43 protein-coding genes (2 of these 43 running past the window's edge) are annotated in these 57671 nt (G+C 43.1%); 14 read left to right on the top strand and 29 right to left on the bottom strand.

Annotated features, from left to right (window positions below; translation table 11 throughout):
• Together MKX35_RS23380 and MKX35_RS23385 are read right to left on the bottom strand one after the other, a co-directional pair.
• A protein-coding gene (locus tag MKX35_RS23380; RefSeq protein ID WP_076298473.1) for a hypothetical protein crosses the window boundary here: on the bottom strand, positions 1-360 show its start. Its footprint begins 546 nt before the window's first position; the window shows 360 of its 906 coding nt (coding positions 1-360); it begins with the start codon at positions 358-360; its stop codon lies beyond the left edge, outside the window.
• 206 nt (positions 361-566) lie between these two features.
• Entirely contained in the window at positions 567-1388 is an 822-nt protein-coding gene (locus MKX35_RS23385; protein ID WP_042193672.1) for an AraC family transcriptional regulator, read from the bottom strand.
• A gap of 116 nt (positions 1389-1504) precedes the next feature.
• Between MKX35_RS23385 and MKX35_RS23390 the strand changes: the two genes are divergently transcribed.
• Positions 1505-4618, top strand: a complete 3114-nt coding sequence (locus MKX35_RS23390; protein ID WP_076298474.1) for a glycoside hydrolase family 2 TIM barrel-domain containing protein — start codon at positions 1505-1507, stop codon at positions 4616-4618.
• A 62-nt stretch (positions 4619-4680) separates the two neighbouring features.
• Here the strand turns inward: MKX35_RS23390 and MKX35_RS23395 are convergent, their stop codons facing one another.
• Positions 4681-5511, bottom strand: a complete 831-nt coding sequence (locus MKX35_RS23395; protein ID WP_076283065.1) for an AraC family transcriptional regulator — start codon at positions 5509-5511, stop codon at positions 4681-4683.
• A 122-nt stretch (positions 5512-5633) separates the two neighbouring features.
• On the opposite strand from MKX35_RS23395, the gene MKX35_RS23400 reads away from it, so the two are divergent.
• The 3 genes from MKX35_RS23400 to MKX35_RS23410 all read left to right on the top strand — a co-directional run bounded on the left by MKX35_RS23400 (position 5634) and on the right by MKX35_RS23410 (position 10124).
• The gene (locus MKX35_RS23400) at positions 5634-7094 is read left to right on the top strand and encodes an alpha-L-fucosidase (protein ID WP_256716218.1); all 1461 of its coding nucleotides are present in this window, start codon (positions 5634-5636) and stop codon (positions 7092-7094) included.
• 208 nt (positions 7095-7302) lie between these two features.
• Complete coding sequence (locus MKX35_RS23405) at positions 7303-8328, top strand: ABC transporter substrate-binding protein (protein ID WP_081382733.1); 1026 nt, start codon at positions 7303-7305, stop codon at positions 8326-8328.
• A 140-nt stretch (positions 8329-8468) separates the two neighbouring features.
• The gene (locus MKX35_RS23410) at positions 8469-10124 is read left to right on the top strand and encodes an AraC family transcriptional regulator (RefSeq protein WP_256716219.1); all 1656 of its coding nucleotides are present in this window, start codon (positions 8469-8471) and stop codon (positions 10122-10124) included.
• On the opposite strand, the gene MKX35_RS23415 is transcribed toward MKX35_RS23410, so the two are convergent.
• From MKX35_RS23415 to MKX35_RS23430, 4 genes are read right to left on the bottom strand one after another with little or no spacing between them, the layout of a single operon-like run.
• Positions 10125-10850, bottom strand: a complete 726-nt coding sequence (locus MKX35_RS23415; protein ID WP_076283067.1) for a hypothetical protein — start codon at positions 10848-10850, stop codon at positions 10125-10127.
• Positions 10847-11560: a fluoroquinolone export ABC transporter permease subunit gene (locus MKX35_RS23420; RefSeq protein WP_076283068.1), complete on the bottom strand. Its 714-nt coding sequence runs from the start codon at positions 11558-11560 to the stop codon at positions 10847-10849. The genes MKX35_RS23415 and MKX35_RS23420 overlap by 4 nt, the downstream gene beginning before the upstream one ends.
• Complete coding sequence (locus MKX35_RS23425) at positions 11557-12411, bottom strand: ABC transporter ATP-binding protein (RefSeq protein ID WP_076298475.1); 855 nt, start codon at positions 12409-12411, stop codon at positions 11557-11559. Before MKX35_RS23425 ends, MKX35_RS23420 begins: the two co-directional genes overlap by 4 nt.
• Position 12412: 1 nt before the next feature.
• On the bottom strand, positions 12413-13039 hold the full coding sequence (locus MKX35_RS23430; RefSeq protein ID WP_076298476.1) for a TetR/AcrR family transcriptional regulator: 627 nt from the start codon (positions 13037-13039) through the stop codon (positions 12413-12415).
• Positions 13040-13253: 214 nt separating this feature from the next.
• Between MKX35_RS23430 and MKX35_RS23435 the strand changes: the two genes are divergently transcribed.
• The 3 genes from MKX35_RS23435 to MKX35_RS23445 all read left to right on the top strand — a co-directional run bounded on the left by MKX35_RS23435 (position 13254) and on the right by MKX35_RS23445 (position 15333).
• Positions 13254-14165, top strand: a complete 912-nt coding sequence (locus MKX35_RS23435) for a helix-turn-helix transcriptional regulator (protein WP_076283071.1) — start codon at positions 13254-13256, stop codon at positions 14163-14165.
• Between the two features lie 79 nt (positions 14166-14244).
• On the top strand, positions 14245-14760 hold the full coding sequence (locus MKX35_RS23440; RefSeq protein WP_076298477.1) for a DinB family protein: 516 nt from the start codon (positions 14245-14247) through the stop codon (positions 14758-14760).
• A 3-nt stretch (positions 14761-14763) separates the two neighbouring features.
• Positions 14764-15333: a YdeI/OmpD-associated family protein gene (locus tag MKX35_RS23445; RefSeq protein WP_076283073.1), complete on the top strand. Its 570-nt coding sequence runs from the start codon at positions 14764-14766 to the stop codon at positions 15331-15333.
• Positions 15334-15469: 136 nt separating this feature from the next.
• Here MKX35_RS23445 and MKX35_RS23450 read toward each other — a convergent pair whose 3' ends face one another.
• The 3 genes from MKX35_RS23450 to uvrA all read right to left on the bottom strand — a co-directional run bounded on the left by MKX35_RS23450 (position 15470) and on the right by uvrA (position 19802).
• Positions 15470-16000: an HAD family hydrolase gene (locus MKX35_RS23450; RefSeq protein WP_076298478.1), complete on the bottom strand. Its 531-nt coding sequence runs from the start codon at positions 15998-16000 to the stop codon at positions 15470-15472.
• 20 nt (positions 16001-16020) lie between these two features.
• Positions 16021-17034, bottom strand: coding sequence for a LacI family DNA-binding transcriptional regulator (locus MKX35_RS23455; RefSeq protein ID WP_076298479.1), 1014 nt, complete (start codon positions 17032-17034; stop codon positions 16021-16023).
• Positions 17035-17288: 254 nt separating this feature from the next.
• Positions 17289-19802, bottom strand: coding sequence for an excinuclease ABC subunit UvrA (uvrA, locus tag MKX35_RS23460; protein WP_076298610.1), 2514 nt, complete (start codon positions 19800-19802; stop codon positions 17289-17291).
• Between the two features lie 260 nt (positions 19803-20062).
• On the opposite strand from uvrA, the gene MKX35_RS23465 reads away from it, so the two are divergent.
• Positions 20063-20500, top strand: coding sequence for a MarR family transcriptional regulator (locus MKX35_RS23465; RefSeq protein ID WP_076283391.1), 438 nt, complete (start codon positions 20063-20065; stop codon positions 20498-20500).
• 239 nt (positions 20501-20739) lie between these two features.
• Here the strand turns inward: MKX35_RS23465 and MKX35_RS23470 are convergent, their stop codons facing one another.
• The 15 genes from MKX35_RS23470 to MKX35_RS23540 form a co-directional block, all read right to left on the bottom strand.
• A complete protein-coding gene (locus MKX35_RS23470; protein ID WP_076283076.1) occupies positions 20740-21837 on the bottom strand; it encodes a mandelate racemase/muconate lactonizing enzyme family protein in 1098 nt (365 codons plus the stop codon).
• A gap of 36 nt (positions 21838-21873) precedes the next feature.
• Positions 21874-22197, bottom strand: coding sequence for an L-rhamnose mutarotase (locus MKX35_RS23475; RefSeq protein ID WP_076283077.1), 324 nt, complete (start codon positions 22195-22197; stop codon positions 21874-21876).
• A gap of 26 nt (positions 22198-22223) precedes the next feature.
• A complete protein-coding gene (locus tag MKX35_RS23480; protein ID WP_076283078.1) occupies positions 22224-22994 on the bottom strand; it encodes an SDR family NAD(P)-dependent oxidoreductase in 771 nt (256 codons plus the stop codon).
• A gap of 3 nt (positions 22995-22997) precedes the next feature.
• On the bottom strand, positions 22998-23858 hold the full coding sequence (locus MKX35_RS23485) for an amidohydrolase family protein (RefSeq protein WP_076283079.1): 861 nt from the start codon (positions 23856-23858) through the stop codon (positions 22998-23000).
• 28 nt (positions 23859-23886) lie between these two features.
• On the bottom strand, positions 23887-24798 hold the full coding sequence (locus MKX35_RS23490) for a fumarylacetoacetate hydrolase family protein (protein WP_076283080.1): 912 nt from the start codon (positions 24796-24798) through the stop codon (positions 23887-23889).
• A gap of 36 nt (positions 24799-24834) precedes the next feature.
• Entirely contained in the window at positions 24835-25608 is a 774-nt protein-coding gene (locus tag MKX35_RS23495; protein ID WP_076283081.1) for an SDR family NAD(P)-dependent oxidoreductase, read from the bottom strand.
• The gene (locus MKX35_RS23500; protein WP_076283082.1) at positions 25608-26369 is read right to left on the bottom strand and encodes an IclR family transcriptional regulator; all 762 of its coding nucleotides are present in this window, start codon (positions 26367-26369) and stop codon (positions 25608-25610) included. The genes MKX35_RS23495 and MKX35_RS23500 overlap by 1 nt, the downstream gene beginning before the upstream one ends.
• Positions 26370-26519: 150 nt before the next feature.
• Entirely contained in the window at positions 26520-29273 is a 2754-nt protein-coding gene (locus tag MKX35_RS23505) for an alpha-mannosidase (protein WP_076283083.1), read from the bottom strand.
• A gap of 45 nt (positions 29274-29318) precedes the next feature.
• On the bottom strand, positions 29319-32468 hold the full coding sequence (locus tag MKX35_RS23510; protein WP_076298480.1) for a beta-galactosidase: 3150 nt from the start codon (positions 32466-32468) through the stop codon (positions 29319-29321).
• Complete coding sequence (locus tag MKX35_RS23515; protein WP_076298481.1) at positions 32465-33784, bottom strand: glycoside hydrolase family 125 protein; 1320 nt, start codon at positions 33782-33784, stop codon at positions 32465-32467. The genes MKX35_RS23510 and MKX35_RS23515 overlap by 4 nt, the downstream gene beginning before the upstream one ends.
• Before the next feature lie 123 nt (positions 33785-33907).
• Positions 33908-35413: an ABC transporter substrate-binding protein gene (locus tag MKX35_RS23520; RefSeq protein WP_076298482.1), complete on the bottom strand. Its 1506-nt coding sequence runs from the start codon at positions 35411-35413 to the stop codon at positions 33908-33910.
• A gap of 85 nt (positions 35414-35498) precedes the next feature.
• The gene (locus MKX35_RS23525) at positions 35499-36422 is read right to left on the bottom strand and encodes a carbohydrate ABC transporter permease (RefSeq protein ID WP_076298483.1); all 924 of its coding nucleotides are present in this window, start codon (positions 36420-36422) and stop codon (positions 35499-35501) included.
• Positions 36423-36441: 19 nt separating this feature from the next.
• A complete protein-coding gene (locus tag MKX35_RS23530) occupies positions 36442-37323 on the bottom strand; it encodes an ABC transporter permease (RefSeq protein ID WP_042193664.1) in 882 nt (293 codons plus the stop codon).
• 328 nt (positions 37324-37651) lie between these two features.
• Entirely contained in the window at positions 37652-39220 is a 1569-nt protein-coding gene (locus tag MKX35_RS23535; protein WP_076298484.1) for a response regulator transcription factor, read from the bottom strand.
• Positions 39220-41034 (bottom strand): sensor histidine kinase, encoded by a 1815-nt coding sequence (locus tag MKX35_RS23540; protein ID WP_081382735.1) that lies wholly within the window; start codon positions 41032-41034, stop codon positions 39220-39222. The genes MKX35_RS23535 and MKX35_RS23540 overlap by 1 nt, the downstream gene beginning before the upstream one ends.
• 247 nt (positions 41035-41281) lie before the next feature.
• Between MKX35_RS23540 and MKX35_RS23545 the strand changes: the two genes are divergently transcribed.
• The 4 genes from MKX35_RS23545 (at position 41282) to MKX35_RS23560 (ending at position 47311) form a co-directional block, all read left to right on the top strand.
• Entirely contained in the window at positions 41282-44413 is a 3132-nt protein-coding gene (locus MKX35_RS23545) for an alpha-mannosidase (RefSeq protein ID WP_076298486.1), read from the top strand.
• A 168-nt stretch (positions 44414-44581) separates the two neighbouring features.
• On the top strand, positions 44582-45772 hold the full coding sequence (locus tag MKX35_RS23550) for a pectin acetylesterase-family hydrolase (RefSeq protein ID WP_179086650.1): 1191 nt from the start codon (positions 44582-44584) through the stop codon (positions 45770-45772).
• A gap of 44 nt (positions 45773-45816) precedes the next feature.
• Positions 45817-46437 carry a TetR/AcrR family transcriptional regulator gene (locus MKX35_RS23555; protein WP_076298488.1) on the top strand — a complete coding sequence of 207 codons (621 nt, stop codon included), beginning with the start codon at positions 45817-45819 and terminating at the stop codon, positions 46435-46437.
• Between the two features lie 94 nt (positions 46438-46531).
• Complete coding sequence (locus MKX35_RS23560) at positions 46532-47311, top strand: helix-turn-helix domain-containing protein (RefSeq protein ID WP_076298489.1); 780 nt, start codon at positions 46532-46534, stop codon at positions 47309-47311.
• Positions 47312-47366: 55 nt separating this feature from the next.
• Here the strand turns inward: MKX35_RS23560 and MKX35_RS23565 are convergent, their stop codons facing one another.
• The gene (locus MKX35_RS23565; protein ID WP_076298490.1) at positions 47367-50222 is read right to left on the bottom strand and encodes a glycosyl hydrolase 115 family protein; all 2856 of its coding nucleotides are present in this window, start codon (positions 50220-50222) and stop codon (positions 47367-47369) included.
• A gap of 237 nt (positions 50223-50459) precedes the next feature.
• On the opposite strand from MKX35_RS23565, the gene MKX35_RS23570 reads away from it, so the two are divergent.
• On the top strand, positions 50460-52202 hold the full coding sequence (locus MKX35_RS23570) for an SGNH/GDSL hydrolase family protein (protein WP_076298491.1): 1743 nt from the start codon (positions 50460-50462) through the stop codon (positions 52200-52202).
• 256 nt (positions 52203-52458) lie between these two features.
• Here the strand turns inward: MKX35_RS23570 and MKX35_RS23575 are convergent, their stop codons facing one another.
• Together MKX35_RS23575 and sbnA are read right to left on the bottom strand one after the other, a co-directional pair.
• The gene (locus MKX35_RS23575) at positions 52459-53424 is read right to left on the bottom strand and encodes a 2,3-diaminopropionate biosynthesis protein SbnB (protein ID WP_076298492.1); all 966 of its coding nucleotides are present in this window, start codon (positions 53422-53424) and stop codon (positions 52459-52461) included.
• 31 nt (positions 53425-53455) lie between these two features.
• The gene (gene sbnA / locus MKX35_RS23580; protein WP_305953470.1) at positions 53456-55729 is read right to left on the bottom strand and encodes a 2,3-diaminopropionate biosynthesis protein SbnA; all 2274 of its coding nucleotides are present in this window, start codon (positions 55727-55729) and stop codon (positions 53456-53458) included.
• A 104-nt stretch (positions 55730-55833) separates the two neighbouring features.
• Here sbnA and MKX35_RS23585 point away from each other — a divergent pair, with 104 nt between their 5' ends.
• Positions 55834-56622 carry a YheC/YheD family protein gene (locus MKX35_RS23585; RefSeq protein ID WP_081382736.1) on the top strand — a complete coding sequence of 263 codons (789 nt, stop codon included), beginning with the start codon at positions 55834-55836 and terminating at the stop codon, positions 56620-56622.
• An 86-nt stretch (positions 56623-56708) separates the two neighbouring features.
• On the opposite strand, the gene cls is transcribed toward MKX35_RS23585, so the two are convergent.
• Positions 56709-57671 carry the 3' portion of a cardiolipin synthase gene (gene cls, locus MKX35_RS23590; protein ID WP_076298493.1) on the bottom strand. The gene runs 492 nt beyond the window's last position, so only the last 963 of its 1455 coding nucleotides appear in the window; its start codon lies beyond the right edge, outside the window — the gene reads right to left on this strand; it ends in the stop codon at positions 56709-56711.

Raw genomic sequence — 57671 nt, forward strand, 5'->3', positions numbered from 1 at the left:
GGCTTGATATTGATTATAAAGAGCGTTACCTCCAAAGATTAGCACTAACAGCACAACGATAGATACAAATGTATGGACTTTATATAGCCTAAAAAAATTCTCCGATTTACGCGCTATGCCGGAAAATGCTCCCCATTTCTCTAGCCGCTTGTCCTCTGCCTCCTGAATTTCCTGCTGATCTAAGCCGTCTAAGATCGTTTTGTAAGCCAGAAATTCTTCTTCATAGGCTTCAGCCTCAGTTTCTGAGGAATTTGATTTACGGCGTTTCAAATGCAAATCAAACTTTTTATTCAGTTCCTCCCGGGTAATGTCTACAGGCAAGTCCAAACGTTCGTATGCCTCTTTTAACTTCTCATTCAAATTGATGACTCCTTCCTGATGCTTAACTAGATATCTTATCGAAAATTTGGTTCTATGTATTGATTTCAGGTGAACATACTAATTATGCAAGAGAATGAGCGAATTCGTGAAATAAACAACATATGAACTCAATTAAACTATATCATGGAGTGCTAGACGCTAACAAGTAAGCGTTTATCATAAGGCCAAGAGGCGACTCTAACTCTCTAGTCCAAACCATGCAGCTGTTTAAATTGCTCTGGACTCATTCCAGTCAACCGCTTAAACACTAGACAAAAGTAGCTGGCATTTTCGAAGCCCACTAACTGAGCAATTTCATACATTTTTTTATCTCGTTCATTGAACATTAGCTGTTTACTCAAGTTTATACGTTGCTTGTTGATATAGGTTACAGGTCGATCATGAATTGTTTTTTGAAAAAGCCTGCATAAATACTGTGGCGACACTGCAATAACCTCCGCAAGTTCCTTTAATGGGAGGGTCCTATGAAGATTCCTTTCTATATGTCGCAACACCGGTTTAATTCGCTCCAATTCAAGAGCCTCGTTTAGAGGAGAAACTAGATTGCTTTTTAAATCCAGCAGCAGCGCGTATAGTTGTTTGGATCGTTCCAGATTCGTTTCCAGTTCATTACTATCTGACAAGTTGAGCATTTCTTTTAAAGGATTTAGCCACTTATCCTCCTTCAACCTTGCAGGGCCTGATTCGCGGATTCCTGCGTACAGCAGCATTTGACCGGCCTCTCTACCATTAAATGAAATCCATGACAGCTTCCACTTACTGCTGATTGGCGCATACGAATGCGTAATATTCGGGAACAAAAAGAATACATCCCCTGAACCCACAATATATCGTTTCTCCTGAATGACAAGTTCGCCTTTGCCTTCGTGAATCTGATGTATTTGGTAATCCGGAAATCCGGTAGGACGTAAGGTTTCTGCCTGATGCTCCCAAAATCCAATGGTTGTAGCATACAGCGGCAGCATATTCGTATCTTCCGTTTGGCAAAAGATTATTTTACTCTCCATCTGATCACTCGTTTCATATTTTGTTATATTGGATGAAAAATCTTTTATATCTCTTACCATTACTCCAATTTATAATATGAATATAATAACATCACTATTATAAAGGAGATTTACTCATGCGAGCAAAATTTGTTTACCAGCCTCCTGCAAACGGTTATCCAGAATGGAATAATAATCCGGAAATCTTCGAACTAAATCGCTTGGATGCACATGCTTCCATGATCCCTTATAGCAATCTAACGCAAGCCCTGGTGGGAGATAAAGAAGCCTCGCCATACTACAAAACGCTTAATGGTATTTGGAAGTTCTCTTTTTCCGAAACACCGGATCTACGGGTCGTGGATTTCTATAAAGCTGATTTCGATTCCAGCAATTGGGCTACGATTCCTGTACCTTCGCACTGGCAATTCCATGGGTATGATTACCCGCAATATACGAATGTCCGATATCCTTGGGCGGAATCTGAACCTGATCTCAAGCCCCCCTTCGCTCCCACAAAATATAATCCCGTAGGCTCGTACATCCGAACCTTTACTGTACCTGAATCTTGGAACGATCAGCCTGTATACCTTAGCTTTCAGGGGGTTGAATCCGCTTTCTATGTATGGGTAAACGGAGAACGGGTCGGTTACTGTGAAGACACCTTTACACCTTCCGAGTTCGATATTACCCCTTATTTAATTGCTGGTGATAATAAACTAGCTGTCGAGGTCTATCGTTGGTGTGATGCCAGTTGGCTGGAGGATCAAGATTTTTGGCGGCTTAGCGGTATTTTCCGGGAGGTCTATCTGTACACGGCCCCTTCTGTTCATGTTGCTGATTTTTTCGTTAAAACCGAGCTAGATGAAGCTTTCGTACATGCGGATTTAAACGTAGACATCAAAGTAGAGAATTATTTTAACGAGAAACTAAACCCTTATACACTCCAAATGCAGCTATACAATAAAGAGGAACAGCCTGTATGGGAGGCTCCAATATCTACGTTTACTTCCTTTGATCAAGAGGGCGTTCATCATTTCAAGCTTTCTGAGCATGTAGAAGATCCTTATAAGTGGAGTGCTGAGACACCGTATCTGTATACATTGGTTCTCTCCATGATTGACGATAAAGGAAACACTACTGAAACGGTCAGCTGTAAGGTCGGATTCCGTACCTTTGAGATCAAGGACGGACTTATGAAGATCAACGGCAAAAGAATTGTACTTAAAGGCGTTAACCGGCACGAGTTCTCTTGTGACACAGGACGTGCGCTATCCAAAGACGAAATGATCCGAGATATCAAACTGATGAAAACACATAATATTAATGCGGTTCGGACCTCTCACTACCCGAATCAATCTGTTTGGTATGAGCTTTGTGATGAATATGGACTTTACGTAATCGATGAAACCAATCTGGAAACGCACGGTACTTGGCAGTATGGGCAACAAGGTATACATGAGGGAAATGTACCTGCTAGCAAACCGGAATGGCGGGCCAATGTGATTGACCGTTGCAACTCCATGATGCAAAGAGACAAGAACCATCCTTCGGTTATCATCTGGTCACTAGGGAATGAGTCCTACGGTGGTGATAATTTTATCGCCATGCATGACTATCTCAGGGAAGCTGACCCAACACGACCTGTTCATTATGAAGGGATCTTCCATTGCAGAGAGTCGGAAGCAGCTAGTGATATAGAGTCGACTATGTATGCTAAACCGCACGATGTTGAAAAATATGCGTTGAGTCATCCTCAGAAGCCTTATATCATCTGCGAATACAGCCATGCTATGGGGAATTCTTGCGGTGGATTACACCTATACACCGATATGTTTGACAAGTACGATGTATTTCAAGGTGCATTTATTTGGGATTGGGTGGATCAGGCTATCCGAACCAAAACATCCGAAGGTGTCCCATATTTAGCATATGGCGGTGACTTTGGTGAGTCGCCACATGATGGAAACTTTAGCGGAAACGGATTACTTTTTGCCGATCGTTCGGTTACTCCAAAGCTATTTGAGGTCAAAAAGTGCTATCAAAATATTAAAGTAACTGCTTTAAATATCCGTGAAGGTCTCTTTCAGATTCGTAATAACTTTTTATTTACCGACATTGAACAGTACGAACTTAAATGGGAAGTTTCTTTAGACGGAGTAACTGCGCAAGAAGGTTTGCTGCAAATATCTGCTGCACCAGGAGAAATCGTTGAATGCACTATCCCTTACGAACTGATTTCACATAGAGGTGATCATGAAGCTATTCTGAATCTCTCCTTTATTCAGCGTTCAGAAACTTCTTGGGCTGATGCTGACCACGAAATCGCTTGGGAACAGTTTATTCTGTCCCCGCGTATCGTGACAAAGGCTCCAAAGACAACGGATGGAACGTTACATGTGCAGGAACATGAAGGTGCATTGACCGTACAGGGTGGGAATTTCACTCTAAACTTTAATACAACAACTGGTGAGCTAAACTCATACCATGCTGCCGGTAAAGAACATCTGCTTGAGCCCGTAAGACCTAACTTCTGGAGAGCGGTCACGGATAATGATCTTGGCAATGGATTGCCAAAGCGCTGTGCAGTATGGAAGCAGGCTTCTAATGAGCGGAATCTGTTGAGCATGGTATATAGAACTGATGGAAATCTCTGTTTCGTTTCCACCACTTACCTTCTGCCAACGAATCCGTATTCCACCCTTCTTGTTCAGTATGAGATTCGCCCTGACGGATCTTTAGAGATCCTGCAAGAACTGAATCCGGGTAGTAGCGATCTACCAGAAATTCCTGAGTTCGGAATGATGTTCGTGCTTGCTGGAAGACTCGATACCCTTTCATGGTACGGCCGCGGACCCCATGAGAATTATTGGGATAGACAGACTGGAGCACCACTTGGCCGCTATACGGGCAAAGTCAGTGACCAGTTCACCCCTTATCTTAGACCGCAGGAGTGCGGCAATAAGACGGATGTCAGATTTGCTTCGATTACAGATGGCAACGACGGATCAGGACTTTATTTTGATAGTGCAATCCCTATGGAGATTAATGCTCTGCCTTGGAAACCCGAGGAATTGGAAGCACATGATCACGTATATAAATTGCCAGTCTCGAACAAAAGCGTACTGAGAGTCAACTACAAGCAAATGGGAGTTGGGGGTGACGATAGCTGGGGTGCACCAACCCACGAAGAGTTCACTCTCCCGGCTAATCGCCCATATGCATTCCGTTTCACCCTTTCTCTTCTCTAATTTCATCTATTAAAAAGGCCGTCTCTGGTTGGTTTCTACCAAACAAGACGGCCTTCTTCTATTTATTTCAGTACTACTGTTCCTTGTCTGAATTCCGAAGGACTCTGTCCAACATTTTTTTTGAACTGTTTGGAGAAATAATAAAGATCACTAAAACCGAGATCATGGGCAATCTCACCGACAGAACGTTGCGTGCTCCTCAATAGCTCCTTGGCCTTAGTTATCTTTTTTCTGGTTATATACTGAATGGGTGGAACTCCGATTTGCTGTTTAAATAGCCGAATAAAATAGTTGGGATGCATGTACGCAATCTCGGCAAGCTCGTGTATGGTGATATTTCGCTCGATATGAGCGTCTATGTACGTTAATATTTTCGTTAATTTTTCGATGGAGCTTAGATTTTTAAAGGTGATTTCGTCTACATCTATGTTCATAATAAAATAAGAAAATAACTCCATTAGCTTACTTTTGGCTAACAAATGAGCATACACCTTATCAGATTTCATATGACTCGTTAGGCTGCTGAATATCTCTTGGATTACATGAGGATCTACTTCTCTGCATACATGACTTAACTCTATCATATTGAATAGATTTATATCTCCGACTTTTGCGCTGAAATGGCACCAATACTTCTCAAAGGGTTGATCACTTATGCAAGAATAAGATTGATTAACTCCCTCAGGCATTAAAAAAAGCTGACCAGGCTTCGGATAATATTCCCGATCTCCAATCTTTAACCAACCCTCCCCATCGCAAATAAAATAAAATTTACTATAGTCTGGTGTATAGTCGAGATCTCTCCAGTCACGGCCACAAAGATTGTAATCAGCCATAAATAAATCAACCTTTAAATTGGATAAATAATTTGTAAGCAAAACATGGTTATCCATCCCTTACTCCGCCTTATCAGGTTAGTTTTGTACATCTAAAAGTTAATGTCCTACATTTTGTTTCCTACATCTAATCACTACAATGAAGGTAAGAAATAAGCGTTTGAAAGGATGAACACAACATGATGGATAAAAGCAAGTATTTAAAAGTGATCGACGATACCATTTCAAATGGAAGATTCAAAGACGATTGGGATTCACTAAGTCAATTTCAAGTACCGACGTGGTATGAGAAAGCCAAGTTTGGCATTTTCATTCATTGGGGTCTTTATTCGATTCCGGCCTTCGCTAGTGAATGGTATTCCCGAAACATGTATATACAGGGATCAAGCGAATATGAGCATCACATTGCTACTTATGGTGAACATAAAGATTTTGGCTATAAAGATTTCATCCCCTTGTTCAAGACTGAGCAGTTCAACGCTGAGGAATGGGCTAATCTCTTCAAATTATCTGGTGCCAAATACGTGATGTCTGTAGCAGAGCACCATGACGGCTTTCAAATGTATAAGAGCGCTTACTCCCACTATAACACATATGAGATGGGTCCCCAGCGGGATTTAGTTGGGGAAATGAAAGACGCTTTTGATCAGCAGGGATTAGAGTTTTGTGTATCTTCCCATAGAGCTGAACACTGGTTCTTCCTGTCTCATGGCAAGGAATTTGAATCCGATATCCATGAACCGCTTGTATGTGGAGATTTCTATTGGCCATCTATGACGGAACCCGATCATCAGGATTTATTCGGCTCCCCACCCGATCAAGAATTTTTGGAGGATTGGTTAATTCGCTGCTGTGAGCTGGTGGACAATTATAAGCCGAAGGTTTTTTACTTTGATTGGTGGATTCATACAGCTGCCTTCAAACCCTATCTTAAAAAGTTCGCCGCTTATTATTACAATAAGGGAGATGAATGGGGGACTCCGGTTGCAATCAATTATAAGCATGATGCATTTATGTTCGGCTCAGCGGTACCAGATATTGAAAGAGGACTTTTCTCCGAGCTTAAGCCTTATTTCTGGCAAACGGATACAGCTGTAGCCAAAAATTCATGGTGTTATACAACGGATAATGATTATAAGTCTGCCATGGAGATCATCAGAGATTTAGTAGATATCGTAAGTAAAAACGGCAATCTCCTGCTCAATATAGGACCTAAGGCAGACGGAAGCATCCCCGCTCAGGATCGGGAGATTCTTCTTGCCATTGGTGATTGGCTAAAAGTAAATGGTGAAGCGATCTATGATACGACCTACTGGCGCACCTTCGGTGAAGGTCCTACTAAGATCCTCGAAGGGCAGTTTACGGATGGAACCACAAAGATTTTCACTAGTAAAGATATCCGTTTTACAGTTAAAGGAAGTTGTCTTTATGCAACCGTTCTTGTATATCCAGAGAATGGGATCGTTCATATCCAATCTCTTAAAGAAAAGTCCACTCACTTCCATGGGATAATAAAAGATATCCATATCTTAGGATTTGATGAACGGCCTACTTGGGAAAGAACAGATGAGGCATTAACCATTTATACGTCCACTGTCCACAGTGAGGCTCCGGTTGTTTTACGGATTGAGTTAGATTAAGATAAAAAAAGTTTTCTCAGCAGTCCTAATGTAGTTACTCTACATTAGGACTTTTTTGAGCCACGTCAGAACAATAGGCTTGTACAAATCAAATAGCCTTAATGTGTTTTGTCCATTGAGTAAAAGGAGACTTTAATTTATGATAGTTTTCGTCGAGAATGATTATCATTATTGGTGATCGCTACATATTTTAGGGAGGCAATATTATATGAATAAGGTAAGACAACCGTTCGCCGTATTATGTGTACTCTTTCTGATGACCACATTACTACTCGCCTGCGGAAACTCAGGAGAACAACCAGCCAAGAACAATGCGTCGAACGCAGCCGGAAATAATACTTCAGCTACCACTGTACCTTCTCCAGAAACATCCGACAAGGGCACTAATGAAACTGCGGCAACTACTCGCTCCTACACGGATTACATAGGCCATACCGTAGAAATACCTGTTAACCCGAAGCGCGTGATTTATTCAGGAGAAACCTATGGTGATCTACTCGCACTTGGTGTGCAAGCGGTAGGATATCCACTTTCCATGGGTGAGGGTCAGGTTTTTGAAGATCAGCTACAAGGTGTCGAAGATGTAGGGTTCCCTATCAATCTGGAAAAGACGCTGGAACTTCAGCCTGATTTGATTATCTATGCAGGAACTGATGAAGCTGATTTCGAGCAGCTGTCCAAAATCGCACCCACGATAATATTTGATACCTTTGCCCCGCTAAATGAACGGATGCTTGATATTGGTGGAATTCTTGGGAAAACGACCGAAGCAGAGGCATGGCTGGCTAAGTATAAAACGAGTGAAGATGCCATGTGGGAACAACTAAAGGCAGCGGGAATAAAAGAAGGAGAAACAGCTTCGGTCTTTACTTATTATCCTGGTGACAGACTATTTGTTATGGCGACGACCGGACTTTCGCAAGTCCTTTATGGAGAGAATGGCTTCAAGCCAACCCCAGCAATTCAGAAGGTACTTGATGAAGGTATGGGATTCCAGGAAGTATCCATGGAAGTGCTTAAAGAATATGCCGGAGATCGGATTTTCATTCTAACTCCTGTGGCCGATGAAGCCAAGCAATCCACAGCTACTCTATTAAAGAGTCCGATCTGGAAAGGTCTCCCTGCCGTCAAGAACGGATATGTCTATACTCAAGATATTATGAAGACTTCAAGTGATGCAACAACAAGAGAATGGCTGCTCGGTGAACTCCCACAGCTTTTGAATATGAAATAATTTTCACCTTCATGAAGCGTTTGGCACTTAGCTGATAGAAAACTGCAAGAAGCATGTCAACAGCTGTTGATATGCTTCTTTATTTTATATACAATGAATTAATTGATAATGATTCTCACCAAATGAACGGAGGCTTCCTCTTGCTGCAAACATTACCCGTCGCTGCACCGCTCCGCTCGTTGCTGTTTCAGCTGACTGATGCGGAACTACATATTCAACCGGCAGGCTCTTGCTCTAAGTCTCTTTCAGCTCACTTTTATAGACTTCTAATATTCACTGGCGGTAGTGGACAGCTGATCCTTAGCGATCAAACCATAACACTGACTACAGATACATGTTATCTCCTATCTCCTGGAACTTCCTATAGCACGGACAATCAAGAGACGACTCTTTATTATTATCTCATCACTTTTACAGCAATTAATAACGCCGAGTTTCCCGAATATTATTCAGAGGAACTCCTTCCAGGTAGGCAGGAGCTAATTGTCCACCCGTTCACTAGGGTAATCCGCCTTGCTGAAGATCTGCTTATGAGCAAAAAAAATGCCGATGATGTGCATTTTTTTAAGCGCCAATTAAAATTCCAAGAATTGCTGCTCTTACTCTTTGAGCATAATTATCCTTCCGAGCAGGTGCCAAGTCCCGCGGATTCCGTGGAAAAGACCATCCAATATATGCAAGATCACTATACGGAGAGTATCACCGTGAAGCAACTGGCTGAGCTCGCAGGGATAACATTGTGGCAATATACTCCGATCTTTCAAAAGCTTACCGGAAAAAGACCGCTCGATTACCTGACCGAACTGCGCATTAACCATTCGAAGCGTTTCCTTCTGGAATCCGCTGAACCGCTGCGTGAGATTGCTCGTCTGGTTGGCTTCTCCGATGAATATTATTTTAGTCGCCGGTTTCGTCAAAAGACTGGAATTACACCCGGACAATATGCGCATCAGCAAGGTCGGAAGCTTACTGTGAAAGACTGGACTGGCCATGAGGTGGATATTCCGGAGCGTCCAAAACGCATTGTGTACCATGGTGAGACGCTTGGCGATCTGCTCGCATTAGGTATAAAGCCTATCGGAGGAGATGAAGTCTTTGCATGGAACAGAGTCTATAAACATCGACTTAAAAAGCTCTTTAACGTTGGCTTTCCTCTGGATCCGAAGCTTACCGCTTCATTAAATCCTGACCTAATTATTATAGCTAATTCAGATGATAAGGCCTATCGAGCAGTCGTCGACATCGCCCCGACACTTACCTTTGATTCATTTGCTCCACTTGAACACCGTATGCGGACACTTGGAAGCTGGTTGGGTAAGCAGCACGAAGCAGAAGCATGGCTGGATTCATTCGCAGCAAAAAATGCTGCCATGTGGCAGCAGCTATATATGAATACTCTTCGACCTGGAGAAACAGCTTCTGCATTGATTTATGACCATGGAAATCATCTATATGCTATGGGAATGTCCGGTTTGTCTACTGCTCTCTATGCCCCTAACGGTTTACAGCCCACAGATGAGATCAAAGCGATTCTCGATGGAGAGTTAGGATTTGCAGAGGTCGATCCAGCAAGGCTGCCTTTCTACGCCGGAGATCATATCTTTATGCTTATTCCAGAACGTCAAGACTCGCGAGTTGCTATGGAGAAACTACTAGACAGCTCACTATGGAAGAATATACCCGCTGTACGTAAGGGGCAAGCTTATCTGCTTGACGGAAGCAAATGGAACTATGGAGATGCTTTAACACGTGAAAAGCTTCTAACGCTGTTGCCTAAGCTGCTTGGAGGAGGTTAATCAATCAGCTCTTTTAATAAAAATCCTGATCATGATGCTCAGAAGACTCAAGTGAAATAGAAGTCCCACCATAAAGTATGCAAACACAATAAAACCACTAGAAGCTTCTATTACAAAAAATAACTTAGCAGGCCAATAGGTAGGAATCCACGCCCCGATAAATTGCCATGGTGATGGAACAAAATAAGCTACGATTGGTCCTGCTATAAACAGACCACCGATCTTTGATAAAGCTAATCCTTCTACCTTATTTGCAGCGAAAGAAGCTAGGAATAATGCAAAACAAGGGGCTTCAAATGCTAGTAGTATAAGGATGTATATATGCTCTAATTGGAAGCTAGATAAGCCGGAGACTATAAAAAATAGCGATGAAAGAAATGTACAGAGTAGAGATGGAAGAACTAGACGATACACCATGTACCCTCTGCGCATTAATGGTGTAACCGCGTAATAAGAGATGACATTCTCATCTCTTTCATCAAGCATTAAAAGACCTGTCATCATACCGGTTAGCATGGGAAAGGTCATGACTAAGAAAATCGCAGCAAAGCTCCTATATTTATATAAATCGAAAGCATAACCGTTCGTAAGCCAATCGGCTATCATTGGAAATCCAAATCTTGAGACGACTAGAAGTGCTAAAGGAGCAAAGATGCCGACCATGAGCACTGGGTCCAAACCAGTATGCCGGATATCGCTTATAAAAAGCATACGATACTTCTTCATTTTCTTGCTCCTCCCTTACCTATGCGCATCATTACATGATTTTCGAAGGACATTTTTGCCCATACGTATATCACAACATTCCATAGCAGTAATATCGATATGGAGTAGATGTAATTGCCAAATGACATAGCCGAGGTTCCCGAACTCAACAAGCGAAGTGTTCCTTCCGTAGGAAGCCATAAAAAAAGTTTGGAGTTCCACACCTTAAAATAACCAAGCAAAGGAAGTATAAAAGGCAATGCGAATACTTGTGATAGTAGAATGAAACCATTAATTGTCTGGCAACGAGCCACAACTCCAATCGACAATAGCGTCATAAAGCTTGACGTTAGAATGATTCCAGTAGAAAAGCCAAACGGGGATTGCGGAATCCCGCTTGCTATTACATGAATAACCCAAGCGGCTAACAGGGAGAGTACAGATAATGAGCCTGCTTTTGAAAGCAAATATTCCCTAACACGAATCGGAGTAACAAATAAAGGATCATGGATGCCCTGGTCTCTTTCCAGCAGCACAATCCCCCCTGCGAGAATAAGCCCTAAAGCACTCGGATCGCTAAAGGTCAATAACAACATCGTTTGTTCTCGATAATGATCAGGAATAAGATGCAGCAATACCAAATAAAACGCACAGATAATGACGTAAATCCAATAAAACCCATGCCGCCATTGAAACCGGATGTCAAAGGCAAACGCAGATCTGAATCTCATGTTAACTGCCTCCCAGTTACGTCAATAAATATTTGTTCCAAAGACGCCTCCTGCGAATGAATGGTTTCTATTGGATGTTCACGAACAAGCTTTAAGAAATATTCGTTCTCCCCTATATCATCAAGTGAGAATTCCTCATTTCTAACTTCATTATGATGGCGGTATTCCAGCCGCACTCGTTTTTTTCCATTTAGAAGCTTAAGCTCACGAGGAGAATCAATCAACTTAATCTGACCATCTACAATAAAAGCAACCCTGTCGCAGAGCTCCTCAGCGGCTTGCATATTATGTGTTGTAATAATTACAGTTGTCCCATTTGCCTTTTTTTCCAGGATTAAATCCTTCATTCGTTTCGCATTAACGGGGTCGAGCCCGGAAGTGGGTTCATCCAGAAATAGAATTTGCGGGTTATTTAAGAGTGCTCTACAGAAATTCAGCCGCATCTTCATCCCCTTCGATAACTGGGAGACCTTCAAATTTGCAGCTTCAGTGAGATTTACTTGCTCCAGGAGAAACCTCGGTTCCGCTGTTCTCCCTGAATACAGAGAGCGAAATAGCTGCAAATTTTCCAGCGCAGTAAACTTCGAATAGAAATTTGGAAACTCAAAAGCTACCCCTATTCGCTCAAAATACTCCGATCCGGTATTTCTTATTTCCTTGCCCATTACGTTAACGCTGCCGAGATAATTTTTTAAGACTCCAATTAGTATTTTTTGTGTTGTGCTTTTACCCGCTCCCGAAGGACCGAGAAAACCAAACACTTCTCCTTGAGGTATGGAAAAGTTAAGTCCACTAAGGGTTGGCTCTTTTATTTTTGGGTAGGTAAAATGAAGCTCCTTCACTTCGATCATTTCATACTCCCCCAGTCATATTATCTTTCAAAGAAGTCATCCCCTCAGCCAGAACCCCTATCAAAAGCTCTATAGTTGCCTGATAGCGTTCATCACCGATCTCTTCCTTATGCAAAGACAGGAGGACTACAGAGCGAATCATGCTTACGATTAATCCCGGGTCAATCCCAACCATGATACCTTCGGCTTGCCATGATTGAATGAAAGGAATAAAAAAGTCTTTATCCTCTGTAAAATTTTGTTCCAACATCTCATTAGGTAACTTTCTTAATAGCTGCTCCATTTCGCTTCTTACGAACATCTGGCGGACGATCGGACTCTCTTCCATCATGCGGAAAGATTTCAGTAAAAATAATCTGATTTCTTCCTTATTTACAGGCACGCCTACGCTAAATGAATCGAACATTGTACTACGAATTCGTTGTTCCTCTTCAAGCAATATGTGATAGAACAATTCCTCTTTCGATCCAAAGAACATGTAAAACGAACCTTGCGCAATCCCGGCAGCTTTTGTTAATTCTTCAACACTAGTTTTTTTAATGCCATGTACTTCAAAACAGCGGCGACCTTCTGTCAACAATTTATGTTTAATCCATTCTCTTTCTTGTTCTGTGAATTTCTTAGGCATACTTCTCAACTCGCTTTTATGGTTTTATGAATAATTTTATTTTATATTCACAAGATAACCCACCAACCATATTTTGTCAATATTTTTTTCTCTGTGAGGTACAATTAGTACTATCCTGTGCAACCTCACCAAAATCCTCCCCCAAATTAGCTTGAAAAATCTATGCTATAATCATGCAGTAACACGAAATGGACTAATGGGTGGGAATACACAAATGAAATTGGAACGTTTGATTTCTATGATCTACAAGCTGTTGAACCACGAAGTTTTATCTGCCTCCAAGCTGGCTGAAGAGTTTCAGGTTTCCCAGAGAACTATCTATAGGGATATCGATGTCATTTGTGCCGCAGGCATCCCGGTCGTATCGTATCAGGGAACTAAAGGCGGATATGGCATCATGGACGGATATAAAATGGATAGAAGCCTGCTCCGTTCTTATGATGTCACTTCTTTGATTACCGTGCTGAACAGTCTCTCTTCCGTGTTTGAAGACGAACAAGCGCAAGGAACCATTGAACGGCTGCAAACGATTGGAACAGAACAACAGACTTCTAGTCTAGCGGTGGATTTTGAAACTCGTCGTATGGATCCCGATGCACTTTCTCTTTTACGTACGGCTATTACGGAACGAAATATTGTCCGTTTTGATTACATCAATGTAAAAAACGAACGCACAACCCGTAATATGGAACCAGTAAAGCTTCATTTTAAATATAGCAACTGGTATATCTATGGTTATTGCCAGGAACGACAGGATTATCGAGAGTTCCGGCTATCCCGGATGATGAATTTGCTTCTGACACAGAATACCTTTCATTCCCAACATGAGGTACCCATAGAGGCCGGTTGTTCAAACAGGGCCGATCAGGTTGAGGAAGTCGTTATCCGGGTGGGACCTGAGGCTTTGGCAGAAGCACTGGACCAATTTCACCAGGTGGATAAGGAATTTCATACCGATGAGAGCATGACGATGCGAATTCCTGTGTATAAACCATTGGAAGCCCGCTGGCTATGGTCAATTCTGCTAAGTTTCGGCAGCGGCGCTGAAGTCCTCGAGCCTCTTGCACTGCGAGCTATCTTAAAAAAGCAGTTGCAAAATACCCTAAATCTTTATGAAGAAGTATGACAGTCTGCTGTCATACTTCTTCTTTTATATTAACAACAGCTACAAAATAATCTATCACAACTCAAAAGGAGATCATACAATGACCAATCATCCAGTAGAAATGTTTAATTACCACATTTGGGCGAACCAAACGATCTTGGGAAGAATCAAGGAAATCTCTCCCTCTGTGCTAAATCAAGAAGTGAATAGCTCTTTTCCTACCATCGCTCATGCCCTTAGCCATATCTATGCGGTTGATACGATGTGGTATCTGGTTTTAACAGGCACTGGTATGCCTGAGGCTTTTCAAAAAAGTATCCCGCTAAATATGAGCATTCTAAATTCGGTTGATGAATACGCTAATCTTTTTGCCCAGCTATCTGAACAATACAAAGAATGGTTACAAAACCAAACCGATTTGGAGCAGACTATTCTACTTGATAACCCATTCGCTGGAATCCGGCAAACACGTCTATCAGAAATTGTGCTGCATACCGCCAATCACGGGACTTATCATAGAGGTAATATATCTACTATGTTACGTCAGTTAGGACACGCTTCCACCATGAACGACTATTCCCTTTTTTGGTATCAGATGCCTGCGGAAGCTATTTAATTTATGCAGATTGAAAATCTAATTACAGTGAAATTGAGAGAACATTTAAGAGCTTGGCTTCAGGAAAATTGTAAGACTGAAAAATCTTGTTGGGTACTCGTAAGTATGACGCCAAACCCAGAAACATTGCTATATTTGGATGTGGTTGAGGAATGTTTGTGCTTTGGATGGATCGATGGAGTGAAAAAGAAAGTTTATGAAACGGAGCTGGCGCAGCGACTGTCTCCCAGAAGCAAACGAAGCTCTTGGACAGAATTAAATAAGGAACGTGTCCGCCGCCTCGATAAACTGGGGTTAATGAGTGACGATGGAAGAAAGGTACTTCCCGATATGAATCTCGCTTCTTTTAAAGTCGATAGGGTTATAGAACAAAGGCTAAAAGAGGAGCAGCAGGTATATGAGAACTTCTTAACCTTTCCCGCTCTTTATAAAAGAGTCAGGATCGACACGATACAAAGCAATACACATCAACCAGAATTATTTAAGCGTAAATTAGATAAATTTATAACAAACACTAAAGAAAATAAAATGTACGGTCAATGGCATGATCATGGTAGGCTTCTAAATTATTAAGCTGCTAGATCATAAGAATGCTTTGTAACTCTTGCAGATTGATTAAAAAAGATGAGAAACCCAGTCATTCTCATGACCTTGGGTTTCTCTTTTTGTATTTAAATATGGAAAAATAGCATAATGAACGACTTCCAGCTTACTTGAGCTCAGCGTTCAGCCTCTCAATCAACTCTAGCAATTGCAGCGGCTCACTAACTGTATACGTCGGACGCTCAGACTCATCTGCCGGCTCATGGGAATAACGGGGCGTCCAGCTCTGAAAAATGCTGGTGATGCCTAGCGCATTGGCCCCTTTCATGTCACGGCTAAGATTGTTGCCAATCATAACGGTACGGGAGAAATCCGCTTCAGACAAATCAAGTGCACCAATAGCAGCCTTGAACATGCGCGGGCTTGGCTTGACTGCTTTGATATTCTCGGAAATAATCATGGCGCTGAAATAATCGCTTAGTCCATGCTGCTTAAATACATTTTTGAAGGATTGCGCATCACCGTCTGCAACCAGAGCAAGCGTGTATCCTCTCTCATGCAGGGTCTGAATCGTGATATCTGCTCCCGGAATCAGATCCGCACTCTGTACGATTCCTTCTTCATCCCTAATTTCAGTCGATTCATCAACAATGGTATCTCCGCTGTCAAAAAAGATAATTAACCTTTTCTCGTCCATGTTCTCAATAACCGTCCTCTTTATTTAATGGGTGAGTTGCCTGTGGATTCTCGGATCACCAGTTCAGGCTGCAATACAATTCTTTGCTTGATATCATCTGTATGATCCAGACTGCCGATCAGCAAATCAAATGCCATCTTCACCATCTGATTCATCGGTTGAGCAATAGTTGTTAACGTTGGATTCGTCACGGTTGACAGAATAGTATCGTCAAAACCAATGATAGAGAGCTGTTCCGGTACAGATATTCCCTCTTCCTTCGCAGCCTGGAGTGCGCCGATGGCAAGCAAGTCGTTGCAACAAAATAATGCTGTCGGACGCTCCGCGCCGTGGAGAATCTCGGATGCTACCCGTTTGCCGTCTTTGATATTCGACTCACACGCGAAGATATTCTTCGGGTCCAGTGAAATGCCAGCCTCAAATAATCCAAAGCGGAAACCCCTGACCCGCTCAAAGCTGCTGCTTACATTGAAATCCTCGGACAAAACCGCCATCTTGCGATGACCTTTTTCAAGCAAATGTTCAGCGGCAATAGTGCCTCCTTTGAAGTCATCGTTCAATACACGGTGAACAGCTATGCCTGCGGTCTCCCGAGCGATCATAACTATGGGGAAGTATTTCTCTACATGGAGCGCCAAGATATCCGCATTTCCCACACCTGTTCCGATCAGAATACCGTCAACATTTTTTTGATCCAACAGCCGAATGTATTTCTCTACGCGTTCATCTTTGTTATCTGTGCTGCACACAATAACACTATACCCCTCGGAGTGTGCCAGATCCTCTACGGTTCTAGCTATCTCGGAAAAAAAAGGATTCGAGACATCTGGAATAAGAAGACCAATGGTATAGGTCTTCTTCCCCATTAGTGCCGAAGCAATGACACTGGGCTGATATTGCAGCCGCTTCATCACCTCAAGGATTTCATCTCGCTTCTTGTTGCTTACTTTTCCTTTACCGTTAATCGCATTGGAGACGGTAGCAATTGATACGCCCGCTTCCCTGGCAACATCATATATCGTGGTCGTTTTCATGGCATTAACCTCATTATAAGTATTAAGTGGATTGGAGTCTTTGCATCCTCCCTTCACATAAGTTAAGCGCTTAACCTAATGTTACTATGACGACAGCAATAAATTCAATTCATTTTTCTTGGAGGTTTAGATGCTTCGTCTTCTGCCGCTCAATGCTAGGCTTGGTGAATATGCCGGAACACACTAAGAAGTGCCCCGAAGCCATGGATTGTATGGCTTCGGGGCACTCTCTTTTTTCAAAATGGATATCTGATTTAAAGTGGATTAAAGCCCTCAGCCAGAATCCGTTTCAAGAACATCCCTGTATAAGATTCCTGTACTTCAGCGACCTGCTCCGGTGTGCCTTCAGCTACAAGCTTACCTCCAACTGTGCCCCCTTCAGGGCCAATGTCGATCACCCAGTCAGACTCCCGAATCAGTTCTAAGCTGTGCTCCACAACAACAACCGTATTTCCCGTATCTACCAATTTGCTCAATAAGGTATGAAGTTGCTTGATGTCTGACGGATGTAGACCTGTCGTTGGTTCATCCAGCAAATAGAGCGTATGATTTTTAGATGGCTTGCTCAGCTCTTTGGCCAGCCTGATCCGCTGTCCCTCGCCGCCTGATAAGGTTTTGACAGATTGTCCCCATTTAAGGTATCCAAGACCCACCTCACACAACGTCTCAATAATACCGGCCATTTTGGCCTCCGACTTAAGAATCGGCAAGCTTTCCTGTATAGACATGTCCAACAGATCTGAGATAGAGAAGCCATCATACTTCACCTGTAAGACCTCATCCGTAAACCGTCTTCCTTTGCAGGCGTGACACTTTACTTCTAGATCAGGCAGAAAGTTCATGTCTACGGACAATACACCAAGTCCCTGACAGGTTTCGCACCGTCCCCCCGGTGTGTTAAAAGAGAAATGCTTGGAGGTCAGTTTTCTTTTCTTCGCCTCTGGCAAAGCCGCAAATAACTGACGCAGATGTGTAAATACATCGGTATAGGTCGCTACATTAGAACGCTGCATTCTACCCATGGGTGATTGGTCAAAGATCACAATGCTCCCGACTTCACCTAAACCCGTAATCTCCTTACAGCCTGTTTGTTCATGACCATTAGAGCTTCCTTGCGCAAGGATATCAAATATAAGCGTGGACTTACCCGAACCCGAAACCCCTGTTACAGATACAAGACAACCAAGTGGAATGGAGACTTCTTGAATATCAATATTCCGGTACTGTGCCTGCCGGATAGTGATCTGCTTTCCGTTCCCTTTTCGGCGAATACGTGTGGGAACTTCGAGACGCTCTTCTCTGAGATAAGCTCCTGTAACCGAAAGCTCGCTTGCCATCAAATCTTCTAAACTACCTTCACCAACAACGATTCCACCATGCAATCCAGCACCCGGACCCATATCAATAATATGATCCGCAGCACGCATCATCTCAATATCATGTTCAATAACGAGCACGGTATTCCCCAGATCACGCAGCTCCTGAAGCACACGAATAAGGCCAACTGTATCCCGAGGATGAAGTCCCGTCGTCGGTTCATCCAGAATGTATAAAACACCGGTCAACCCTGAACCCAGCAGTGATGCTAGACGCAGGCGCTGTGCTTCCCCGCCAGATAAAGAGACTGTCTGCCGGTTCATGGAAAGATAACCTAGGCCAACATCGATAATCCGCTTTAGTCTAGTAGGCATATCATGAAGGATCGGCTCAAGTAGATGTAGACCTTCGGCAGGCAGTGCCGCCTCCAGTCCTTTCGTCCACTCATACACCTCACTAAGCGACCAGTCAGATACATCTATGATCGATGCGTCAGCTACTCGAACTAGACGAACTTCTTTTTTCAGGCGAGCTCCTAGGCATTCCGGGCATTGCTGCTCATGAAAAAATCCGCCATCTTTCTCCTGCGTACCAGCCTCCCCTTCCTTCTCCTTATACCGCCGCCACAAACCGGGTATAACACCTTCAAACTTCGTCCCTTGGATTGGCTTAATATTAGGGAAATGGCGTTTAAAAGCTTCACTCTCCACACCGTAGTAGAGCAAATCACGCTGAATCTCACCGTAATCCTTCAACGGTTGATCCGGGTCAAACACAAATCCAAAATGTTTTCCCGCCGCTACTAATATCCGCATCTGTATATCCCGATGAACGCCATTCAGAGAAGCTACTCCCCCCTCTTTCATGCTAAGCTCTGGATTAAATACCGCTGCTTCATTTATAGTCGCCACAGACCCAAGTCCACCACAAGCTTCACAAGCCCCTTCCGGCTTATTGAAGGAAAAATGTGACATGCCAAGTTTCTCAAGCTCAGCTCCGCAATGCGGACAGCCCATCGACTGACCTTCCATTTCCTCGTCTTCTTCTATTAGTAGCCCCCTCGCTTCAAAAGAAGGTGGTATGCTACCATTGCAAGAAGGGCAAATCCGCTCCCCTAATCTAGAAAAAATAAACCTGACAAAGGTATAGATGTCAGTTACAGTCCCTACTGTCGAGCGTGGATTACGATTCGTAACATGCTGTCCAACGCTAATGGATGGAGACAGTCCAACAATGGACTCGACCTTTGGTTTACTGATCGTATCTGAAGTCATGCCCATGGAATCTAAATACTGTCTTTGGCATTCCCGCTGAAGTGTATCCATAGCTAACGTCGATTTTCCTGATCCCGAAGGTCCCGTCAGAACAACAAGCTTATACTTAGGAATCGTGAGCGAGACATTCTTCAGATTGTTCTCTCGTGCACCTTTAATAACAATAGCTTCTTTCACAATGATTCCCCTCTCAATTAAAGCAATCACACATAGATATATCTCTTATCCATAACCATTTACGAATGCTGTCATACTACTTTTTTTGCAAAAGTATGCTTAATTCGATAGAATGTATTTGTAAAATAACACATTTTAAAATAACTTCATAATCAAATATCTTGATTAACGAGATATAAAGATTTTAAAAGGGGCGTTATCCTTTGTCAAGCCATGAACAAGCACAACCTACACCAGAGCAAGAACAATTCACCTTACTCATGCGTGGTCTGGGAACCCGAACGGTGGTATACCAGCAAAACGTAGCCGCCTCTCTTGGGTTATACAATAATGATTTTTTGTCTGTGGATATCCTGCGTGAAAAAGGCCCCATTACCGCTGGAGAGCTGTCCAAACTAACTGGACTTGCCACAGGTAGCGTTACTGCATTAATAGATCGTCTCGAAAAAAACGGATACGTTCGCAGACAAAATGACCCTAATGATCGCCGTAAAGTAATTATTGTCCCGTTGTATGAAAATAAAGAAGATGTCATTGACACGTACATGCCACTTCATACCGCTATGGTTAAATTGGCTGCTTCCTATACGGATGAAGAACTGGCCCTCATTTCACAATTTTTAGGCAAAGCCAGCACCGTTCTAGACGAGCAGATTGATCATATCAGTTCCCCAACGCGTAGTAAGTCTTCTTCTTGACTCAAATGCTAAAAACAACCAACCCCGCTTATTGCATATAACATGCATAAAGCGGGGTTTGTTGTTCATGTTCCGAATTTACGGACTGGAAAGACTGTATAGCAGTCAAGCACTTATGAGCGTAGGCTTAAAGCATCATTTAAAAGACGATAATCAAAGCAAGATTGTTCGGATACAGAAAGTCCGCTAACAGGAAGAGACCCTTGCGAGTGATCTTATGAACCCCTTCCATCACTTCATTATCTCACGCGATACTGCTCAAACAGCGTTGGTATAATCTCCGTTGATGCACCCGGCATTTGAGGTAGTATGTAGTGCCCATTAACAACCGTAGCCGGCTCCACAAAAATATGGCGGATCCAAGGAATGTATTCCAGCATGATCGCACCTGGTGTTGCTGCAACCAAATGCTGATGAATTTGCCCCATATCACCAACATGCGGACAAATCGGAATATCGTATGAAGCGGCTAAACCTGCAACCTGTTGCCATTCCGTAATCCCACCAACACGTGTTACATCTACTTGGCAATATTCGAGTGCCCCTTGATGGATATAATCCCGGAATGCATATTTCGTATAGACATGTTCACCTAACGCAATAGGTACATTTAATGCATCGGCCAGCTTCTTATGACCCATGATGTCATCTGGATTTAAGGGTTCTTCTAACCAGAACAAATCAAACTCCTCTAACTTCTTCCCCCATGTCATCGCTGTATTGATATTCCACTGTTGGTTCACATCGATCATGAAGATGGTTTGATCTCCTATCGCCTTACGAACAGCTTTGCAACGATCATAGTCCTCATGTGAATCTGCTTTACCCACTTTAATTTTGACTCCAGTGAAGCCCTGCTCTACAATTTCAGTAACGTCCTTAATCAAACGTTCTTTGGACCAGTTCAACCAGCCGCCGTTTGTATTATAAGCTTTTATTTGTTTGGATTTATGTCCTCCAAGATACTGCCACAAAGGTTTATTGGAAGCCTTCGCCATAATATCCCAAAGTGCAATATCTACTGCTGCCAACGCCATATGAGTAACTCCCGCTCTACCAATCCAATGCATTTTTCCAAAACGCAGCTCATCCCAAATCTCTTTCACCATAAACGGATCTTTGCCAATTAATAAAGGAGCGTAATAACGATCAATCGTATCAACGATCATATCATCACCATGTGCACAAGTTCCTGTATACCCATACCCCACAAAACCCTCATCTGTAAAAATCCGAACGCCTGCAAGTCCCCAATGCGTAGCAACATTAATTGCATCCGTTATTGGTGGTGTAATCGGTACGTGTAAGACGAAGCTTTCTACGTTAGTAATTTTCATATTTTTCATCTCCCTAGCTTTAAATGAAATGAATACTCAATCCAAATGGAAAACCTCATCCATACTCGCCCACCATTCACCCTCTAATGCAGACTTCACAGGATACTGACAAGGATCTGTTAAGCTCCACCATTCTTGTGTACGAGGATCTTCAGCCATGATGGCCATATCAGCCGTATAGTCATCCCCTGTATATTCAAAATAACTGAACAAGTAGCCGTCTCTATAAAAAATGGAATAGTTCTTAATGTTGCATTTCCTTAATCTATCCAACACTTCTGGCCATACAGATGCATGTAACGATTTGTATTCTTCTAGCTTCTCATCCTTGACATGAATAACACTCCCATATCGAGTCATTCCGCCCCTCCCTTTCCAATAACTCATTAATAACCTAAGGCTGCTCCACCATCAACAGGGAGCGCTACACCCGTAACAAATCCGGATAAATCACTCGCTAAATACAACACGGCTCTAGCTATCTCTTCCGTTGAAGCACATCTTCCCAATGGATGCATATCGATCAAATCTTGTACTGTAGTTGCCGGATTGGGCTGTTGACCGATCCACTCTTCTAATAAAGGCGTCATTACACCTGCTGGACATATGCAATTGACACGAACTCCATCGTTCGCATAATCCAACGCTAATGCTTTAGTCATTGCAATAATTGCGCCTTTTGAAGCCGAGTATACCGGATTTTGCTTTTGGCCTACCATTCCGCTTAATGAAGCCATATTCACGATGCAGCCACGGTTTTCTCTAATCGAAGGAATGCAGAATTTAATCATCAAATAGACACTCTTCAAATTGATATCCAAGGTACGAGTCCATTCTGTTTCAGAAATATCCTCCAAGCACTTCGGCAATACAACAGCTGCGTTATTGAATAGAATGTCAATCTTGCCAAACTTATTTAGGACCCATTCTACCAATTGTTTAACCTCTAGCTCCGATGAAACATCTGTTTTCACAGCATAAGCAACAGAATCCCCACAATGAACTGAATGAATTTCCTCGACTACTCTTTTAGCTTCAGCTTCATTCCAGTCCGCAATGATCACCTTAGCACCCTCACTGGCAAATAATTTGGCAGTCGCTTCGCCAATCCCGGAGCCACCGCCTGTAACAATAACGACTTTCCCTTGTAATTGCATAGGCTACACTCCAGTTTCAATAAAATGTGATGTCTCCAATTGATAAAAGCGGATCGCATTATTGCCAAAAACATCGTCTAATTCTCGCTCTGTAAGCGCTTCAGGTAAATTGTTTAACAAAATGCTTACTGTTTGATCATAGCTTGCTGCAAGCAGGCACACTGGCCAGTCACTACCGAATATGACTCGGTTTAGTCCAAATGCCTGTATGACGTGTTTGATATAAAAGTTAAAGTCAGATTCTACCCAGGTCGCCATATTTGCTTCGGTAACCATACCTGAAAGCTTGCAATACATCTGCGAATATTGCGCGACCTCCGTAACCCACTCTTGCCAAGGTGAGGATTCTTGCTGGGAAATTTGTGGCTTACCTATATGGTCAATGACCGCATGTAAATTTGGCACAAGCTTGAGCAATTTCAATACGGCTGGGAATTGTGCAGCATGGATCAATAAATCAACAGGGAATCCCATCGTCTCTAACCATTTTAAATGATGAATAACATGAGGACGTTGCAAATATTCATCAGCATCAATACTTTGAAGCATCAATCGGAGGCCAATAAAATGAGGATATTTACGCAAAAGTTCAAAGGTTTCCGCAAAATTGTCCTGCTCTAAATCCAACCAGCCCACAACACCAGCTATTGAATCATGGGTCTCGCATAAACTTAGTAGAAATTCAGTTTCTTCAACAGTAGCCGCTGCTTGAACAACAATGGTTTTCGTGATTCCATGTCGTAATAATGATTCTGTCAGGTCATCAGGCATAAAATCTCGATATAGTAATGGAACTTCTAGTGTAGGCCATCCGTAATCTCCTCGACTTAATTGCCAATAATGCTGATGCGCATCAATTCTCATGCTTTCACCTCACAAATTGAGTACATTGTCAGTCTTCCTTAACGAGCCGGTTCGTCAGCTTGCCGAGCTTTTCAATCTCAATCGTGACGATATCACCATCCTTCAGGTAAATCTGCTGATCTACCGGATAACCGAGGACGACGCCTTCTGGTGTTCCAGTCAGAATGATGTCTCCAGGAACAAGCGTCATATGTTGCGAAATATAACTTACGATCTCATCGCATTGGAAAATCATATCTGACGTATTGGAGTGCTGGCGGATTTCTCCGTTGACTGTACATTTAATCTCTAAATCATTCGGGTTTTCGATTTCATCCGCTGTAACTAGATAAGGTCCAAGAGGAGAGAATTTATCACATGACTTGCCTAACAGCCATTGCTGAGTCCTTAGCTGCAAGTCCCGTGCGGATAAATCATTTACGTTGCAATAACCAAATACGTGGTTAAGCGCGTCCTCTTTCGTAACGTACTTAGCTGATTTACCGATAACGATAACAAGCTCTGCTTCGTAATCAACTTTTTTCGTCACTCTTGGAAGGGAAATATCGTCGCCATGTCCCGTCAACGTGTTATTGAATTTATTGAACAATATCGGGAACTCAGGAATTGCTGCGTTCGTTTCCACCGCATGCTTGCGATAGTTAAGACCGACGCAGATGATTTTATTTGGATGAGTCACGCATGGACCGAGCGTCAACTTCGCTTCATCTATTAGGTATGAACAGTCTTCTCCAGCCATATCCAGTGCTTGAGTTGTGAATTGATCCAACCTCGAAGCCGCTGCCTTACCACCGTCAATGACTTCGTGAACGGTCATAGGTACGGAATACCCATGCTGTGTAGGCAAATCTATTAAAGCGCTTGCAACATCCAGTATCCCTTTTTCTGTTACGACCCCCAATTGGTAATCACCATTGTTAACGAATGTTAATAACTTCATTATTAATTCCCCTTCCTTTTATCGTTTTAATGCTGTTCAGGCATTTTTTCCAAAAGTTGCGCCTCCATCAATATAGAGAGGAGAACCCATCATAAATTTTGATTCATCCGAAGCGAGAAATAAGGCGGCTTGGGCAACATCCTCAGGTAAGCCGAGCTCTTCACTAAGCTGACGCTTCTTAATTGACGCAATCGCAGTTTCCGGATTATCGTAAGAGGTTTTTAAGTATTTCTCAACGAACGGTGTTAGGATTGTACCTGGTAAAAGGGCATTTACACGAATATTGTATGCTGCGTAATCTACTTGCATGGATTTCGTCAGGGCCAATACCGCTCCTTTGGTAGCTGAATAAGAAGCTCTTCTGGCGAGCCCGATTTCTGCGACGCAAGAGGACATATTAATGATGTTGCCAGATTTTCGTTTCATCATATGAGGAAGCACATATTTGGAGGGCAAATATACCCCCCGAATATTAACCTGAATTACCCGTTCCCATGCATCCGGTTCAACTTCATGCAAAGCGCCTACTCCGCTAATCCCTGCATTGTTAAAAAGCACATCTATATAACCATATTGTTCAATGATTTGATCTACCATCTGCTCTACAGATTCAGCATGGGTCACATCCGCATGGATGAAATGACCTTTTCCTCCATCTGCATGAATATCCTTCAAAGTCTCTATACCTCTAGCTTCATCTAAATCGTTCACAATTACAGTTGCACCTTCACGAGCAAACAGCAATGCCGTGCTTCTCCCGATCCCTGAACCTGATCCCGTAATTAAGATGACTTTATTGGCTAATCTCATTAATGATTGCCTCCTTGGTATAGCGATAACCGATTCGCCAAATGACGAATTTCAGCCTCCGCAACATCCTTCTTTTTCTCCCAGATATGCTGCTGCATGGTACAGCTCACTGCTGCGATAGCCTCACCTGATTTAGATAGGATCGGGGCTGAAACACAGCTGAACCCAACGATAACTTCCTGCTCATCGAAAGCAATCCCCTCATCACGGATGATTCGCAGTTGCTTAACCAGATCCGCCTTCGTTTTCAATGAATACTCTGTAGCGCTCGTTAATTCTTGAATCGGGTACAATGAATCCAGATCTTTATCATCAATGAACGACAGGAGCAATTTTCCAAGTGCAGTCACATGAGCAGGGAACTTCATACCGGGGCCGGATGCTAGCCTGACCATAGTCGGCGCTTCCTCCTTAGCTAGATACAACACTTTATTACCTTCAAGTCTGGCCAACTGAACTGTCTCTTGCAGACGATCTCTTGTGGCGGTAGCTTCTCGGTGAAATGATGAGATTAAGTCCTGACCTTGCAAGTAGGAATCTCCCCACCTTCCCGCAGCGGAGCCAACGGCATAAGTATCGTTAGTATCTCTATTCACCCAATCAAGTACTTCCATAGTCTGCAAAATAGAATACATAGAACTCTTATGGATACCAAGCTGATTGGATAAATCAATTAATCGATGCTTATAGGGTTCCTCTGATACAAGGCGTAGAATCCCGTCTGCTTTCTCCAAAGCAGGCACCCAATATTTTTTGTCCATGTGAGCACCTCTTTCAAACATTATACAAAACCAAGTTTTCTATACAAACTAATTTTAATTTTATTAGTTATATTTGGCAATCTTTTTTTCAAAAAAAAGACGATAGCTCCTAAGCTGATACCTAGGTTAACTATCGTCTTTATATTCATATTATCTCCGAATACCAATCGTTACAATTTCGCATGGACCGATCTGTAAGGCCGAACTACCTTTCTCTTCGCTAGAGAGTGGGTGGCTCTCCTCTTCCAGGATCGACGTCTTATAGAAATACTGCTGCGGTATCGTTGAACGGATGGTCAGGTCGGTACTCTGCTGACTCATGTTGTACCAGCGAAGCAGTAGGTCTCCAGTCTGCTCGTTCATTTTTAGAGAGGAAAATGCGAGCTCCTGACTCTCCCATTCGAATGGAGTATACACCGGAGCAACCGCTCCTTCATGTACATCAGTCTGACATACGACCCAAGGAATCTGGAATTGATAAGCTTCAGCAAAAGCACCTGAGGTTATACCATCTCCTGTGTGTGGGATGAGCTCCATACGTACAACGTGCTCTCCGAGACATTGCGCTTCTGGAGTTGGGAACAAACCCCAGTCTCCCAGTTCACCCACGCTACGGAGTAGTGTAATCGCAATGGTGTTATGACCGTCTCTTAGCACTTCATATTCATTTAATCCAAAGTTAGCGACGGTTAGACCGGCTGTTTCATTACTGATATCAACAAAGGCCTGCTGATGCTGCGTGTTACTCGGATTCATCCATTCTGTAGCTGGCTCAATATTCCGCTCCGCAACCTCAAACATCGAATCCACATGATGTGTGGCGGTGTTCAAATCTGTCGGAAATAGCGCACGAATCCGGTGATCTTTGGCTTTATTGTCTATCGTCGTTTCGATATGCAGCCCCTTCCCGCCCCGCTCCAAGCTAATTACGGTACGAAGTTTAAGAATGACTGTGTCACTACTGCGCTGCGCTTTCCGCTCCGGGTAGTACACAAGGGCACGCTGTTCCTCGTCCAGCTTATTATCTGCTGAGGCTGGAATCTCCCAGTCATGCTTAATTTCCACAGATGCTCGATAAGGTGTATTTTCCAGAACGCAAATATTCGCCTGTAGTCCCTTGGTCGTTAAAGCTTGTTCACCCTCTGGCTGTTTATACATGTATTCATTCCCGATATCACCTGTGTTCTCATACACACCAAGATCCCGGTAGGTCATGCCACTGGCTTTGTCACTTAGCGTAAATGAACCATTATCATGGATCACTACTTTGATGGCCTCATTCTCCAACACCCGATCCCCTTGAAGCAAAGATTCAGGAGCTATAGGCAACCCTGCGTTAGCACGACGAACCCACGCATATGCACGAAGACCCAGCGCCGGAACTTGCACAGCTTCAAAGGTAAGTCTTACTCGGCGGCACATATAGGGCTGGCGGAATTTATCGTCAGGCAAATCATAACCAAACTGAAGACCCAAATCCTCCATCTGGCATGTAATGGCATTCCCTTGATCGTCTACTAATTCACGACCGTTTAAGTCAATATCTTTCATACGGCTGGCCGTTTCTTCTAGAGAGAAACCCTCTCGCAAATATAGACGTGCCGCATCAATTTCTATGCTCACTGTACCCGTGCGTCTCCACCCTGTCATATTCATGACTACTAACGGAAGCACTTCTTCACCATATGCTGCAAAACCGGACGTATCCACAGCTTCAGCGATCATGCGCTTACTATCATCAACAATGGTCTCTGCTACATGACGGCTTTTATCAAACCGGGTTACCATTTCGCGATGTACCTCATCCACGCTGCAGCCACAAATGCTGTCGTGAGGGTGATTCTGCATTAGCGTCTTCCAGGCATAGGTGAACAGATGATGAGGGTAATCTTTGCCCAATACATGTGCGAATGAAGCGAGTGGCTCGGCCACCTTTTCAAGCAAGACTTGCCCTTCCTGATTCATCTGTTTCAAATAGACACGAGCAGATGCGGTATTCACTAACGTCCCCCATCCGTCAGTGTGCTGGCTCCGCAGTTCGCCCTTTACGGTCGACAAATTGTTGTGATCCATTACATCCTCTACAGCTTTAAGGTAATCAGGGAAGTTGGAATGGATAAACTCCATATCTGGATATAGCCGCTTCGCAGTTTCAATAGCCTCCGGCAAATCCAGTTGAGCCGGTTGATGATCGCAGCCGTTCATGAATAATAACTCGCCTGTAGAGGCAAATTTCCGAGCATCTGCTAACTTCTTCTCCCAGAACTCTTTTGCCTCTGTTTCATTCACTGGCACTTCGTTTCCGTTCGAATACCAATTCGCAAATAGAATTCCAAGCACTTTCGATCCATCCGGACCTTCCCATATCAGCTCGGAGAACGAAGATTCATATCCACCGTCCGATACTGTATTGTTGAATCCAGTCGGCTTTACACCTCTTCCAAAAAAGGCATTATTGATGCCTGATTGCTTCATTAATTGTGGAGTCTGACCCACTAGACCAAAGGTGTCCGGAAAATAACCGATCTTAGAAGGTTCACCGTAACGCTTCGAATCCTGATGACCAATCTGCATATTACGTACATTTGCCTCTCCGCTAGTAAGGAAAGCATCTTGCAGAATATACCAAGGTCCAATCAGAAGACGACCCTCCGTAATATGTTTTTGTAGACGATCTTGATTCTCGGGACGAACTTGAAGATAATCTTCCAGAATGATTGTCTGTCCGTCAAGATAAAAACTCTTAAATTCACCATCCTCATCCAATCGATCCAGCAATTCATCGACCAGTTTAATAAGGCGTACATGATGCTTCTCATATGGAAGATACCATTCCCGGTCCCAGTGAGTATGAGAAATAATATGGGCAGTCTGAGGTTTAATAGATTTATCTGAACGTTCCAATGTAAAGACCTCCTTATATGCAATACGTACTCTCTACTAAGATGCTTAATGTAGTAGATGTGGATAAGTTATATGGATTTCGACTTCCTGCTGGCGATACACGCCAAGAAGATCACCTTTATAGTCCGTAGCAAACAGGACTGAACGTTCCTGTTCCAACAAGAACGCGTAGGTTCGGCCAGTGGCTGAATCCTTCACCTCGATTTTCGCATCCTGAGCATATTCCGATACGAAGGTGAAGAGCGCTCCTGTAGCAAAGCTCAATTTCCGTCCGTAGATACCTACTAAGTCCCCTCCGCTAATCCACTCCAAGTCACACTCCACATGAGCAGCATGGAGCGCGTAGCGATACAGTGCAGATGTAGTATCACTTCGGTCGCTCAATTCAACAGGCAGTGGACTCCATAGGAGTCGACCCTTGCCAAGCGGGATGTTTATGACTGAGTCTATAGTAGAGCTTCCGCTTCCGCCGGATTCGTGAATCATCGTTTCCTTCGATACCTCAGCAATCCTTCGGTGACCGAAGGAGACGGGGAGTTGTTGGCCTTGAAGGCTAAGCACTTCTTCACGGCGTACATTACGCAATTCACGCTTGCCAAGAATATCACTTAAGCGCTCTGAAGAACGCCAGTAAGCATCAATGTCGAGCGGGCCTGTAGCAAGCAATACCGCACCTGTCTCTTCAACGATGTGTAACAACCTTTCCATCGCTGCATCATCGAAGTTATGCGCGCTTGGCAGTATAATAAGCTTCACAGGATGGTTCTCCAAATCATCTAGGTGGTATTCAGAAGCCCCTCTAAAAGGCATCTTTAGATCATATGAAAGAATACGGGTAAGCTCTGTTGTAGCAGCGAAAGCCAGCTTCCGGTTAGAGAAATCATTCGAATACGGAAACACCACAGCGATCTCTTCCAGTTTTCGATCTCCAAATACGTCACGAATGCCTTCTATAAATTTCCCAAAGTCATAAGAGACATCCGCCTCTGGCTTTTCGGTTCCATCTGCTCTCAATGCTCCGATATGGGACTCATTCGCATTATCCATATAGAAGTTCGTATTCCAAATCCAGTGTATGGCCCCCGCACCAGCAGTTCCAAACGCATAGGCATATTTGCGTTCGAGTAGATTTCGCAGCTCTAGCTCCGAACGTTTTGCTCGTCCATCAGGAGTTTCTACATACATGACGCCAGTCTCTTGAATTAGGTTTGGCTTATTAGGTGTCTTGGCAAAGATGCCGTCCCACACCAGATAATCATTAAACCACCAGGAATGTACAGTGGTGTAATCCACCGTCTCCTCGTAGAAGAACGGTGAAGGTCGCTGCGCCCCTAGCCCTTCATCCTGCCCAACCGTAACCATCTGATCTGGACATTGCTCCTTAATGGTGTCATATAACTGCCTCACCCACCGGTTATGCATATCCATGGAGAACAAGCAATAATCAAGCCAACGCGTCCCTCTTTTAGCACTGTGCATATCCTGAACATCGAAGTTCATCTCTTTCGCTTCTGGCAACCCTGCCGATGCAAAGTCCGGAAGCTGTGCGGGTGTCATATTCCAACGTTCCTGTAGTACTTCGATTTCCCCATGTCTATGTCGAAGCCATTCTATGAAAGCTTGTTGCTCGAAGCGATCATGACATGAACTCGGACCATCCGAGAAAATACGTGCCGGATCAAACATCGACGGTTCATTAATAAGATCCCAATCTACATTCGAAGACGCTTTATGACGAGATACAATAGAACGAATGAAACGCTTCTGAGCCTCAACACTTTGTGGGTCCAAATAAGGATTTACCCCACCCCACGTTTCCGGTGTGAAGGAGAAGAACGTGAAAGTCACCTGAAGATCATGCTTCTTCGCCGTCATGATAAAGGCATCAATCGCTCGCAGTACCTCTTCTGAAACATGACCATCGTCTTGCATCACATTACGATAAGCAGTCCAGATTCCTGTTCGGATCCAGTTAATCCCTGCCTTCCGCATTTGACCCATATCGCGATCCCATACCCCAACGTTCGGCAGAAATAGAAATTTTCGTGCCACATCACTCGTCATATAAGTCATTCCCACAACAGGTAGCGGACGCCCATCTTTTATGAAATAATCTCTTCCACTCGTTACCGGTTCACCTGCTGCCAGAAGTTCAGGGGCATGCCCCCAGAACCCTTGACGTAGAATGCGGACCTCACCATCACTGGCTTCCGCTTCGCAGACCACTTGGAACAGACCACTCCTAATTTCCAGAGGAATAGGCACCCGAACGATGTTAAGCTCAGCATTAGCCTTCATCTCTAAACAATGGGACCAATGTAAGGAGGGATCGGATTCATGCTCAACATGCATTGTAAACTTCCATTTGTCTTCATTTCGCAAAGAAGGTTTTACCCGCTCAAGCTGCTGAATCTGAAGTGTCAGAGAAGCCCGTTCTCCTGACTCATATGAAGCGTAATTTGGCTTAACCCACATTTCCGTTACACCCTTACTACAGAAACGAACCCACTCAGACATCGCGGACAGCCCTTTTTCCTTCCATAAAGAAGCCGTTGCAGCCGTATTTACGAACAGCCAGCGTGAGCCTGCAAATAAACCAATCGTATTCTCCCAAAGAACTACTGGAGCAGCAGTTTCCCGCCCCTCATGCGTAATTCCCTTCAAAAGCGGGTAAATCCGTGTGCTCATCGGACCTGCTGACCCCATTTGATGGGGTAAATCACTCGTCTTCGTCGTATGTGGCACAAGGTTCCATGTCTCTTCACTCGCTATAAAAAGAGCTTCTTGCCCCTTAAGCAGAGGAATGACATCTGATGCAAGCAAGGACTGGTTGCGAGAACAATCAACACGCAGTACCTCATGAATAGACAGCTCTTGATGATAAGAGGTCTGTTCCACTTCCACATGCCATTGTTCATTTTTCCAGCGAACGGGTTGTTTGAAGGGGGCACCTCCAATGCTGATCAGTCCACCACCTCTTTGCAAATATCCAAGAATGTCTATCCATGCCGCTTTTGGGAAATAGGGTGCATGCAGATTAATGAAACATCCACCTTCGATTTCCTTAAGCGTTGCTGAAAGCTGATTCGCATTCACGATCGTACCGAACTCACGCATGGATTTAATCGCGTCACTAGGAATCGAATTGGAAATTGGGAAATCAGAATCATAGAATATGATTACAGGTCTGCTCATAGTAGTCCTTCCTTCATCGATTTATAGACTAGTTGGGAGAACAGACTATTGGACCAGGCAAACCATTTTCTAGTGAACATATTCGGGTCATCGACATGAAATCCTTCATGCATAAAACCAGTCCCCGCATCCGTTGACTCTAGCATCGCAAGCATGTCCAGCTTCTCTTCCTTCGTGGAAGCCGTCAAACCTTGCATAGACAATGCCATATGCCAGATATAATCTTTCGGAGTATGTGGACTGCCAATCCCTTTCGCTGCTGTTCCTTCGAAGTAAAAAGGATTCTCCTTGCTCAGCGCAAATCGGCGTGTATTCTGATAAATCTCATCATCTGCTGTAACATAGCCTAGATAAGGAATCGACATGAGTCCCGGTGTTCCCGCATCATCCATCAAGCAGTAGTTGCCGTAGCCGTCGGTCTCATAGGCGTATATTGGGCCAAATTTCGGATGACGATAAATACCATACAGCTTGATTCCATGATCAATGTCCGCTTCTAATGCTTTAAGCTCTTTTAGAAATTCAAGATCACGGAATACCCATTCTGCGAATTCCTGCATATGACGTAATGCAACAACGGCGAACATATTCCCCGGGATATTGTAATGGAAGTCGCAAGCATCATCGCTTGATCGGAACCCGGACCAGACCATCCCCGTGTAATTTACAGGCATACCAAGACCGTTGTTGCGTAACGTATCTTCAGGTATTCCATTATTACGCATAAAGCGGTAAGGAGATAATTCAGCATGGCGTTGCTCTGTTCTAAATAAATTGTATATTTTGACCATTGCTGCCTTAAATCCGGCGTCGAATATATCAGTTTTCCCCGTTTCTTTCCAATAGGCATAAGCCAGACGCATAGAAAAACAGAGAGAATCGATCTCGAATTTACGTTCCCACACCCAAGGGGACATTTCCGTAATATCGCTAGTGCTCCAATGCCAGTCATTCGCTGTTTCGTTAAACGCATTGGCATACGGATCAATATGTATATACTGAATATGTCGTTTAATTAGACCGCTAATGATACGTTGAAGATCCGGATCATTCTTCGCAAATGGCACATAGTGCATAACCTGCTCCACAGAATCTCGCAACCAGGAAGCAGGGATATCACCAGTAATGATGAATGTTGTTCCATCATCCATGAGCTTAGTCGTAGTCTCAAGTGTATTCGGAAAGCAGTTCTTGAAAAGCTGCAATAGTTTAGGGCGATGAGCTAACTTCTCCTCTGCTTCGTTCAATACTTCTTGAATCGCTTGTGGAAGCGGAAGCTTCGGCATTGAGATGGTTGGCAGTCTGAATTGTTCCATATTTCCACTCCTCTTGATAAAAATGAGTATAGATAGAGAGACGGGCAGCATAGCTGCCCGTCTCCACTAATCCTATTTGCGTTACCTTTAGATTAATCGTAGGCGTTTTGTTACGTTCAAAGCTTATTTCTTTGTCTGGTTCCACTCATCAAGTTGCTTTTGAACTTCAGCAATGACTTTTTCCAGTCCAGCTTCTTTAAATTTCTTGGTTGCTTTTGGCAGATATGTTTTAGGATCAACAGAACCTGTGTATAGCGCTGGCATAAATTCTTTAGTTACGTTGTTGATGGCCGCTACTTCTGTTTTTACAGGTGTAGGATCAAATGCAAAACCGAAGGTAGGGGCTTCTTTTGACGAATCATTAAACTTCTTGAAAGCATCCCATTTATCAGCAGGGTCATCAGCATGCAGATAAGTCAGTAACATATTTCCAAGCGTGAAGCCTGGCATTGCATAGCTATCTTGCATAGCTGGCAGATCTTCAATGACATTCTCGGAAATTTTCTTATAATGAGTGCCTTCGATACCATAGTTGAGTAAATTGCGTAAGTACTTATCTGTATTCAAAAGATTCAAGAACATCATAGCCCGTTCAGGATCACCTGAGGTTACGGAAATAGCATGCATCGAACCTGCAGCGGACTGTGTATACACATAAGGCTCATGCATAGGCGAAGTTACAATTTCATAACCTGCTGAACGAGACCAACCTTTTTCTGCATAAGGCTGTGTAATTTCGCGATCGGCAAACCATTTACCTGTCTTAATGTTATCAATACCTTCAAGTGTTGCAACGTCTGGGCGTAAGTAACCTGCTGTGTAAAGTCTGCGCATCGTATCTAACGATGTTGAAAGTTCAGGTGTCTCCAGAATATTAACAACCTTGCCATCTGTGGAATCCATATAGACCCCGATAGGTAACTCATCACCTAGTACATAGTCAAATGGCATGAATGGTTTAAAGCCTTTAGGAACAGCTAGCGGTGTAATATCCGCAGGCTCATTCTCTTTAATCGTTTTAAGTAGTGGCTCTAGATCATCCAATGTACGAATGTTGGAAATGTCCATGTTGTATTTATCAACATATTTCTTATTGAAGCGCCATACCCATTGCTGTCCAAGCTCCTTATTTACAGGAACACCATAGATCTCACCTTTAATCTTAGTTCCTTCTAAGAAACGTGGGTCCAAAACTTCTTTCGTTTCCTTTCCATACTTATCTAGCAGATCGTTCAGACCCAAGAAGGTACCGTTAGCTGCATTACGGCGGAAATCATTTGTCCAAGAAGAGGTAAAGGCAATGTCATAAGGCTCACCAGAAGCGGTAATGACTTGCATCTTCTTATCGTAATCACCCCAATCGAACATCGTAATGTTCAACGTCGCATTAATTTTTTCTTGGGTATATTTATTAACTTCTTTTAATACAAGATCCAAATCCTTTTGAGGTCCACCAATTAAATACATCTTCAGCTCATATGGCTTTAATTCCGATGTACTCCCTGCTGCCGCTGAATTGTTTGTTTCTTTAGCAGCATTTGTATTATTATTCGAACCACATCCAGCAAGAAGGCCAGAGAAAAGCATTGTTCCAGCAAGAGCGAGCGTTAAACTTTTTTTCACTTTCATTTCTATTTTCCCCCTTTAGTTTAATTAACTCTTTATTTATATCGACTCCTGTTCTAGCGATTCGAATAAATACATCTTAGTAGTGTTACTCTTTTAAAGAGCCCACAGTTAAGCCTTTTACAAAATACTTTTGGAAGAAGGGATACGCTAGTGCTATAGGCAAGGTCGCCAGTACAACCATCGCCATACGAACGGTTTCTGTCGGCAATGTCGCAGCAATCTCAAAGCTTGATCCCATCTGCATGCTGTTCTGGATAACAAACTCCATATTATTCTGAATTCGCATCAGCATCGCTTGGAGCGGTACAAGAGTCGCATCATCTATATACAGCAGCGCATTAAACCAATCATTCCAATAGCCCAGCGTACAGAACAATCCAATGGTTGCAATCCCCGGTAATGAGATCGGAAGTACAATTTGCAGGAATGTCCGAAACTCCCCTGAACCGTCGATTTTGGCTGCCTCAATGAGTGCATCAGGCACTGAAGTCTGGAAGAAGGTGCGCATCACTAGGATGAAAAAGGCATTCATCGCTATTGGCAATATTAAAGCCCATATCGTGTTGTACAAATGTAAAAACTGTGTGGCCACAATATAGTTTGGAACCATTCCGCCTGAGAATAACATCGTGAAGAAGGCGAAGAAGCTGAAAAAATTACGATAGCGAAATGATCTTCGAGAAAGAACATAGGCGTAAGTTGTAATTAGAAATAAGCTAATGAGCGTACCTAGTACAGTAACAAGTAAGGTAACTCCAAAGGAACGAAATAACTGATCACCTGTGTTAAAAATAAACTGATACGCCGCCATACTAAATTTTTCTGGAATTAAGCTAAATCCATTTAAAGCGAGTACTTTCTCATCTGTAAAAGAAATGGCTATGACAAACAAGAACGGAAACACACAGGTAAAGGCGAAAACTCCAATCACAATATTGAGTACCACATTCCAAAAAGGAGTAATGGCGTTGTTGTCGACTTCTTTCGGCTTACGTTTGAATACTTCCATAACGTCAATTGACTCCTTTCTAGAATATCGCGTTTTCTTTGCTGATCTTTTTCACAATAGAATTCGTTACAATTACCATGATAAATCCAACGATCGATTGATATAGACCCGCTGCTGTACTCATCCCTAGGTTTCCTGTCGTACTCATGCTTCGATAGATATAAGTATCGATAACATTCGTTACGGAGTATAGAACACCGGAATCCCGAGGTATTTGATAGAATAGACCGAAGTCAGATCTAAAAATACCACCAATCGCTAGAATAGTTAGCGTTACCATTAAAGGTTTAAGCAAAGGAAGTGTAATAAACTTAATTTGCTGCCATTTGCTGGCCCCATCAATCATTGCCGCTTCATAGTAGGACTTGTCGATACCCGCTATAGCCGCTAAGTAAACAACACTTGAATAACCAATTGATTTCCAAATTCCCATGAAAATTAGGATATATGGCCAAAAGCGAGTATCCCCATACCAAGAAACAGGATCGCCTCCGAAGTAAACAATCACTTGATTCAAGATTCCTTTATCTACACTTAGGAAGCTGAATGTAAAGAAACTAATAATAACCCAAGAAAGAAAATAAGGCATAAACATCGCCGTTTGATAAACTTTGGCCATCCGTTTGTTCACAAGTTCGTTCAAGGTGATTGCAATGCCCACCGCAAGAACTAAACCGAGAGAGATCAACGCCACGTTATACAGTATCGTATTTCTTGTAATAATATAGGCGTCCTCTGTCGAGAACAAAAAGTTAAAATTTTCAAGGCCAACCCATTTACTATTTAAAACGCTTGCAAAGAATCCGTCCCGATGAATCTTGAAATCCTTAAATGCAATAATGGTTCCGAACATCGGTAAGTAACAAAAGATTAGGAACCATATTGTCCCTGGTAATACCATAAACCACAGTACTTTATCCTTATTTAAGCTTTTGAAAAATGCAGACACTATTCCACATCCCCCTTCTCTATCCCCAAACAATCCCCGTAATACCCTTTCGATCTTATTTCCTTGCCCCTTTAACTATCTTTAATTCTGCGCTATAAAAGCGGTTTCATAAAGTTGAAAAACTCCAGAATGATATGTAAAAATTAAAGATCGCAAGAAAAAATGACCTCCGTGAGGCTTGAAATCCCTTAAGATTTGAACAAAAAAAAGGAAACATTCTCGTGACCAACGTTCGTGAACCCTCCACTTGAACGTGATACCCGGGAACATTTCCTAAATCCTACGCCTTTTCTTTTTTATACATATTTCGAAGTTCTGTTGGAGATATGCCTGCTGATTTTTTGAACTGGCGATAAAAATACGCTGGATCTAGATACCCTACTTCAGCTGCTATTTCATTGGTTAATAACGTAGTTTGAAGCAGCAGTTGTCTTGCTTTTTCAATTCGGAATTGGTTCACATAATCAGAGAAGCTTCGCCCCATCTCCTTCTGAAATAGCTGTCCCAAGTAAGTAGGATGCATATTCATTCGCTGACTGAGCGTCTTCAGAGATAGTTCTTCTCTATAATGTTTGCTCACTTGATCCACCATATATCTCATATTCGGACTGAGCTCATCACTCACTAGCGATAATTGGTCCAGCGTTTCATTCACACTTTCCTGCACATGATGAAGCAACTGCTCAATGGTATGGATGCGTAGCAAAGGATTAAACACAGCACTGAAATTACAGTTTTTCTCCATATTCTTAGCGATCAACATTAATTCAATCGCTACGTTGTAATTATCAATGCGTGTAATCACGCCACATCCGAACAGCTTTTGGAATGTTTCTGCGATAAATTGATTTGCCGCCTCACGCTCTCCAGATAATAATAGTTTAGTAAATGCTTCATAATCAATTTCGAGCTTTTCCTCGTGTAACACCATCTTCGATAGTTGGTCCACATCTATAATCGGGTAGCCCGGCAGCATCAGATGATCCACATATAAACTTTTAGCTTTTTTATAACTTTGTGGTACTTCTTGAAAAGTATATTCCTTACTTCCTATCGTAATCCAGACAGACTTTCCTAATTCATGCATAATCTCACATTGCACTTGTTGCAGCATGCAATACATTTCTTCTTTGTTCTCATCTTCAGTCGACTCCGCAACAATAAGAACAAGATCACCTTCCATATCTATAAATACAATAACTGTTCCGCGCTCTGCTACGGACTGCACAGCGATACGATAACATTCTTCCATAAGTTGATTAGGGTGCAGTTGACCCTCATCCTCTTCATGTTCCGTAATAAGCCGAATCGCAGCCACCGTAAAACATGAACAGTCCAGAGAAATATTTAAGACTTTTGAACGATGCAATAGCTCCTGTCGATCTATATTTCCAGTGACCCAACGATTTAAAATATTGTTACGTAAAACTTGCTGATCCTCCTTCGCATGAAATTGTTCAACATCCTCTTGATTAAGGACCTCAACAATTTGCTCAATGGTTGATTCCAATTCTTTTATGTTAATGGGTTTAAGAATATAATTTTCAATGCCTAGACTCATTCCAGCTTTTAAATACTCAAATTGTTCATAGCCGCTTAAGATAATAAATCTCATTTTTGAATCAAAAGACTTAATTTGTTGAATGAGTTCAAGTCCCGTCAGCTTTGGCATCGTAATATCTGTAATTAATATGTCAATGGCTTCGTTATGACTACGCAAAAATTCTAAAGCTTCTTCCCCATTACTCGCTTGCCCTGCGATTCTTAGTCCATAATCTTCCCATTCGATCACTGAACGTAATCCTTCAAGAATAAGAGGTTCATCATCCACAATAAGTATGTTGTGCATTATTTAATACTCTCCCTTACCACTGGTATATTCATGATGACTGTTGTTCCTACACCGATCTCACTAGCAATCGATAATCCATATTCAATCCCATAATAAAGCTTAATTCGCTCATTCACATTACATAGTCCAAGCGAGGAAGGTGGTGCATCCATTCGCATACTGACTTGAAGTGTTTTTTGAAGTTCCGTTAGCTTGCTGGGAATAATCCCATTTCCGTTATCTCTGATAGCAATTTGAATGCTACCGTCTGATTCAGTTACTTCAATGCGGATTAGGTTATCGGAGCGTTCGGGCCTGAATCCGTGAACAATATAATTTTCAATGACCGGCTGAATCAGCAGTTTAACGATAGAACAATTCATAGCCACTGGACTTATTCGCGACTCGATTTGAAGCTTATCTTTATGCCTAATTTGAAACAGCTCAAGATATAGATTGCAATATTCAATCTCATCAGCGATGGTAACAACCATACTTTTCTTAATCATCGTTCGGAATAACGTAGATAAAATGTAAATCATCTGACCTACATCCTTCGCACCTTGCGAAATAGCCCGCATCCTTATAGCTTCAAGCGTATTATATAAAAAATGCGGATTAATCTGCGATTGAAGAGCAACGAGTTCTGCATTTTTTTGCGTAATTTCTGAAATGTAAACTTTATTAATATACAGCTCTAGTCTTTCACACATATAGTTAAAATTGTTGGCAATAAGCTGCAATTCATCCTCCCGGTTAAGATGAATGCGCGTGCTTAAGTCGCCTTCCTGTAAGCGCTTCATAGATTTGACAATGATCTTCACTTTTTTAGAGAAACGTAAAATTATTCCGTATGTAATGGACATTGCCGCAACAATTAGTGCTGCCGTAATCCCGATAATCCAATTTCGTACTACCACCATTTCTTTATTGACCTGCGACTTCTGAATGATTCCTGCCACAATAAGACCTGAGCTATTCGTTGTATTTAAGTTAACTTTGGATAATCCATCCAGTGCAGTCCAGTTGTCTGAATAAAGACCAGCGATATGCGGATACTGCTGTCCCATATACCTTCCTAAGGAATCATATATGACGTCACCGCTTGGTGTTAGAACCAACACTTGACCATTATTCTCTGTACCTTTCGTACCAAGCCATTTTGAAATAAGTTCAGCATCAAAATCTATAATGAGCATACCGATCGTTTTCAATGAAATCGGATCTTTAAGCTCCCTAGTCATCGTATACAAATTGTTATTGTCTTCCCTTATTTCCTTAAGTAATAATTTTTTTTCATGCGAAACCCAACCATTCTTGGGTATGGGTGATTTTTGTTCCGAAATATCTATATCTCTTTTGTAGAGCTGTCGTGTATTATTTTTATATAAATAATAAAATTCTTTCTCAGTGCTGTATAAGATAACGTCAGAGATACCACTTTTCTGATTCAAATACGTTTTGAAGTAAGTATCGAATGTATGGGGTACGAAGCTCCCAATTTCAGCAAACTGATCTAAACGATATTTAAGATAATCTCCATAATCATGTTGCAAAAAGTAGGACAAATCCTCACTTACAGAAGCATCACTATAAATTTGCTGGATGGCCAATTGAATCCCTTCGTACTGCTGATTCATATATAAACTCACGTAATCCAGTACCTCTCGATTAGCATCAACATGTTGACGCGTGATCGTCTGTTCATAGTATTTATAAACGGTAATGGAAGAGGCAATGAGCGTAATAATGATGATGGATGAATATATAGCTAAAATTTTATTAAACAGTTTTTTTCGTAAATGATTTTGATAAAATTTCTTTATATTCAACAAATTCACCTTCCTTCAAAATCTAGCCTTTAGGATTAGAAGCTTAACACCACCTTTCTTTTTGTGCAATGGGAGCGCATTCATTTTTAGATGTAAATCTTTCCTCCTTGCAACTTTTTTCTTTATCATGAGTTTACATCTCGCTAAAAATCGTCTATAGTTGGTTTCTACCCCCAAACAAACCTGTAATCACCCTATAAGTCTTATAATCCTCGTCCCCCATCAAGATAATGGAGGGCTATTACTCATGTTTCTAACCAAACGTAAACTCAACTCCCAACTAAACGAGATTTCCGAATATCGTTACCGGGATCGAATACACATTCCTTTTTTCAATTCTATGATTGACGAACAAGGTGAAATTGCAGCGGAACCACCCGTGGATGGAGAATGGTCTAAGCTACAAGTTGGCGATACCTGGAAAGGCCGCGATTTGTATTTATGGCTAACGACACAGATAGACGTACCCGCCTCTTGGGCAGGACGCAGGGTACTGGGTCGATTTGATTTTGGCGAGACAGGTGCCGGAAACAACTCCGGCTTTGAATCTTTATTCTTTTACAATGGTAAACCCTATCAAGGTGTAGATTCCAATCATACAGAAGTGTTCTTGCCGGATGAAACGGTAGGTACGCAGCTTCCACTTACTTTCCGTTTATGGTCGGGACTAGAAGGTGGCGGTCCTAAAAAAGATCAAACACATGGCATTCGTATGGCAGAAATTTGTTGGCTGGACGATGCAACGGATGATTTCTACTTTACTGCACTTGCTGTAGTTGAGACGCTGAACGTACTCGATTCAAAAACACCAGAATATACACAGCTGCTAAGTACAGTAGACCGCTCGTTTCTTCTGATTGACTGGTCTCGTCCAGGTTCAGAGGTCTTCTACGCTTCGATTGAGGAAGCTCGTAATTATTTGCGTGATGAAATTAATAAAATGGAAAAGTCTTCGCCAGTTACTGTTACCTGTATTGGTCATACCCATATTGATGTAGCTTGGTTATGGCAATTGAAGCATACCCGTGAGAAATGTGCGCGTTCCTTCTCGACCGTACTCCGTCTGATGGAAATGTTCCCTGACTATACTTTTTTACAGACTCAACCTCAGCTTTATGAATACATCAAAAACGATTATCCAGAAATCTACGAGAAGATTCGTGAACGTGTTGCTGAAGGACGCTGGGAAGCTGGCGGTGGCATGTGGCTCGAGGCAGATTGTAACTTGACCTCAGGTGAGTCTCTTGTCCGTCAATTGCTATATGGTACTCGCTTCTTGCGTAATGAATTTGGTGTTGAATGTGATTATTTATGGCTGCCGGACGTATTTGGCTACAGCTGGTCCTTGCCACAAATTCTAAAAAAATCAGGAATTAATACGTTTATGACCACGAAAATTAGCTGGAATCAATACAACCGCATGCCACATGATACCTTCCAATGGCGTGGTATTGATGGCACTGAAGTATTAACACACTTCATTACAACACCAGAGCCTTGGTCTGAAGAAGATTCTTGGTTCTACACCTATAATGGTCGCATCATTCCTAAGACTGTAAAAGGAATTTGGGATACGTACCGGGATAAAGAAGTGAATCGCAATTTATTACTTTCATACGGATATGGTGATGGCGGCGGCGGGGTTAACCGCGAAATGCTAGAGATGCGCCGCAGACTCAACGATCTCCCAGGACTACCGAAGATTGAAACAGGAACAGCAGGAGATTACTTCCGTAATCTGCAAGAAACCGTTGCTAATACAGATCGTTATGTCCATGTATGGGATGGTGAGCTTTACTTAGAATATCACCGTGGCACGTACACTAGCCAAGCCTACAATAAGCGGATGAACCGCAAGCTTGAACTGCTATACCGCGAGGCGGAATGGCTAAACGCACTGCAAAGTGTGGTGTCTGAAGATTGGTCGAACTATCGTCAGACCGATTTAGACGAGGGTTGGAGAATTATTTTGCGTAACCAATTCCATGATATTATTCCTGGTTCTTCAATTCGTGAAGTGTACGAAGACAGTACGATTGAATATGCTCAAGCCGAAGCCATTGGTCAATCTGTATGGGAACAATCTACGAACCTACTAGTGAACGGAAGTGAAGCCGGTAAATATACCATCTGGAACAATGCTTCTTGGGAATTAACTGAGCTCGTAGAAATTACTATAGAGCCCGGCATGGAAACAGGACATTGGATAAACACAGAAGGTAAACCATTACAGGCTCAACGTGAAGGTGACCGTTGGATCATTGAAGTGTCCGACATTCCTTCTCTCGGATACACCACCATCTCCTTCGTGGCAGATGTGAATTCTGAGCCACTAAGTACTCCATTCAAGCTGAATGAATCAGGAATTTCAACGCCTCACCTTGAAATAGCGTGGAACGAGCAAGGTCAATTGTCATCCATCTATGATAAACGCGAACAGCGTCAAGTATTAGCTAATGGAAGTCACGGTAATGTGTTCCAAGTGTTTGAGGATAAACCATTAGCACATGAAGCCTGGGACATTGACATCTACTATCAGCAAAAAATGCGCGAAGTAATCGACTGCACTAGCATTGAAGTCATAGAAAATGGTTCATTGCGTTGTATTGTGCAATTCACATGGAGCTATATGGATTCCACGATTAAACAGCAAATGATCTTACACGCTGGGCATCGTCGTATCGACTTCGTGACGAACGTAGACTGGCATGAGAAAAAACAGCTAATGAAAGTAGCCTTCCCTGTTGCGATACGAGCTACCGAAGCCACTTATGATATCCAGTTCGGTAATGTTAAGCGTCCAACACACTGGAACACTAGCTGGGATTACGCTAGATTCGAGACTGTGGGTCATCAGTGGGCAGATTTATCAGATCGTGGTTATGGCGTTAGCTTGCTGAATGACTGCAAATATGGCTACGACATCAAGGATAATGTGATGCGTCTATCCCTAATCAAATCGGCAACACACCCTGACCCTGATGCGGATCAAGGCGAACATTCATTCACCTACTCTATCCTGCCTCATACTGGGGATTGGTTACAAGGTGATACCGTCCGTCAAGCCTGGTCCATCAACAATCCACTGCGGAGCACCATGGGGCAAGCTGAAGTAGAAACAAAGTCCATGATTCGTCTTTCTACGAATACGGTTATGGTATCTGCCTTTAAGAAATCTGAAGATGGTCAAAAATTAGTTGTACGTGTTCACGACTATTCCGGAAGCCGCCAGCAGATTGATATGACGAGCGACTTGAACATTATTTCGTGGCAAGAGTGTAATCTAATGGAACGTCCTGAAGGTGAGGTTCACACTGAACCTGTCATTACCTTTGTACTTGAACCTTACGAAATTAGAACATTTGAAATCGAAGTGTAGAATCTAATTAAATGAAGTAACATACAAAATCGGGGTGTCCCTGTAGCCATATTTAAAAGGCTGCGAGGACACCCCGTTTTTCAATTATGATTGTTTATTTTGAATTTAAGTATACACATTGCGCAATGAGTTAACGTAGCGTATACTCAAATTAAGGGAGAGATGTATATGAGAAGAATGGGGAAAATTACGATATTCACATGCATTGGATTATTGAGCCTTGCTTTGATTGCTATTCTTGCGATTAGCGCTTTTGTGATCAAGAGACCGGCCACCGCCACCCCCGTAATCACGGAAGTGAAGCCTTATGAGTGGAATAAAGTCAAGCTGGACGGAAATGTCATTTCAAGTGATGGATCAGAGTATTTTATCTGGAATAAAAAGGGAGAGACTAATAACTGGATTATCTTTTTTTCCGGGGGAGGGGCCAGTTGGGATGCCCAAAGCGCCGCGCACCCAATCAAGCTAATGAACTTCATTAAAGGTGGAGATACGGGCAACTATTTCCAGAACATCCCCTTCTATATGCTGACATTGCTGAGAGGCATGATGGATACGGATAACCCTGCCAATCCTTTTCATGGATGGAATGTGGTCTACCTTCCCTATTCGACGGGTGATTTCCATATCGGTAACCGTACGGCTGAATATAAAAAAGAGGACGGCAGTACCTTTACAATGCGTTATAACGGCAGCAATAATGTGCGAAACAGCCTTGATTGGATATATGCCAACGTGGAAAAGCCCGGCAAACTGCTAATTGCAGGTGAAAGTGCTGGTGGATTCGGGTCCGCCTTCTGGGCTCCGGAGATCGCCTCTCATTACAAAGACTCCGAGATCTTCCAATATTCAGACAGTTCCTTCCTGAAATCAGACAAGTGGCCAAATGTTGTGAATAAGGAATGGCAGGCAGACTTCGTTAAGAATTTTGGGTATACCCCTGAAGCGGATATCATCGGGGCAGCATTTAAATCGAACGGTCATCTACTGCCTGCGAATACGGTAATATTGCAATCCTACTCGGTATTTGACGAGATTCTGATCCACTTTCAGAACAACATCAACGATTACAAGGGGCCCAGAGATCAACGCATTATTAATGAATGGTCACAGGAAATGCGGCAATCTGTATCTTCTTTAGCTGCCACTTTACCTAATTATTATTACTATCTGACCGACTATGGGCTAAATGCTAAGACGGGTACAACCCCGCACACTTTTGCAACCAGAGAGACCTTCTTTCAGGCTGAACAAGATGGTGTGAAGCTTCTGAAATGGCTAGGTGATGCAGTCAACCATCAGAAACCCTATTCAGTTGGGAGCAAGTTCCTCATGACGTCGAAGCCAGCTCAGAAATAGCACAGAATTAGCGAAATACTCGCACAAGGCAGGAGAGAAAATTAATGAATTTGCGTGAAAAGCAGATGCAAATGACGAGGGAGATCATTAAGGATACAGCACTCAGCTTGTTCTGTGCTCAAGGTATTGAGCGCACGGATATGGCTCAAATTGCAGAACAAGCCGGGGTCTCCCGGCGCACTTTGTATCATCATTATAAGGACAAAGAAGAATTAGCCGCTCAAATCTATGTCCTTAACCTAGAGCGGATGTTTGGACAGCTGCTGTTTGATTTTGATTTTGAACAGCCGGTACAATCACTGGAGAACATTCTGGATAAATATTTGGCTTTAAGAGATCATCAGGAATCACTGATCTACTATGATGCCATTTTTGGAGTTTACTACAGCACGCTTTCTAAGAATCCTGCAGAACTGCCTGACTTTAAGAAGGCTATGGAAGGCTGGTATTCGCGACTTATACTGCTTGACACAATAGCAGTGGATCCGGAGGAAAAAAATAAGTGGCTGAACATTCTGCAGAAGTCCACCCACCTGTATTTCATGTATTTACAAAAAGCCGTTATTATTACGCATCAGCGGAGCGGTGTGGTTACGGAGGAAGACCGGGCAACAGACCGACAATTCAAGGATTTCATTATGCATGGCGTACGGCATTCCCGATGATTAAAAGAGTCTTTTCGTAATAGGTTTCATTTCGGTATAATATACCAATCGGTATTCGTACGGCTCTAGTTATATGGAAGGAGCAATGGCTGAAATGGACATTGGCAAATATGAGAATCTAGTTCCGAACGTTTTTTTGTTTGTCGACCGCAGATCCTTCCCGGATTGGGAGATAACGAGGAGCAAAATTGATTTCCATGACCTTACCTTCATTGTGGAAGGGAAATCGAACTATTTTATTAATGGGGAGAAATTTACGGTTGAAGCTGGTGATATGCTCTATGCACCTTCCGGAAGTATTCGGGAAGCGCAGACCTTTAAGGAGGCACCCATGCGTTCTTTTGCGTTTAATTTCTTCTGGGAGGGGGAGGACAATCATGTGCAGCTCCCTTTTGAGACCGTAACCAAAAACTGGAGAACTAAAGAGATCCTAGCGGACATCAAAGATTTCTCGCATGTATGGATGGGCAAACAGCCTTTTTATAAAATGAAGGCCAGAGCCATTTTTCAACTGATCGTGTATCGCCTGTTAAGCATAACCCACCATCAAGAGACACCTCTGATCGATCTGAGAATCCAAAAAGTAATGACCTATATTATGGATCATTATTCGGAGGAAGTTACGATCAAGGAACTAGCTGATTTTGTTGCCTTAAATCCTGTATATCTTGGCAAGCTGTTCAAGCAAAACACTGGTTCCACCTATAAAGAATTTATAAACAAAGTACGGGTGAGCAATGCCGAGATGATTCTGTCCGCAGGTGGCTTCAATGTGTCCGAAGTAGCAGCGCACTGTGGTTATCAAGATGTCGCCTACTTCAGTAATGTTTTCAAAAATATCAAGGGTTATCCTCCGTCATCTGCCTTGAAATAACGGAGGACCCTGAACCATTCGGGGATTCAACCCTTCAATTAGCTCTAACTATGAATTAGTGCGCCCCCCTAGTATAGAAGCTCTCCTCTGGGCCCAAATAGGAATACGGCAGCTCCGCAGCGGACAACACAAGCTTTTGCAGGACCAGGCCCGCATCCAATCCGTAAAAGCGGAGGGTATGGATACCCTTCGTTAACGCATGACTTGTGGTCACGGTATGAATATTATCTATAACCGCGCGGCACCACGGTTCATTATCATGATTGCCGCCCGCAAAATCCGTAGGTAAAGCATCAGTAATCACTGGCGTCTGTGCATCGAAGCCTACCGCATATTTTAATCCACTGAACTGTGACAGGTTGTTTGTCGGAGCAATATACGCGGTTAAGCTGTAATCTGCATTCTGCTGTACTAAAACCTGATATTCCAGATAAGGCGCATTCTCCGGCTGTTCAAAAGATACCGTATCCGGAAACATTTTAACCGAGGATAAAGAACGCCCATAGTTAGCAATGGTCTTCCATTCCACCCCTGATTGTGCAACACGACTTGAGGTATGCTCCGCTTCAATGGACACTGTATTATGCGTCTCGATAAAGGTCATCGCTGGCACATCCTGAATGTCAGTGAAGTTCACAGCTACACTAACCTTAACGGTGCCTCCGGCACCAGAGATCGTAATTTCACCCGTCGATGTCTCGCGAACCTTTTCCCAATCTACAGAAACATGTAAGCTCTCCCCAGCCTTGATCCAACCCGATGTTTTCTCAAGCTTGATCCAAGCTACATTACTTCTTGCCTGATATTCAAAGCCCGCTTCTCCACCGTTGCTGATAGTAATGCAATAGTTTTCTTTTTGCAGATTTGTAAATACCGGAAGCTTTGCCGTCCCCGCAACATACGCTTGCTCCGTACCTTCAACATCAACAATCAATATAGAGCCTTTAGCGGGAATCAACGTGCTCACCTCTGGATATTTCCACCCCTCTGCATTCCAGTGAACATACCCGACATGAGGGGAACTCATCATTCCTTGCCATTTTCCTTCTGTAATTCCGCTATTATAAACCTGCTCCAGGTGTTTATCCCTATCGATGGCTTCATGAGTCAGGGTAGCGTAGGTATTGGCTAATATACTGCCTCGTCCAGTATATAGCTCGTTAAGCCGAGCATATATTTGCATTTTGAGCACATTGGCTGATGCAGCAGCAGGGAAATATACAAGCTGGTAGTACGCATCTTTTAATGATTCAGGAATAAGAGCATGGTGTTGGTCAGCGGCATTCTCCATCTTAATCGCCTGCTTCAGCACTCTCTGTGCCTCATTGTAATGGATAGGACTGAAGGTTGACGGATAAATAATCTCCGGCTTGCGGCGGCCGTTCATTCGGGTATACTCACTCAGCAATTGCGCGATGCCCAGGCATGTCTCATGTTCCAGTGCATATCCGAACTGCTGCTCTACCCATCGTTTTGTATATTCCTCAGTCCGGTTAATCGCTCCGGTACCCCAAGCTTCAAAATCATAGGCCAATTCCATAAAGTAGGAAATAGGCAATTCCATAGGCTTCAAGTCCCCGACGTTCACAATCCATACATCACGAATGCCATAGTCGAATGCCATACACATTTGCTCCCAAACCTTCTCCAGCGGAATCGTGTTTAACCATTCATAGGAATGTGGACCCCCATGATAGTCAAAATGATAGTACATCCCCCACCCTGCACTTCGATCGCGTTCGTGTTCCGTTGGGATTTTGCGGAGATTGCCATAGTTATCATCTGCCAGCAGGATCGAAACATCATTCAGGACTTCCCAGTCCTTCAAGCCTTCAACCTCAGCAGTGCCATACCAATACTTCTCCACTTCCTTGTATACGGCTAGAATTTGGGGCGAGTGCTCAAGATTATATTTCTTTAATAATTCTTTTTGCGTAAGGATGATATCCTTCAGCAGGTCAATATTCTCCTGGTCGGAGCCCTCCAGCGCAGAATCACTTTCTCCCCTCATCCCTAGTGTGATTAAATTGTCAAAGTCCTGATTCCGTTTGATCCCATCTTCCCAGAAATCCGTAATAGCTTGTTTGTTTCGGGCAAAATCCCATAAGTTACTTGTTCCATATTGGTTGTATACCTTCTGCCATTCACTGCCTGCCCGAAATAAAGGTTCATGATGGGAGGTTCCCATTATAATGCCGTATTCCTGTGCATGCTGGGCGTTGGCGATTGGATTGCTTTTACCGTTAAGGCTGAATTCGGCACTCCACATCGCTGGCCATAAATAATTCCCCTTTAATCGAAGAATTAGTTCAAACACCTTGTCATAGAAATCTTCATTAAAATCACCAAATCTTTGAGTTACCCAAGAGCCCAAGGACGGCCAGTCGTCATTCAAAAAAATCCCTCTGTATTTAACCGAAGGTTCTTTGGAAATCCTATGTAGCTGGCTATCAGGTAAGATCAAATCTGCTTTTTTCTCTGGTATAACATCTGCCCAATATTTCCACGGACTAACGCCAATTTTTTCAGAGATAGAATAAATCCCGTACATCGTCCCGCGTTTATCGCTTCCCACAATGACGAGCGCCTTGTCCACTCCTGCTGTCGGTTCTTCAACTACCTGAATTTTATAACATTCCCTTTTCCCTTGGATGGCGGACACATCCACTGTCCCCTTCGCAATTAAACGATCAATAAGCTCATTACTGCCGATCGATCCAGCGATTATAACGGTTCCATCCAATGCCTTCAATTGTGCATGTATTTCAGGTTCAACCTCTGTTACCTGTTTAACATCTGCTGCAAAAGACTGAGCCACGCGGCGCAAACCGGCATAATCCTTCCCTTTGGGATCCACGTAAATCTTAGCAGCTTTGCCCTGCTTCACAAGGATTAATTCCTGCGTAGGCATGATTATTCTCCCCTTAAGCATCCTATTTTCGTATGACTAGGCACATTATATAAGTAAGCGATTTCAACTTCCATGTGTAAACTAGCAAGTTTTTGTTATTATTAAATGAAACTTTGTTTATTGGTTGAACAATCTAGATAATTGGTGTTACTGTTAACAGGTATTCCCTTGTAACAGAATCATTTCTTTGCAAGCGCATCCATAACAAGAGAACCTTATAAAGCGAGGATGATCCATATGGAAAAGAATAACGAACTCATTGCAGGCGAACAGATTGAAGGTCCGAAAGCTCCAAAGGACCCGGCTGATCGTAGAAACGGCTTTTTTGTGCTGTATGAAACAGCAATTGAAGCAACAGCAAGACCTGAAGGAAAACCTTCACAAGAAGTTTATCTGGAAGGCAGCTATCTGATCGATAAGACCAGATTTATAGGCGGCGTCACAGATAAAGCAATTCTGGAGCTTCTGGGGAGCAGTGCAGGATTTCGCAAATTAGTCCACAGTATTGGAGTATCCGTGAGAAGGACTAACGCGCAGGAAGATCCAGTCACTTTTTTATTGCAGCACTGGGGCAAAACTAGTAAATATGAAACCGGCAGTTATTTACGTGTACCCTGCCCCGCCGATGGTTCAGAGGTTATTTTGAAGTTAGCAGATAATCCGGGTTCTGAAGAAGATGATGTGCTCGGAAAATTTGCTTTTGAATTTAATCACGCAGGCGAACTGGCGATTGCGAGTGTTATTTTTTATTTGCATGACGGTTATTCTGTTCCAGAGCTAATCCTTGAACCACCAGTTGCTTTTGAATCGAATGAGTACCAAAAGATCATTACACAATCCTTGCTGCACGCTGGCAATAATAAAAGATTAAAAGCTGCCATGAATAAGGCTATAAAGGGCGAGGAAGTCACGATCGCTTATATTGGAGGTTCCATTACTCAAGGAGCCGGTGCTAAGCCGATACACACGGAATGTTATGCCTATCAGTCGTATTTAAGATTTAAAGACTTATTCGGCACAAATGGTGGCGAGAACATCCATTTTGTGAAGGCTGGGGTCGGCGGAACACCCTCCGAGCTTGGCGTCATCCGCTATGAAAGAGATATTCTTAGAGACGGTTCCGTAACACCAGATATCGTGGTAGTGGAATTTGCGGTAAACGACGAAGGGGATGAAACGAAAGGCAATTGTTTTGAAAGCTTATGCTTAAAAATACTTTCCGCCGATCATCAGCCAGCCGTAATCCTTCTGTTCAGTGTGTTTATGAATGACTGGAACCTGCAGGATCGGCTCTCCCCCATTGGCCGCCATTATAATCTTCCTATGGTTAGTGTAAAAGATGCCGTATCCGAGCAGTTCCGCCTGAGTAAAGCTGAAGGCAACATCATCTCTAAACGGCAATTTTTCTATGATATCTATCATCCGACAAATGAGGGGCACCGGGTAATGGCTGATTGTCTCGCTTATTTATTCACCGAAACCCATAAATCACTAATGAATGAAGATGAGATCTTATTGGATCAACGACCAGTTATCGGGAATGATTTTACAGGAACCCTCCTGCTGGATCGAAAAAACTATATTGACGCAGGTAAGATCGAAGTAGGCGGATTTTCGGGGATCGATACCGATTTGCAGCGGGTAGAAATGGATGCTGACTCTCACGGTACTCCGGAATTCCCTCATAATTGGATGCATTCAAGAGCGTCTGGAGAAGAAAGCTTCAAGCTGACAATAACGAGTAAAAATCTCATCCTCGTATACAAGGATTCCGGCAGCAGCGAATTCGGCAAAGCGGATATCTTCGTAGACGGCAGCCTTGCAGTTACTGCTGATCCTCACGTGAACAACTGGACACATTGCAATCCGGTAATTCTATATCAAAACGAAGCTAGCAGTGAGCATCAGATAGAAATCAAAATGGTGCCCGAAGATCAGGATAAGTGTTTTACTATACTAGGCTTCGGTTATACCCTTTAATCAGTTGCAAGACAGCCCCGATGTATTCTTCATCGGGGTTGTCTTTATTGTATCGCTTGGAATTTTGTCCATTTCCCACTAATATACCGCCAAATAAACAATACCGCTTTAATCAACCAATCACAATAGACTGCAATCCACGTTGCAAACATATCCATATGAAACCAATATACTAGTGCATAACATAATGAAAAACCCGCTCAATAAGCGGGTTATCGCTGTTATATGGACAGAATTGCTCTCATTCTTGCTCTCCTTACTCCAGCTCGGTCCCTATCCCCTTTTCTCTCGCCTTGTTCACGTAATACACCGCTGTAGCGATATCAAAGACGGCCATCCCCATCGGGCAAAAGAAGATCGGTTCATCTTCGCCGAATTCATCTAGGCTGTGGCGCAAGACAACATCGGTAATCATCTGGGTGTCAGCACGAGTGAGCCCTTGCTCCAAATGAAGCTGCTCAATATCCGTATTCTCACGGCACACTTCATCCCAATCGTCGACGATAATGGCTTTTAACGAAGCTAACGCCTCCGGCTTATAATCACGCAGTGAAACATTCAACAGAAGACTACCTTTTTCAGGATACAGATCGATATACCGATGTTCGGATACAGTACAAGTAATAAAGATATTCGAATGCTGATAAACGTCCGCCCACGTCTTAGCCACTTCTATCCTATCTCTAAAGAGAGATGAGATTCCTGATAAGTCTACTCCCTTGATATCGAAAATCCGGATATGTTCGACTTGATCCCCATACAGAGCCATAACCATTTGACAATGAACCTGCCCAATCGGTCCCCAGCCGATAATGCCTAGATGAATCCGCTCCACTGAACGCGCCTGCAAAAAGAAACGAATCATCAGTCCGCTGATGGAAGCCGTCCTAATGATACTGGGAAGCGGAGAGTTCAAGACGGCTGAAGGCCGGCCTGTACTTGGTTCATTCAATACAATGATGCTATGCGCGCGAGGAAGATCAGCCTCAATATTATCTGGGAAGCTAGAAATCCACTTTATCCCTGCCGCGTTCACCTCTCCCCCTACGTAAGCGGGCATTGCAATAATCCGGTTTTGTGGACTCTTATACCTTAGGTAGGGCTTTATCGGCTGGACATAATCACCTGAATCGATGATACCCACAGCAGTCTCTACCGATTCCACAAGAATAGGCCAATCAACACCTACTGCCCGTATATCTCGATCATTTAAGTACAGCATACCGTCATCTCCTTATGAAACATATCGTTTCTTACATCTCAGTGAGATCATCACATTCAGCCAACAGCTCCTGACCGAATTGGTTCTGAATCCATGAGTCAGAATATACGGTATCGAGGTAACGCTCTCCCTTATCATGCAGTATGACTGCGCAGACAGCTCCCGGAGTCAATTCTGGCTCCATCTGCTTCACGGCGGCAATGACTCCCCCGGAGGATGCGCCAGCCAGGATGGATTCGTTCTGCGCCAACATCCGGCAACCTTTTACTATATCTGAATCCGAGACATGCACGATATGGTCGATTATATCTGTTCTGCAGAAAGGTGGCACGATGCCGGCACCCAGTCCTGGGAAGCGCCGTGTACTCTTATTTCCGCCAAAAATCGCGCTTCCCTCTGCATCGACAGCCACGATCTTGGTCCGAAGTCCGTGATCTCTTGCGTATTCCGCAAGACCCCGTATGGTTCCGCATGTACTAACGCTGCAAAATAAATAATCCACTCGTTCAAGATCAGTCACGATTTCTTTCATTGTCGTATGGTAGTGGGCTAAATAATTATTTGCGTTCGCATACTGATTCGGCCAGTAGCTGCTCGGTATCTCCGCCAACAACTGCTGCACACGTTTCAGTCTAGCAGGAAGAAACTCCCCTGTTACGGGATCGGGATTGGCGACATAGTCGATTTTGGCATCCAACGCCTTCAGAATTTGCAGATTCGTTTCCGTGGTTCTAGGATCAATAACGCTGATAAAACGCATCCCCAAATACTTACAAATCATGGCCAAGCTGATCGCCATATTACCAGAGCTCGATTCAATGATGGTGGTTCCCGGGCCTATTGTTCCTTCCTTCCATGCCTCTTGGATCATCCGCAGGGCAGGACGATCTTTGGCGCTTCCCCCCGGGTTCATCAGCTCCATTTTTGCATAGACGTCAAATTCACTTTTATAGAACAAGCTCTTCAGCTTGATTAAGGGTGTATTTCCGATAGTCGACAAAATACCGTCAGTGAAGTCCATCTCTGCGCGATCTTTATCTTTCTGGTAATATAGCTTTTTGTTCTTAACCTTTCCGCTGTCCATTGACTCGTCTTTGCCTACTGTAATGACCTCAATATCATCCAGCAGATGGTTTCGAATCATCATGCCGATTTCCGGAATGCATTCCCTAATTTCCTCTTTGATCTTCGGGACAATGGTGTTATCCGCAGATTTACTTTTGATATAAACGGTCAGCGCGTTCTTCCTCACTTTGACCCGAATGATCGCATCTTCAAGATGTCGGTATACGACCTGTTCGATATCGTACAGGCTTATTTTCTCCCCGTGCTTCAGCTCCCGACCCACCCGTTTGACGATGGAACTAAAACTCTGCTTCTCCACACCATCTATCATCACAGACCTAAAGTCCCTTACAACGTCATAGGTAACGAAACGAATAGCTGGCAGCATCTTGCGAACCATGGAGGTAAGAACAAGAACACTTTCATCATTACTAAGCGGACTTAGTTCTTCGCCAATCTCCTGCGCCCCGACCCCTTCCGCAAAAATCCCATCAGCAAAAATATACCTGCCAAGATCATGTGAATAATAAGCAATCGTGCCTATTTCAATAGAGCCATACGTATCAATGATGTCGCGCGGTTCAAGACCGAACAGACGGGCCATATTCCGCTGCCACCCTAATGAAGCGATTTCCCCAACCAAAATAATCTTACGGATTCCAAAAACACGCAGATCACTAGTAGCATGTACGATATGATCAAGGATGGAAGGCATTGTGTAGAGTAAGTCAGGCTTGAAGGTTTGAAGCTGTTCAATATGCTGCTCAATCGGCAATTCGAAGGGAATTGAATGATGTTCCAATCCTAACCGTTCAAAAATGGACAGCGCAGTGTTCGCCGCATGCCCAGTACCCATATCCGCCAAAGCGCTAACACATCCGCTTCCCGCAATAAGATCACCGTACAGCTTCGTTTTAATATCTATATAGTGCTTATCGTCTTCCTTAGAGTAAAGTATGGCTTTTCGACGGCCAGTGCTTGTACCCGACGTCCTATATACGGTCAAAGAAGGATCAAAAGGTTGATTATAATAATAGGTATCTAGCGTTGTCGACGTCATAAGCGGAAGCGTCTCTAAGCTATAATTCGCTCTTTCGCCGCCGATCAGCCCCTTATACCAGGGAAATGCCTCAATTACTTCAAGTAACTTATCCTGCAATTTGTCTTTGTCGAGCAGTATGATGGCCGCCTCCTGTTGACCGCAAGCTGCAGCCCATAGATAAATACCTACCATAATCATATGTAGAATTCTTTCAGTGTGTTCTACAATTCGGTGGTTGCCCAATCAAAAGCTGAGGTATTTCCGTAATATAGCCTATGGATCTTTTGAGACGGAGGGACAAAATGATGAAGCAGATAAGCCGTATATCCAATAAGCTGACGAAGACAAGGGTGCTGGTTAGAAATCAAGAGTTAAATAAACATGTCCCGCTTACAAGAAAAATGGATAAGAACACTCTCTATGAAATGCTACAAAAATATAAGATGGTGTACATTAAGCCTTGCTGCGGATCTTTAGGACAGGGCGTGATACGGGTTGAACTTACTCGTGCACAATACAGCTATCAGTCCGGTACCCACGTACACAAATTCTCTAATTACGACACGGCATATCGGGCCCTCTTACGAGAAGCCCAAGGGAAGTCCTATTTAGTTCAAAAGGGGATCAGGCTGTTGGTGTACGATGGCCGCCCATTCGATATCCGGGTGATGGTGCAGCGGAATTCTAAGGGTGGGTGGGAAGCGACAGGGGTTGCAGGACGCGTGGCGCATCCTCGCAAAGTAGTTACAAACGGGAGTCAAGGAGGAACGATTTATCCGGTTGAGGAATTATTGAAAGCCTACACAAGCGCAGAGAATTGTACAATATTGATCCGATCCCTGAAGCAAATTGGAGTGAAATCCGCCAGACAACTTAGCACTGTCTATCCCGGCCTTCAGGAAATCGGTGTAGATATTGCCTTAGATCAACGTCTCAAGCCATGGATCTTGGAAGTGAATACCGCTCCTGATCCGTGCCCGTTTACTAAGCTGAAAGACACCCGTATGATTGACCGAATTGTCAGATATGCAAAAGTATACGGTCGCACATACAATCTTAAGTGCATGAAATCAAAACAGGGTGTCGTGTGAAGCATAGTAGAATCCATGTGCCGCGGCGAACTGTGAATTTACAAGTCCACAGCTCGCCTTTTGTACGGAGTATAGGGTCTGTGTATTCAGAGGATGGACGAAAAAAGACGAGAAATCCCCTCTTTAAATTTGATTATAAGGGACCTTTCTTTATAACGCTCAGGGGTAAGCTCTGTACTTAACTGGCTATCTTCATGAAACAATTCTTGAAGCTGTTTAGCAACTTGCTCATCATAAACAATTGCATTAACTTCGAAATTGAGTCTAAAGCTCCGGGAATCAATATTCATTGTCCCTACGGACGCTACTTCTTCATCTACCACAATCGTCTTAGCATGCAAGAAACCATTTTCATATAACAGAATTTTCGCTCCATAATTCAATAATTCACCTGCATACGCCCAAGTTGCCCAGTAAACAAAAGGGTGGTCAGGCTTATTTGGAATCATAATCCGTACATCCACACCGGATAGGAGTGCAATTTTACATGCATCCATAAAACTACTATCTGGAATGAAGTATGGCGTCTGAATATACACACTCCGTTTGGCGTTCAAGATCAGCTTAATATACATATTTTTCAGATGCTCAACTAGCGAGTTAGGACCACTAGACACAATTTGAGCGGGACTTGATCCGGCATGACCTCCAGTAGTAAAGGAAAATTGATCGAAGCTTACCTGCTCGTGTTTCCGGGCATGTTTCCAATCCAGAAGAAACCTGCCTTGAATTTGATTAACGGAACCACCCTTCATTCTAAAATGTGTATCCCGCCAATATCCAAACTTTTTATCTATCCCTAAGTATTCATTTCCCACATTAAATCCACCAATATAAGCAATTTCCCCATCGATGATACATAGTTTTCTATGATTTCGATTATTCATCCGAAAATTTATCGGTCTAAGCAGTGATGGAAAGAATACCTCTACTTCTCCACCAGCAGAAAGTAGTTCTTTAAAGAACTTAAGAGAAAGTCTCTTGGAGCCGATTTCGTCATAGAGAACCCTCACTTTTACGCCTTCTTTGGCTTTTTTAGTTAATTCATC

Source organism: Paenibacillus sp. FSL R5-0923 (genome assembly GCF_038009145.1).
Lineage (GTDB): Bacteria > Bacillota > Bacilli > Paenibacillales > Paenibacillaceae > Paenibacillus_AQ.

What these genes read in the sequence shown, in the direction of transcription:
- MKX35_RS23385 (WP_042193672.1), bottom strand. Translation starts at nt 1,388, where the DNA reads ATGGAGAGTAAAATAATCTTTTGCCAAACGGAAGATACGAATATGCTG.
- MKX35_RS23390 (WP_076298474.1), top strand. Translation starts at nt 1,505, where the DNA reads ATGCGAGCAAAATTTGTTTACCAGCCTCCTGCAAACGGTTATCCAGAA.
- MKX35_RS23395 (WP_076283065.1), bottom strand. Translation starts at nt 5,511, where the DNA reads ATGGATAACCATGTTTTGCTTACAAATTATTTATCCAATTTAAAGGTT.
- MKX35_RS23400 (WP_256716218.1), top strand. Translation starts at nt 5,634, where the DNA reads ATGATGGATAAAAGCAAGTATTTAAAAGTGATCGACGATACCATTTCA.
- MKX35_RS23405 (WP_081382733.1), top strand. Translation starts at nt 7,303, where the DNA reads ATGAATAAGGTAAGACAACCGTTCGCCGTATTATGTGTACTCTTTCTG.
- MKX35_RS23415 (WP_076283067.1), bottom strand. Translation starts at nt 10,850, where the DNA reads ATGAAGAAGTATCGTATGCTTTTTATAAGCGATATCCGGCATACTGGT.
- MKX35_RS23420 (WP_076283068.1), bottom strand. Translation starts at nt 11,560, where the DNA reads ATGAGATTCAGATCTGCGTTTGCCTTTGACATCCGGTTTCAATGGCGG.
- MKX35_RS23425 (WP_076298475.1), bottom strand. Translation starts at nt 12,411, where the DNA reads ATGATCGAAGTGAAGGAGCTTCATTTTACCTACCCAAAAATAAAAGAG.
- MKX35_RS23430 (WP_076298476.1), bottom strand. Translation starts at nt 13,039, where the DNA reads ATGCCTAAGAAATTCACAGAACAAGAAAGAGAATGGATTAAACATAAA.
- MKX35_RS23435 (WP_076283071.1), top strand. Translation starts at nt 13,254, where the DNA reads ATGAAATTGGAACGTTTGATTTCTATGATCTACAAGCTGTTGAACCAC.
- MKX35_RS23440 (WP_076298477.1), top strand. Translation starts at nt 14,245, where the DNA reads ATGACCAATCATCCAGTAGAAATGTTTAATTACCACATTTGGGCGAAC.
- MKX35_RS23445 (WP_076283073.1), top strand. Translation starts at nt 14,764, where the DNA reads ATGCAGATTGAAAATCTAATTACAGTGAAATTGAGAGAACATTTAAGA.
- MKX35_RS23450 (WP_076298478.1), bottom strand. Translation starts at nt 16,000, where the DNA reads ATGGACGAGAAAAGGTTAATTATCTTTTTTGACAGCGGAGATACCATT.
- MKX35_RS23455 (WP_076298479.1), bottom strand. Translation starts at nt 17,034, where the DNA reads ATGAAAACGACCACGATATATGATGTTGCCAGGGAAGCGGGCGTATCA.
- MKX35_RS23465 (WP_076283391.1), top strand. Translation starts at nt 20,063, where the DNA reads ATGCGTGGTCTGGGAACCCGAACGGTGGTATACCAGCAAAACGTAGCC.
- MKX35_RS23470 (WP_076283076.1), bottom strand. Translation starts at nt 21,837, where the DNA reads ATGAAAATTACTAACGTAGAAAGCTTCGTCTTACACGTACCGATTACA.
- MKX35_RS23475 (WP_076283077.1), bottom strand. Translation starts at nt 22,197, where the DNA reads ATGACTCGATATGGGAGTGTTATTCATGTCAAGGATGAGAAGCTAGAA.
- MKX35_RS23480 (WP_076283078.1), bottom strand. Translation starts at nt 22,994, where the DNA reads ATGCAATTACAAGGGAAAGTCGTTATTGTTACAGGCGGTGGCTCCGGG.
- MKX35_RS23485 (WP_076283079.1), bottom strand. Translation starts at nt 23,858, where the DNA reads ATGAGAATTGATGCGCATCAGCATTATTGGCAATTAAGTCGAGGAGAT.
- MKX35_RS23490 (WP_076283080.1), bottom strand. Translation starts at nt 24,798, where the DNA reads ATGAAGTTATTAACATTCGTTAACAATGGTGATTACCAATTGGGGGTC.
- MKX35_RS23495 (WP_076283081.1), bottom strand. Translation starts at nt 25,608, where the DNA reads ATGAGATTAGCCAATAAAGTCATCTTAATTACGGGATCAGGTTCAGGG.
- MKX35_RS23500 (WP_076283082.1), bottom strand. Translation starts at nt 26,369, where the DNA reads ATGGACAAAAAATATTGGGTGCCTGCTTTGGAGAAAGCAGACGGGATT.
- MKX35_RS23510 (WP_076298480.1), bottom strand. Translation starts at nt 32,468, where the DNA reads ATGAGCAGACCTGTAATCATATTCTATGATTCTGATTTCCCAATTTCC.
- MKX35_RS23515 (WP_076298481.1), bottom strand. Translation starts at nt 33,784, where the DNA reads ATGGAACAATTCAGACTGCCAACCATCTCAATGCCGAAGCTTCCGCTT.
- MKX35_RS23520 (WP_076298482.1), bottom strand. Translation starts at nt 35,413, where the DNA reads ATGAAAGTGAAAAAAAGTTTAACGCTCGCTCTTGCTGGAACAATGCTT.
- MKX35_RS23525 (WP_076298483.1), bottom strand. Translation starts at nt 36,422, where the DNA reads ATGGAAGTATTCAAACGTAAGCCGAAAGAAGTCGACAACAACGCCATT.
- MKX35_RS23530 (WP_042193664.1), bottom strand. Translation starts at nt 37,323, where the DNA reads ATGGTATTACCAGGGACAATATGGTTCCTAATCTTTTGTTACTTACCG.
- MKX35_RS23535 (WP_076298484.1), bottom strand. Translation starts at nt 39,220, where the DNA reads ATGCACAACATACTTATTGTGGATGATGAACCTCTTATTCTTGAAGGA.
- MKX35_RS23545 (WP_076298486.1), top strand. Translation starts at nt 41,282, where the DNA reads ATGTTTCTAACCAAACGTAAACTCAACTCCCAACTAAACGAGATTTCC.
- MKX35_RS23550 (WP_179086650.1), top strand. Translation starts at nt 44,582, where the DNA reads ATGAGAAGAATGGGGAAAATTACGATATTCACATGCATTGGATTATTG.
- MKX35_RS23555 (WP_076298488.1), top strand. Translation starts at nt 45,817, where the DNA reads ATGAATTTGCGTGAAAAGCAGATGCAAATGACGAGGGAGATCATTAAG.
- MKX35_RS23560 (WP_076298489.1), top strand. Translation starts at nt 46,532, where the DNA reads ATGGACATTGGCAAATATGAGAATCTAGTTCCGAACGTTTTTTTGTTT.
- MKX35_RS23565 (WP_076298490.1), bottom strand. Translation starts at nt 50,222, where the DNA reads ATGCCTACGCAGGAATTAATCCTTGTGAAGCAGGGCAAAGCTGCTAAG.
- MKX35_RS23570 (WP_076298491.1), top strand. Translation starts at nt 50,460, where the DNA reads ATGGAAAAGAATAACGAACTCATTGCAGGCGAACAGATTGAAGGTCCG.
- MKX35_RS23575 (WP_076298492.1), bottom strand. Translation starts at nt 53,424, where the DNA reads ATGCTGTACTTAAATGATCGAGATATACGGGCAGTAGGTGTTGATTGG.
- sbnA (WP_305953470.1), bottom strand. Translation starts at nt 55,729, where the DNA reads ATGATTATGGTAGGTATTTATCTATGGGCTGCAGCTTGCGGTCAACAG.
- MKX35_RS23585 (WP_081382736.1), top strand. Translation starts at nt 55,834, where the DNA reads ATGATGAAGCAGATAAGCCGTATATCCAATAAGCTGACGAAGACAAGG.